Origin of the sequence: Caballeronia calidae (assembly GCF_900044055.2) — a bacterium.
In the GTDB taxonomy this organism is placed as follows: domain Bacteria; phylum Pseudomonadota; class Gammaproteobacteria; order Burkholderiales; family Burkholderiaceae; genus Caballeronia; species Caballeronia calidae.
In genome coordinates, this window is the sequence record NZ_FCOX02000041.1 from 1 (window position 1) to 57,671 (window position 57,671).

A 57,671-nucleotide genomic window follows, 5' to 3' on the forward strand; every position below is an offset into this window, starting at 1 on the left:
TCTTCAACATCAACCACTCCAGTTTGGATCACACGTTTTACCCCAAATCTGTGTCCAAAAAAACCGGAGGCGCCGCACCGGCAGCGTCGAGCCTACCGTAATGTCGTAGGTTTTGTCTTCGCGCAAGACGATGTCGACAATCCGCGCTCGTGCGCTCATGTTGTTATCAATGGCTAGTCGCGTCACATCTGCCAGTTGGTGCATGACTTCCGTCGGGAACCCTTTGACCGAGCGAAGCCGAATGCGATGCTTGCCAAGCGTGCGCCAATCAGTGTCGAATTCCATGACGTCCTCCTTGTGGTCCAAGTGCGCGGATAGTATGGGCCCCAGAGTTGGTTTTCAAGACCCAAAAATTTGATGGAGTGAGCCCTTGAAATGCCTCACCCAACTCCTATATTTCGCGTTGCACGGCAGTCGCGCACATGCTGCGTGCTTCAACTTAATTTGTCGCGGGCACGAAGGCCTGCTGAAGTGCAGCAGCCCGTCATGCCGCGAGAGGAGAGCGAAAATGAGTGATGCTTTCATTGGACCCGACCTCGTCAGTGAACTGGACCGTCTGCAGCGGCAGATGTCCGGCCTGTTCGGCGGGTTTCCCACAAGCCTTCGTTCGACACGAGCCGGGACGTTCCCACAAATTAACATCGGGTCGACTGAGAATACGGTCGAAATCGTTGCTTTCGCACCAGGGCTGGACGTGAGCAAAGTGGACGTGTCCGTCGACAAGGGCCTACTCACGATTGCGGGTGAACGAACGACCGGCCATGCACAACCGCAGGAGGGTGCGCGACAGTATGCCCAGGAGCGCTTCTCTGGGTCCTTCCGGCGGGTTATCGAACTCCCTCAACAAGCCGACCCGGACAACGTCCAGGCAAGGTATATCGACGGATGTCTCCTCATTTCAGTCGGTAAGCGGGAGACGTCCAAGCCACGTTCGATTACTGTTCAATGAGGTGACGTTATGAGCGACAACACACAAATCACCGAACGCGACCAGGGCGGCGTTGCTCGTCGAGACGCCGCGGACGCACGCCGGCGCCAAACATTGACGCCCGCAGTTGACATTGTCGAAGACGGCCACGGGGTCACCCTGTGGGCAGACCTGCCAGGCGTCTCGAGAGACAAGCTTGAAGTGAAGGTTCACGACGGCAGCCTGACCATCGATGCTGAGTCAGTAGTCCCGGTGTCGGCGAACCTGCAGCTTGTCCACACCGAAGTGCGGGCGCCTTATTTCTCTCGCACCTTCACGGTCAGCGAGGACTTTGATACGTCGAAAGTCGAAGCATCGTTAAAGGACGGCGTACTGATGTTGACGATTCCCCGACGCGAAGAAGCGAAGCCGCGACGGATTGAGGTGGCGGCAGGCTAGTTGATAGGCGTGCGGCGGCGAGGCGAGCGCTTTGCCGCCAGCGCCAATCGGAACAACAGTTGTCGGACGGGCGCGCATCCGTTCCTATGGGACAGTAACCTGCTTGAGGAAGTAGGCGGCCTCGCTCCTATCGATTTGCGGAAGTAGAACATGCGGCTTGTCTAGAACAACCGTATCTTCATCCGGTCTCGACATGCATCTCTGCAGATGGCGAAGACGATTGAGGTGCATGGTCTCGGTGTTTTGACATCGCTGGGACAACAATTTTGAGAAATGCGCGCGAACTCAGCTCGCGCTTGCCGCTATTTAACCCGTGCTGACAGAGGTGCAATCACGGCTTGCAGCATTTGAACCTCCTCGATACGTACCTCGAGCCGTGGGGATTTTTGGCGGCTGAAGCAACGGTTGTTTCACCTGTCCGTCCTCGTCGAGTCACGGAATCAGCCGAAAATCAGACAGGGGCCGAGACCCCTGCGAGAGTGCTGTCGATAGTCATAAGTGTGCGGTGGACGGCATTCGCGCGTGACGACCGCCTTCCATAATCATGCTTTCATGAGCAGGCCGCCAATGGGGAGCGCGATGGTGACCGACCGAGGGAACTGGACGCAACGTCGAGTCCAAGTCATGGAGCGGGTACTCATTGTCGACGACTACCGGGGGGCAGCCGTCGCCACCGCTGAATGTCTATCTTTAGAGGGGCTTCGAACAAGAGTGGCGGGAGGTTGCGCCGAAGCCCTTGAAATCATTCGGTACTGGTCGCCGGACGTGGTGTTGCTTGACCTGATGATGCCGCAGCGAGACGGCTTCGCGACTGCGCGTGCCATCCGCGCAAATCCTAATTCGACTACGACGTTCATTTGCGCGTACACATCGAAAGACGGTGAGTTCGTCGCGCGAAGCCGCGAAGGGGTGTTCTTCGACGGATATTTCAGAAAGGGCGCGTCGCCCGACCGCCTTCTATCATTCCTGCGCTGTTTATGCGTATCTCATGAACTTCAATGAGTGACAGTCGCCCATGGCGACCCAGCATGCAGTCGCTTCCTCTAGTGTCCACCCCTCCTTCCCTTGACTACGCCCAGGAGCCGGCTGGAAGGTAGATGGCGCGCCCTACGAGCGTTGGGCGCTGTCACCGGCGACGGTTCGAAGGTCGGCATCAATCGGTAGCTTCAGTGATGCGCATACAGTGGCAAGAAAGGGTCCTTCGAGCGCGGAGAGCCCTGGCTCCACGGTCTGGACGCGCCGACTGTCGCGATGGCCGATGGGCACACCGGAACTTCGGTGCGAGGAGTCGAAAGACTGAGCATCTTTGTAAAGTCGTCGGCCGCGCGAACCCGCGCCGTTAGGTCGAGCAGCCCATTAAGTCCAAGCAGCTTGTCCGTTGTCTTTAGAATCGATGTGTGGTCGTATAGCGAATGGTCGATAGTACCGGCCGGAACGAAGGGAGAAACCACGATAGCGGGGACCCGTACTCCCAGCCTGTCGAACGAGAAGTTATGAGTCTTCAGGCGGGCGTTCTCGGCTGAGCCGGGCGGTACGGCCATGGGAGGTGTCACATGGTCGAAGAAGCCGCGGTTTTCGCCGATTGTTACGGGACTGTCGGTCGACCTGACTGGTTCGTTTCGGTCAGCCCTTCTTTTGGGAGCCGCAATCTGCTTGATTGGGTGCATCAACATGCTTTTCACGGTCAACAAAATTGTAGATGAAGAGGCAATCGAAGACGCATTGAAGAAGCGTGCATTGCGTTGATTTGGCTTTGTGCGCCTGTTCGCAACCGTGCGCGATACCGCCGGGGACAGCGAGAAGCGATGTTACCGAAACTGGAAATGGTAATCCTATGAATAAGCAACAGTGGTACAAGCAGCAGCTTCGCATTTAACAGACCGTCCTGCGTGAAGTGGACTTGGTTGGATACGATAGTGAGAAGGTCGTCGACTATCTGATGTCGGTCGATGCTAACTGTCTGGTAATAAACGCCGGCGGCATCATCGACCTATTTCCCAATCCTCTTGAGTTGAGTAATCCGAGTAGGTTTTTGGGAGGTCAGGATATTCTGCGGGAACTTTGCGACGCTTGTCGGGCGAAAGGGATTCGGGTGATAGCGCGCGTTGACTTTCGCGGGGTGGAGCGGCGCGTCTTCGAGCAAAGGCCAGACGTGTTTTCTGTCGATGCAAATGGGTTCCCGCGGATATCCCGCTACCTCGGCGAACCGCTCCCTGAGACGCTGTACACGCCGTGCTATCTGAGTTGGTACCGGAACGAGCATGCGTTTGAATTCGCCAGACACCTTATTCGTGAATATGGGGTGGATGGGATTTGGGAAAATGCCTCGGTCCATGAGGGAATTTGTTACTGCAAGAGATGCGAGGCGGCTTATAAAAGTGAGGTCGGAGAGGGGCTGCCTCGCGGTGGCGTGTTCGCGGAGGCAGGATATGACGGGTATCGCGCCTGGAAAGCGAGGAAGTTGCAGGAGCATCTGGAGAACTTCCGGAGAGAAATCAAAGCTTTTGGCGACGACAAGGCGTTTTGTGCGGAAATCTTCGGTCTGTTCTATGACCTCTACGATTTCGCGGGCCACGACCTCTATAACATCAAAGAGGCGATGGACTTCCTCGTTACGCCTTTATTTGTCGCTAACGATGAGCCGCTCAGCGCGCCGACCATTCTCACTAAATTCTTGAAAGCATTGGACGCAGACAAGACGCCTGTGGTGCTGTTTGGGCATCTGGGAACGGACAATCAGCTTCGGTACGTATCGAACTCGCCCAGTGAACTGAAGATTTGGATGTGGCAAGCAATCGGTTCAGGCGCATCGCTCTGGGATGTCATCTTCAACGGGCAACATGCCGCTGCGACCTACGACCGGCGCAATGAGGCCCTCGTCGCCGAGGTCTTCCGAACGATGAAAAAGTTCGAGCACCAGCTTCACAATCGGCGTCCGGTCGCGCCTGTTGGCATCTTCTTTTCGCAAAAGACCAACCTGAAGCGCAGAAGGCCGAACCGCGATGAAGACCACTATCTTACGAACATTTTAGGTCTTGACCAGGTTCTTACCGATTCGCACATCCAATACGACTTCGTGTTGGACTTGAACCTTTCTGCTGAAGCCATTCGTGGAAAAGAGTTGCTAATTCTTCCCAATGCAGAGTTCATCTCAGATGCGGAAGCCGACATTATCCGGGAGTTCGTCAGAAATGGCGGAAAAGTGATTGCGACCGGAGCAACGTCACTTGGTGATGAAAGCGGGGCTCGGCGCGAGAATTTCGCACTGAGCGACGTCCTTGGCTGTGACTACGCAGGAACTTCCGTAGACGCGTCCAAGTGGGGATATCAACGAATCAAAGAGTCAGCTCATCGGGTCTTCAGCGGAATGGAGAAGACCGAACTTGCCGCGAACTGGGGACAGTCTGTATTAGTCCGTGAGCGTTCTCACGACGGCAGCAAGGCTCTCGCGACGTTCGTCCCTCCCATCTATCCGCAGCCTCCCGAGAAATCATGGCTAACGTCCATGGATACGCCATATGCGACTATCTTGGAGAACCAATTCGGCAACGGGCGAGCAGTCTATTTCGCCACCGAAATAGATAGAAACATCTGGCATCACGGGCACCTCGACTTCTCGACGCTGCTCGGAAACGCGGTTTCATACATGCTCTCAGACGAGCATGTGCTAGAGACCAATGCCCCGCCGAGCGTGCAGATGACGCTTACCGAGGTGACTGGCGAGGCACCAGGCGGATTTATCCTACACATGGTCAATCTTACGTCTACGCCGCGCAGGCCGGTTGCAAACATCATTCCGGTCCGGGATTTCTCCGTGACGCTGAAGCTTCCGGCTAAGGAGTTTGTTTCTTGCGACGCGCTTATCGGAAATAAGGAAGACGTTAATGTGTCGGCGCACGAGGTCACGTCTGATGGCGACCTTTGCGTGAGGTTGTCGATTGGTCAAATCGATGACGTACTGAGTCTCCACTTAGTAACCCAATAGTATTCAGCCTTCCGCGCAGCTCGGTCATCACCAGAGGAAGACCGGACTGCCGCGGTGCAAGCGGAACGTCACGAGCATTTCACTCCATACACATGGACCGGCTCATATGCCGTTAGGTATCCGAAAAATATACGGCAACATTGAGGAGATAAGCCATGAAGAAGTCAACGAAGCTTAAGATGCTTAGTGTAAGCGTTGGAGCACTGTCAATCGGGTCCGTCCAGGCGCAAAGCAGCGTCACCCTCTACGGCGCACTAGACGCCGGCTTTACCTACACATCGAATGTGAAAGGCTCGTCACTGTTTGCATTGACAAGCAGCAACGAGGCGGGGAGTCGGTGGGGCCTCACCGGGACCGAGGACTTAGGTGGGGACCTCAAAGCCATCTTCACGATGGAGGGGGGATTCAGTACGACCACCGGGGCAGTCGGGACTAATGGAACGCTATTCGGGAGGCAAGCGTTCGTGGGTCTATCCAGCAATCAATACGGTACCGCGACGCTTGGTCGTCAGTACGGCGCGTCCTACACAGCAATTACGCAGATACTCGCCTTGCCAGCAGGGGGAACCTGGGCGGCCGCTGGTGGTGGGTATGGCACGCACGCTTCTGACGCCGATAACCTGAATAGCGCGAACCGTATCAATAACGCAATCAAATACCGAAGCCCCAATTGGGGTGGAGTGACCGTCGTTGGTCTTTACAGCTTTGGGGGAAAGGCCGGTGATTTCACTCAGAATAGTATTTATGACGTTGGCGTGGCCTACGATAACGGGACGTTCAGATTTGGAGCAGGGTACTTTTTTGCGAAGAATCCGAATTTCTCGTTCTGGGGTGATAAGGCTAATGACAGTCCCAGCGGGAACAACATGCCGAACGTGATTATCTCCGGCTATGCATCGGCAGGCTCGGAGCAAATCATTGCGGCAGGCGCGGGGTACACGCTTGGCAGCGCCATCTTTGGAGTTATCTACAGTAACGTACGCTTCAATAACCTAGGGTCCATCGCCGGCGTAACCACTGGTTCCGCGGCGGGCTATCGCGGTTCTGCAACGCTCAATACGGGAGAGGTCAACGTGAAGTACCAGTTAACTCCCGCGCTTCTTCTTGGCCTCGCCTACAGCTACACAAAGGACAGCGGTGCTGGTGAATCGGGTGGGGCTACCTATCAGTCAGTGGACGCAGGGGCGCTCTATTCCTTGTCGAAAACAACGTCGCTTTACGCGATGGGTGTTTATCAGCGGGCAAGCGGTACGAACTCGCTTGGACAGAAGGCGGTTGGAGCCATATTTGGTAGCGCCGGCCCGTCGTCAAACAATCACCAACTGCTTCTGACTACCGGCCTGCTACACAAGTTTTGAAGGGCTGCAACTTGAAGTGTGATGCGGATGCGTGCTCGACTACGGTCTGAGCACGTTCAGGCAGGGACAGTGCCGACGTCACTGCGCCTTGTTGAACCGCGTGGCTCCCTATAGTATCCGACCCGCGTTCGCAAATAAACGTGCCCGGTCGGACGTTGTAGCAAGGAAGACAGAGATTTGACTTCCGCCACAGTGGAGGGAGTGCGGAGCACGGTACGCTCTTCAATCGGAAATGTTTGCGCCTGCTGAGGCGAAGACTTCTGCTAAAGAACCGCGCGTCAATCGCGGACCACGGAACATACGGTGCGGCGGACCCGCCTTGAAAAAGCAGTGTTCCAGGTAAAAAAGAGCGTCTCGCGGGAGGAGTATCGCGGGACGCTCAAAGCGCTCGCGCGCCACCTGAGTCCTACCAACTAATAGCACGTTCTAGAATTAGCTACGCCATCTCTGAAAGCTGTCAGCTCTCCGCGTCGGGCTGTTTCGATGGGTCCGCTTGAACGAACGCATCCAATTCCATTGCATTGCCGGCAATCCGCGTGATTGTGGGATATCGCTCAAGTGATATCTGGAACCGGCGAGCATTCCAGACTTGTGGGACGAGGCAGATATCCGCAATCGTAGGCGAGTCGCCATACACGAATAGGCCAACACGCCGGTCTGCTTCAAGCTTTTTTTCCAGTGACGTAATCCCAATGTCAATCCAATGGCGGTACCACGCGGTCTTTTGGTCGTCCGTGATACCGATAGTCTGGCTCAGGTACTGCAAGACTCGAAGATTGTTGATTGGATGCACATCACATGCCAATTGAAAAGCGACTGAGCGGACATATGCCCGGTCTATCGCTTCGGAAGGCAGAAGCGCAGGAGACGGATGCAGTTCTTCGAGGTATTCGAGAATGGCTAGCGACTGGGTTAGCGTGTGCGCGCCATCCTCCAGCGTCGGAACAAGCCCCTCCGGATTGACGTCCCGGTACACCTCAGAGTGCTGTTGACCTCCTCCGCGGAGGAGGTGCACGGCGGCGTACTCGTATGGTAGACCCTTCAGGGCGAGTGCAATGCGGACCCGGTACGATGCCGAGCTTCGAAAGTAGCTGTAAAGCTTCACTGGTCGTCCTCCGACGAACCGAGCTCGAGCGCGGGCGTTATGACACCGGCGCACGGACCGAATCCGACCTTGTAGCCATCGCCTTGACACCATCCCCGCAAAACGATTTCGTCACCATCCTCGAGGAAGCTTCTGACCTCGCCATTCGCGAACTTGATAGGTGACTGTCCGTTCCACGTCAATTCGAGCAGACTACCGAACGTGCCGGTGCCGTCACCGTCGGAATTGGTTGGTCCGCTGATAGTGCCAGAGCCCATCAGGTCTCCGACCCGTACATCGCAGCCCGAGGACGTGTGATGAGCGAGTTGCTGAGCCATCGACCAATACATGTACTTGAAGTTCGTCCGGGCGATGGTCTTGCCTGAGGGCGCGAAACGAGGTCGCAGTTCGACTTCGAGTTCAAGGTCGACGCCACCGTTTTGTGCGCCTCGCAGATACGCCAAGGGACGCGGGTCCTGACAAGGTTGTTCGACCCTGAAAGGCGTGAGCGCGTCCATGGTCACGACCCACGGAGAAATCGTCGTCGCGAAGCCCTTCGAGTTAAACGGACCAAGAGGTTGATATTCCCATTGCTGAATATCCCGAGCGCTCCAGTCGTTTAGCAGCACCATGCCGAAAATGTGCGAATCCCCGGCCGCAGCGGCCACAGGTGTACCGAGTTTGCTGCCTACACCGACGAAAAACCCTGTCTCTAGCTCGATGTCAAGCCTTCGCGACGGCCCGTACGTAGGACGGTCGGACTCGGGCGTCTTCCGTTGCCCATTCGGTCGTCGGACCGGCGTTCCACTCACGACGACCGAGGACGCACGCCCGTTGTAACCAATCGGAATCTCGAGCCAGTTGGGCATGAGAGCGTTCTTCGGGTCACGGAACATCGAGCCAACGTTTGTGGCATGTTCGCGCGACGAATAAAAGTCCGTATACCCAGGGATGTCGAAAGGCAAATGCATAGTTGCCTCCGACTGGCGCACGAGAGCGCGTTCCCGAAGCTGGGCGTCATCGCGCAGTTGTGCATTGTCGGAGGACAGGAGCGCGGAAAGCTGAAGGCGAAGACTAGACCAGACCGACTGCCCGAGCGAAACGAAATCGTTGAGCCTTCCTTGTCGGAAGACGCTCCTCGGATTCCCGTCCTCGTCCACCAACGAATAGGGCACGGTGATGAGTCGAGCGCGCTCGAGCGCGGCGAGGTCGAGAATCCAGTCGCCGATAGCGACTCCGACTCGCGCCGATGCGGTCGAGTCGCTGAAAACGCCGAACGGAAGGTTCTGAATGGGAAAATCACTTCCTTCGACGTTTGCCGACTGTACCCAACTTCTCAGGGACGGGCGATTTGTTTGCGCCAGAATGTCGGCGTGGCTTATAGAAGAGCTCATGACTGGCTTCCGGGATTGAAATTGTTCGTCAACCCCTGCCAGCATTCGAAGTATTCGTTCTGCAACTGGGACGTTTCAAGGGCGAACTGGGTCGGCTTAATCAGCGTGCGGGTCTCAAACATGAATGCCATGGTCGAATCGACTTTGACTGGCTTCGACGTGTCGGACGTGGAGGCCTTGTCGAAAGTGCCGGCGTCGGGCCCATGGCCAGACATGCAGTTATGCAAGCTCGCCCCGCCGGGAAGGAATCCTTCCGCTTTTGCGTCGTACTCGCCGTGAATCAGCCCCATGAATTCGCTTGCAACATTGCGATGAAACCACGGCGGGCGGAAAGTATCCTCGCCCGCAAGCCAGCGCGGCGGGAAGATGACGAAGTCGATGGTGTCCACGCCCGGAGTGTCGCTCGGGGATTGCAAGACGAGGAAGATGGACGGGTCCGGGTGGTCGAAGCTGATGGACCCAATCGTGTTGAAACGACGGAGGTCGTACTTATAAGGCGCGAAATTCCCGTGCCAGGCGACAACGTCGAGCGGCGAATGGCCAATATCTGAGCGCCACAGGTTGCCGTTCATCTTGGCCACCAACTCGAATTTCCCTTCGCGAACTTCGTACGCCGCGAGCGGTGTGAGAAAGTCACGGGGATTCGCGAGCCCGTTTGACCCAATGGGGCCAAGGTCGGGAAGCTGGAGAAGGGCGCCGAAGTTCTCGCAGACGTATCCGCGTGCTTCGCCGTCGGGCAATTCGACGCGGAACCTCGTACCGCGCGGAATTACCGCAATCTCCTGCGGCTCGATGTCAAGCAATCCGAGTTCCGTGGCAATGCTAAGGCGACCGGCTTGAGGAACAATCAGCAACTCCCCATCTGCACTATAGAAGAAGCGGTTCACCATCGGCTGGTTAGCCGCGTACAGATGAATGGCACACCCGCTCATAGATTCGGCCGAACCGTTGCCCGCCATCGTGACGAGCCCGTCGACGAAGTCCGTCGGCTGCGTAGGAATCGGCAGCGGGTCCCAGCGCAGTTGATTCGGCGGAGTCGGAGGAACCTTCGAGAAGTCGCCTACAAGCCTGCTGTTCTCTAGCAGCGTGAACGGCTTATGGACAGCGGCGGGGCGCACGCGGTACAGCCAAGAGCGTCGATTGTGGGAACGCGGTGCCGTAAATGCGGTGCCAGACAATTGCTCGGCGTAAAGGCCATAAGGTGCGCGCTGGGGGGAGTTGCGTCCAACGGGGAGCGCGCCAGGGATGGCCTCGGTCGCAAATTCGCTTGCGAATCCAGATTGGTAGCCTGCTGGGTGGGCGGAGTGCGCTGAATCCGATGGTGCTCGCTTTAGTTGAGCGTTGCGCGAAGCGGTTGCCGACTGAATCGGCTCGAATTGTGATGCTTCTTGAGTCGGCTGGTCCACATGGGGCTCCGAAGAATTTCGCTGGCCGTGGCGCCGGTCGCCCGACGCGACCAGCGAAGCAGAGGGATTTAGCCCTCCAACGTTTCCCACATCTCTTTATCGCGCTGTGCCGTCCAGATGCGCGGGTCCGGGTACTGCGTGGCTTCGTCGTGTGCACGCGTCACGTCAAACGGCATGCAATGGTCGAAGATGACCCAATCGCCGAATTTCGGTTTGAGCTCCGCGTAAGTGTCTTTGTAGATTGCGTTCAGGTCTTTGCCCTCGCTCGCACCGGCCTTGACCTTGCCGTAGAGCTCGCTGACGAACGCGCGGGTGCCCGCCAGGCCGTCGGCCACTTCCTGCGGCGTCTTGAGCGCGGCGCCACGTCCCGGCACGAGTTTTTCAGGCTTCAGTGCGGCAATCGCATCCAACGTTGCGGGCCAGTCCTGGAAGTACGCATCGCCGGCGTAGGGCGTCGCACCATATTCAACGAGGTCACCGGAAAGCAGCGTCTTCTCTTGCGGAAGCCACACGACGGTATCGCCCTTCGTGTGACCCCGACCGAGTTGCAGAATCTGGACCTCGAGCTTGCCCATCCAGAGGGTCATTTTCTTCTGGAAGGTGAGTGTGGGCCACGTCAAGCCCGGAACCGACTCTACTGCATTGAAGAGGCGCGGGAAGCGTTCAATCTCGCTCTTCATGTCCTGTTCGCCGCGTTCGACAATCAGGTCGTAGGTATCCTGGCTGGCGATGATTTGCTCAGCGTTGTAGGCGGACGCGCCGAGCACGCGAACCGCGTGATAGTGCGTCAGCAACACGTATTTGATGGGCTTATCGGTCACCTCACGAATGCGGCGTATCACGTCTTGGGCCATCACTGGGGTTGCTTGTGTGTCGGCCACGAGCACCGCATCGTCGCCGATGATGATGCCCGTATTGGGGTCTCCCTCGGCAGTGTAAGCATAAGCATGCTCAGAAAGCTGCTCGAACGTAACTTTCTTCTCCTCTACATCCGCGTGCGAAGCGAATTTCTTCTCTGACATGGTCCAGCCTCAATTTGGAAAGTTGATGGGGAATCTGCGCGTGCCTAGAGTCCGCTGCAGCCGTTGGTTGAATTATACATAGACGAACATAGTCGTATATAGACAATTTCCCCAATGCTTCGCATACATCGCACGAACGCTATAACGACCTTGCGGTCGAGGTCTAAGAAATTATACCTATGCAATTAAAATTGCAAACAGCAAAAAACAGCGTACCATTCTCCTGTGCGGCGTCACGGGGGCGCCAAGTCATGGTTGAAGACTGACGCGTCCTGTCGATGCGTCTTCTTGGGAGAGAGGCAATGCCTGTGGAAAAGGATTACGAGTGCGACGTGCTGGTCATCGGGTCGGGCGCGTCGGGGATGTCGGCAGCGGTGACGGCTGCCTCGAAGGGACTGAAGGTGCTTGTTGTAGAGAAGGAGCCGAAATTTGGAGGCTCGACCGCGCGGTCCGGCGGTTGGCTTTGGATTCCGAACACCTACCTGGCGACTCAGCAGGGCATCTACGAGCCGGAGGGAAGCGCAAAGACCTACCTTGCTCACGAAGCAGGCGACAGTTTCGATGCGGAGCGCGTGGACGCTTTCCTGAAACACGGCCCAGAGGCGGTCGAGCACTTCACCACGAAAACAGCCGTTCGTTTCGACATGCCGCTGGTTTTCCCGGACTACCACGCCGAAGCCCCCGGCGGGCGGCAGGGCGGTCGCTCAATGGTCACGCGACCATTCGACGGACGCGAACTTGGGGAACACATCAAGGACTTGGCTCCAGCCCTGCCTGAATTGACGGTGTTCGGGATGATGCTAGGCTCGGGAAAGGAAATCGTGCATTTCATGCGCGTCACGAAATCACTTAAGTCGGCGTGGTATGTCACGAAACGACTCTCGAAGCATTTCCTGGACGTCATGAAGCATGGCCGAGGCATGACGCTGACCAACGGCAACGCGTTGTCCGGTCGCCTTGCGAAGTCGTTGTTCGACCTCAATGTCCCGCTCTGGCTCAACACCAAGGCGAGCTCGCTGACATTCGAACGCGGCAGAGTTACGGGAGCGATTCTCAGTCGAGAAGGCAGGCCCGTGCATGTGATTGCGAGGCGAGCGGTCGTGTTGGCATCTGGCGGTTTTCCGTACGACATCGAGCGACGCAAGCAGATGTTCGCGCACGCGCCCACTGGCCAGGAGCATTTCTCGCCGTCTCCGACCGGCAACACTGGGGACGGATTGCGGCTCGCTGAATCAGTTGGAGGCGAGGTCAGCACGACGCTTCCCAATGCCGCCGCGTGGGTACCGGTGTCGTTGCTCAAACGCAAAGACGGGACGACCGGCATCATGCCGCACTTCATCGACCGGGCAAAACCCGGCGTGATTGCGGTGCTCAAGAATGGCCGGCGCTTTACAAACGAAGGCAATTCGTATCACGATTTCGTGCAAGCCTTGGTGGCCGCTACGGAGCCGGGAGCAGAGATTTCGGCGCACCTCATCTGTGACCACAAGACCTTGCGCACATATGGCTTGGGCAGCGCAGCACCGTTCCCAATGCCTATCGGGCGCTATCTGCGCACGGGTTATCTTGTTCGAGCTAGGTCAATCGATGAATTGGCAAGAAGCATTGGCGTAGATGTCGATGGCCTGCGTCGGACTGTCGATGGTTTCAACGACGAGGCTAGACTCGGCCGTGACCCACAGTTCGGAAAGGGAAGCCTCGCATACAACCGCTATCAAGGTGACGCACTCCATGGTCCGAATCCATGTGTCGCTCCGATTGAGCGCGGCCCGTTCTATGCACTGAAGGTGCGTATCGGCGACATTGGCACGTTCGCGGGCCTGAAAACGGACGCCAGTTGCCGCGTGCTCTCGAAGGACGCAGCGCCGATTGCTGGCCTTTACGCGGTCGGCAACGACGCGTGCAGCATTATGGGCGGCAACTACCCGGGGGCGGGCATCACGCTGGGACCGGCGCTTACGTTCGGCTACATCGCCGGAACAGCGATTGCCGACAGTAGCGCTGGCGAATTCCCCGGAGCGGGTTCTTCGCCGGTGGGAACGCTGGCGTTCCAGCGCTAGAATCAGACCTCGCTGCCTTGCGTCGCCGAATAGCCGAGTCTGTAAGACAAATCGGAAGCGGTTTGACGCAAGGTCAGTGCGAGTTCGCCATCCCACCGCGTATCGAACGTCCCGGCCGGACCGACAAGCGTGATTGCAAGAGCAATAGTCCCATTGAACATGAAGACGGGGGCCGCAATCGCGTTCACACCGGGCAGCGGATGACCCGACGTTCGCGTCATCCCTTCTTCGCGAATCTTCTCGTACTGACGGAAGAGCTCCTGTTTGTCTGCACTTTTAAGGTTGAGGGCGCCGCTCAGCCGAATCCCCTCGTCTTCCAATGCCTTGTGAACCAGCGGCTCCGGCATGTAAGCGCCAAAGAGTCGGCCCGTCGCTGTATTGACGAGTGACATAATGGTTCCAACTCGCAGGGTAAGATGGAGCGGATACGAGGGGTCTTCCTGCCGAACCACCACCGGTCCGTTTGGTCCCCAAGTAGTGAGGAACACGCTCTGACCCGTCTTTGAAGCAAGCGCCAAGACGTCCTGCTCCGCTTCTCTGAGGGGATTTAGACGTTGCAGTCCGTAGAGGCCAAGTCGCAGAGCGAGGGCGCCGGGCGCGTAGTCGCCCGACGGCTCTACCCGGTGCACCAGTTGGAGCTTGATAAGACTCACGAGGTAGGGAAACAGCTTGGCGGGGGGCATGCCCGTAACCTGCGCAATCTCTTTGAGCGCCATCGGCGAATCCGAGTGAGTCAGCGCAAGCAGAATTTCGCTGCCGACTTCGACAGACTGGATTCCTCGTTGGGCCTTTTCGGTGCTATCGGTGTCCATGCGTGTTCTTCCAGCAGTTTGCCGCTCAGAAAAGGCTTCCTCGTCGTGTTCGAGGAGCCGGTAAAATCCCCATACTACCCATAAAGCTCGTGCAGCAGAGGATTGCATGGTAACGAAGCAGCGTACAAAAGAAAATCCGGAAAGTCACGATTCAAGTGTCCGGAAGGAGCAACGCGGCATCCAGAGTATGGAAGTTGGCGGTCGCTTCCTTCAGTATCTTGCAGACGCAGGTGAGCCCGTCACGCTTGCAGAGCTCAGTGCGCGCAGCGGCATCCCAACTAACCAGGTCTTCACGTATATGGTCAGCCTTCTGCGGACCGGTCTTGTGAAGAGGGACCCTGTTACGTCACGCTTCGAACCTGGACCACTCTCCTTGCGCATGGGATTGCACGCACTGCGGATGGTCCCGGCCGTTCGCAATGCCATGCAGCCATCCATCGACCTTGCGACCAAAGTGGAGCAGAGCGTGCTTCTCGCTGCTTGGGGCGACCGGGGACCTACCGTCTTGCAAAGCATCGAGCCAGCCGCGTCGTTGCATGCAGGTATCCACGTCGGCACCGTGATGTCCCTTGCGCATTCGACTACAGGCCGAGTATTCGCGGCTTTCAAAGAGGCACCGCAGCTCGACCAGCTTGTGAAGAACGATATCGGAGCTCAGACTCCTGAGGGCGAACTTCTGAGCGGTACGCAGTTCGAGAACATCCTTGCCGACATCCGAAAGCGAGGTCTCGCTCGCGGCGAGGGGATGCCGATTCCCGGAATCAACAGCATTAGCGCGCCGGTATTTGATGGCAGCGGAGAGATTGTTCTCGTTCTGACGCTGTTCGGCGTTGCAGGGACATTCGACGTCGCTTGGAAGGGCACGCTGGCAACGAGCCTCCTGCAGACGACGAGGCTGCTGACAGAACAGAACGCCAGTTCCAACCCTGCCATTAGTTAGCGCGTTACGGGTCGCTGACTTTTCATCGCACGCCTCCTCCTTGCTCCTTTGAGCACGCTTTTTTCGCATCTCCTGTCCCGTCGCGGTGGCGCTTAACGCGCCTCCGGTGAGCAATTGCCCACTTACCGCCGCGTCAGTGTTATCCCTCATCAGCTCCCGACGTTTCTCTCAACGAAAACTCACCGGCCGCCCGAAGCGGCTTGAAGCATGGGCCTCGACCGTCCAAGGCCCGTGGTTCCCGACGCAGTTCGCTTTCAGGCTGGCGTAAAGAAGCAAACGAATTTGGCGCACCAAGTCGTGAACGTGCTCCGCTGTCCTCCTATAGTCGGCGCAGAGATGTTGATTCGATGCTGGCTCAAAGGACCAGATTCAAAAAGGAGGAGACGATGAAGACGCTTTTTGCATGTTCCGCAGGTGCACTTGTTGGCGTTGTTGTCGCAGCGACGACGTCTGTATCGATGGCAGCTGAGTCGATTTCAGTCCAGAAACAGGCCGACATTACGACGATGTGCGGCAGTAAGCCGATGGTCGTTGGTTTGTCAGATGGCTACGGTGGCAACACGTGGCGGAAGACAGCAATCGCTGAGTTGAAGGATGAGGTCGGTCGCTGCAAGAACCTCAAGCGCTTCATTTATATGAATGCGAACGGGGACCAGCAGAAGGCGAACTCCGACATTAACAGCATGGTCGCACAGGGCGTTAATGTGCTCATTGTCTATCCTGACTTCGGCGCAGCCCAGATTCCAGCAATGCGCGCTGCCACTCGCGCAGGCGTTACCGTCATCCCATACATGGCAGAGCTGCCCGGTGTCCCAGGGAAGGACTACGCGGCGAACGTCAGCGTGGACCTGCTGCGGGTGGGCGGCGCGTGGGCTGATTGGTTTGGCCAAAACCTGAAAAAGGGCAACGTCGTCTTCCTTGGCGGAATCCCCGGCGCCCCGGCCTCGCAGACATTCCTCGAGGGTTTCAAAACGCACCTGTCAAAGTACCCGGAACTGAAGCTGGTGCAGAACGATTTCGTGGTGACGAACTGGAACCCAATCGATGCTCCCAAAGCTGTTGAAGGCGTGATTGCGAAGTACCAGAAAATTGATGGACTCGCTGCCGACTACGGTGTCACTGCGCTTGCCGCTGTCAAAACCTTCCAGCACGCGAACTTGCCGATTCCTGCCATCGCAACGGGTTCCAGCAATAATGAACTGAGCTGTAAGTACGCGTCGATGAAGGAAGCCGGCAAGCCGTTCCCGTACTATTCGCTCGATGGTATGACGACGGTCATTCGATTCGCTGCCCGCCGCGGAGTTGCCACTTACCAAGGAACGACGGATAGCGAGCCCCTCAAGGTCTTCCCTTACACGTACGCAGACAGCGGTGCGGGTATTGCGCCCAAGTGCGACTCTGGCGCTCCGCCCGATGCGGATTTTTCCTCAAGTCTCACCGCCGACAAGCTTAAGGCAGTCTTTACGCAGTAGCGAAAGTCAAATAGACGTTTTCGTTTGCCATAAATAATTACGTAGCAGTACATATTTGTAGATTTTGAAAGGAGAAAACCGTGACTCATGAACTCAGTTTGGAAGAGCGCGTCAAGCGCATGGAAGACGTCGAAGCAATCAAGCAGTTAAAGGCGACATATGCACGCCACCTTGACGATGGCTACAACCCAGAGGGTATTGCTTCTCTGTTCACCGAAGATGGCCTTTGGCTAATCAAAGGCGTTGGTGGCGAAGCGAAAGGAAGAGCGGGCATCAAGCACCATTGCCGGAATCTCAAGGAGGGCATCGCCTGGGGGCAGCACAACATCTCGTCACCGCTAGTCACGCTTAGTGCCGACGGAAAGCGCGCTGACGCGACTTTCTATCTTGTCTGCCTGCTGACAATGGCCTCTTCGCCACAAAAGCCGGAGCAGGAAGCGTTCGTTCTAGCGGGTAAATACAGCGACAAGCTGGTGAAGGTAGGCGAGCAGTGGCTCTTTGAAGAAATTACCGGAACCATCGACCAGTCGTCGCCGTGGACTGAAGGCTGGGTAAAGGCGCCGTTTGTGAAGGAATCGTGGTAAGCGGTCTTCCGAATCAGAGTTGAGCGAGCAGTGCCGTGGGACGAAGTCCTATTCCTCGGCACTGCATCACGCACTACGAGTTCTCGAAATTACGAAGTGAGGTATCGATGAGTAAATTGCTCGAAAGCTACGATATGAATGGAACGCAACTGGCGAACCGCGTTCTCATGGCACCGATGACAAGGTCTCGAGCACGCGACACTGTGCCGGATGCCAGCACCGCACTCTATTATCGCCAACGTGCTGGTGCGGGCCTGATAGTGACTGAAGGCTCCCAGATTTCGGTGGAAGGGACGGGCTACCTCTTCACCCCGGGGATTCATACGCCGGAGCAAATCAAGGGATGGCAGGCTGTGACCAAGGGTGTGCATGAGGAGGGCGGGAAGATTTTTATTCAAATCTGGCACGTCGGCCGAATCTCGCACGTCAGCTTGCAGAAGGATGGAGCTGTTCCGATTTCCTCGGTCGCAGTCCCCGCCAAGGGCTACAGCTGTTACGGATATGATGAACAGGGGCAGCCGGGACCCGTGCCTGTGAGCACGCCTCGGGCGATGACGAAGGAGGACATTGAGCGCGTTACCTCCGACTTCGTCACGGCGGCGAAAAATTCGATGGAAGCCGGGTTTGACGGAATCGAAATTCATGCGGCCAATGGGTACCTCTTCGAACAGTTCATCAGTGCAAGTTGCAACACCCGTACCGATGAATATGGCGGTAGCACTATGAATCGCTTGCGCTTCGTCCTTGACGCGGTGGACGCGATGTCTAAGGCTATCGGGAGCTGTCGGGTCGGCATAAGGTTGGCGCCATACGGTCGACTTCACGGCATGCACAGCTTTGACGATGAGGAGAATACGTGGCTCCTCTTGGCCGAAAAGCTCAGCGAGAGAAACCTTGCGTATGTCCATCTCAGCGACCAAGAGTCGCTGTGCAACATTGACCCAACTGTGGCGGCGATTCCAAAAGATTTTGTCAGGAAGTTCCGCAACGCTTACCAGGGTACGTTGGTAGTTGCGGGTTCGCTGACTCAAGAGACCGCCGAAGAGCTTGTGAAATCCGGAGTCGCCGACTTGGCTGGGTTCGGACGCCCGTTCATTTCGAACCCGGACCTTGTCGAGCGTTTCAGGAACAACTGGCCGCTGACACCGTTTGACCACGCCACCTTCTACGGCGGGGGAGACGAGGGCTATATCGACTACTCCGGCTACGAGCAAACTGCGGAAAGGGCGCTTCAAGAGAATTGAATCAAGATAGTCGTCGGAGTGAAGTCGGATGACGAACTCATCCGACTTTTTTTTCTTCCCTGCGCTGCAGCGTAATCATCTCGTCCGGCCAACTTGGCCGGCAAAGGTACGTGATTCTTTGTACGCGGCCAGTCTAGGTTCGTGCGAACCTGGCGGACTGCTTCATTACCAGGGCTGAAAAGGCGAGTGCGAGCACGAAAAGGCCGCAGCCAGACGTTAGGAAGACTGGTCGAGCTGAGAACCTGTCGATAAACCATGAAGCGCCGAGCACACCAAGCGACTGGCCAAAGAAGAGGCAACAGGAAAAGAGCGACACGGCGGTCCCTCGTGCGGAAGGGGCCATCTGCGTGGCGTGGGTTTGAAGGGTGTTATGCAAGGCGTAGAACCCAAAGCCCGCTAGAGCACAAGCCGGTAAAGCAATCTGCCACGAGTCGAGAAAAGCGAGCGCACCATAGGAGAGAGCGAGGCAAGCGCCTCCGACCCTTGCTAGCGCGCTTTCTCCGAGCCGTTGAACCAGGAAACGCGCCCATCTGCTATAGACAAGCCCGCCAACGCCATAGAGCGCAACAATTCCGCCGGCCTCCGCCATTGGGGTGTTAAACGCGGAGTGTAGAAAGCTCGGGATAAACGAAAGCGCACTGAAGGCAAGTGCTCCCTCAAAGAACGTGACGAGAAGTACCGTACGTGCCCACGGAATCAACAGCACCTCCGCCGCCCGACGACCGAAGCCTTTGTTGGTGCCAGCCTTCGATATGGACCTAGTGCTCCGGTCGACCATCACCAAGCTGCCTGCGACGAGAGAGATTGATGCCAGGAGCGCGAAGGAGACTCGCCAACTGAACGTCTGGGCCAGCAACGCGCCAAGCCATTGACCAGCAATCATGCCGAAGACTGTCGCTCCCAGCAGCTTTGCGAGAACCTCTTGTCGTCGGTCATATGGCACGGTATCGCCAATCCACGCCATCGTCAGCGGCACAATTCCCGCTGCGGCTGCGCCAGAGACTACGCGGGCGGCGACGAGCTGGTGTATCCCAGGAGCGAGGGCGGCTCCCACGTTTCCCAGCGTGCAGGCGAGAGTCGCAAGTGATACGACGAGAACTTTGCCGAAACGGTCCCCTAGCGGCCCGAAGAACAGCTGCATCAGGCCGTAAGCCAGGGCAAACGAAGAGATTGTCTGCGCCGCGCTGCTGATGCTCACCCCAAACTGCGCCTGCAGCGAAGGGAGCAGCGAATCGCACACTCTCATCGTAGCCATGCTGGTGAAACAGCATGTGCCGAGAAGCCAGAGCATCTTTCTTGACAGCCGGTCGTCCATCCGTGCACCTCTCTCGCCCATTTCGAGCTCAATCATCAGGCGAAACGCAGGACAGCCGCCGTGTTCGACCGAAGCGAGCCACCAACAGCGTTATTGTACATTGGCGTATGCATTCGCGTATGTGAAATATAAATTAGGGTGAACCCTCGCTTACCTTAGGCGGTGACGTGGTGTTCTCCGCGCCCGGGCGGGCGCGAATACGCATATTTCTTGGCGCGCAGAGACCATCGAATATGTCGTGCTGAGTCGCGAAGCTCAGCGTCTCCTTTCATATATTGATTGCAAGTCTGATGAAGACGCTTCAATCAGCGACCTGTGACCAAATAAGAGATGAGGAGACGATGAAAAATCTCTGTCTGTATTCCACGCGACTGCTTGCGCTCAGCTTTATTACTGCAGCGGCTTCGATGCCGGCCATGTCTGCCGAATCGGCTTTGGTGACAAACCAGGGCGATATCAGTTCGATGTGCGGCACGAAGCCGATGGTGGTTGGACTGTCGGACGGCTTCGGCGGCGTCACCTGGCGAAAGACAGCCGCAGCAGAATTGAAGGACGAGGTGAGCCGGTGCAAGAACTTCAAGAAGTTCATGTACACGAACGCGAACGGCGACCAGCAAAAAGCGAATTCCGACATCAACAGCATGGTTGCGCAAGGCGTGAACGTGTTGGTTGTCTTCCCTGACTTCGGCGCCGCACAGATTCCCGCAATGCGCGCCGCAACCAAGGCCGGTGTGACCGTCGTTCCTTACCTTGCCAAGATTTCCGGCAATGCAGGTAAGGACTATGCGGCTAACGTCACAGAGGACGTGTACCGAATGGGTCAGGTCTGGGCTGACTGGTACGGCGCGAATCTGAAGAAGGGCAACGTAGTGTTTCTCGGCGGTGCGCCGGGCGCCATGTCATCGCAAATCTTCCTGGATGGCTTCAAAACCCAGTTGGCGAAGTATCCGGACCTGAAGCTGCTCGACAACAATTTCATCGTCACGAACTGGAATCCGGTCGACGCGCAGAAAGCGGTGTCAGGCTTGATTGCAAAGTATCCGAAGATTGACGGCGTCGCGACCGACTACGGCGTGACGGCACTCGCTACCGTGAAGGCGTTCGAACAGGCACACCTGCCGGTCCCTGCGATTGCGACCAACGCGAGCAACAACGAGTTGAACTGCAAGTTCCTCGACATGAAAAAGGCCGGCAAGCCTTTCCCTTATTTCTCGCTCGATGGAACGACCTCGGTTATCCGATTTGCGGGTCGTCGCGGCGTTGCCGACTATCAAGGAACGAAGAATAACGAGCCTCTCGCCGCTTTCCCGGTTCCTTATGCGGATAGCGTGAAGAGCATGGACCCGAAGTGCGACCCGTCAGCACCTCCGGATGCCGACTTCTCGTCGGCGCTCCCCGCCGAAAAGCTCAAAGCCGTCTTTCAGCAGTAGTCCCATTCTAGCAAGGGCGGTGCCGAGACGGCTCTTAAGCCGTGCTTCACCGCCTTCGCTACCTGTCAGTTCGGTTCGGCAACGTTCCGAATGTATGAAACATTGCGAGGTTTCGACCGTTCCAAACGGCGCTCGCGATATGAAAAATTGGAGGCAAGCATGACTGACTACATCATCATCGGCGCGGGCTCTGCCGGCGCTGTTTTGGCACATCGACTGAGCGCCGACTCCAGCGTCAACGTCACCCTGCTCGAAGCGGGCGGCTGGGACAAGAGCCCGTTCATCCACATGCCGGCGGGTTACTTCCGGTTGATGCAGACCGGCCAGCTGGACTGGGGCTATCACACGGTTGCCCAAAAGCACATGAACAACCGCAAGATGTTCATTCCACGTGCTCGCAGCATCGGTGGTTGTACGACCGTCAACGGCATGATTTACACACGCGGCGACCACACCGACTACGACCATTGGCGTGACCTCGGTAACGAGGGCTGGGGCTACGACGATATCCTCCCGTACTTCAAGAAATCGGAAACTTGGTCTGGCGGAGAAACGGAAGTCCACGGCGGAAGTGGTCCTCTGAAAACCAGCCGATTTGGAATTCATAACCCGATTGCGCTCGCCTTCATTGAAGCAGGTAAGCAGGCTGGCTACAAGTACAACGACGATTTGAATGGCGGCAGCCAAGAGGGGTTCGGTCCCTGCGACAGCACGCTCGCCGATGGCGTTCGCTCGAGCGTAGGTCGTTGTTACATCGCACCGATTCGCGACCGCAAGAACCTCACGGTCATCACCGATGCTATTGCCTCTCGAATTCTCTTCGATGGCGACCGCGCCGTAGGTGTGGAGTACCTAGCTGGGAAGAAGTCGAAGAAGGTCTATGCGTCGCAGGAGGTCATCCTCTGCGGTGGCGCTTTCAATTCGCCGCACTTGCTGCAAATTTCCGGGGTTGGCGACCCGGAGCACCTTCAATCGATTGGGGTGCAAGCGGTTCATAAGCTTCCGGGCGTCGGAAAGAACCTCCAGGACCATGTGGGGTGCGGCCTGAAGCAACGAATCACTCAGCCGCTCTCCCTGCTCAAGCACCTCAACATTCTGAACTCAGCATCGGCGGTCGCGAAATACATGGCCACCAAGACGGGCCCGGCTTCATACCATGGCGTGGAAGCTCTGGCTTTCGTGAAAACAAACCCAGATGTTGTCGCGCCGGACATCCAGTTCCATCTGAACATGGTGATGTATGAAGACCATGGCCGGAAGATTTTCCACGAGGAGGGCGTGATGCCTTACTTCAACATCTCTCGTCCGCAGAGTCGCGGAACCGTTTTGGCCCGGTCTGCGGACCCGACCGCGCTGCCGGAAATCGACCCGAACTTCTTTGCCGTGCCCGACGATATTCGGGTAATGCGAGACGGTTTGCGAATCGCGCGTGAATTGATGGCGCAGAAGGCCTTCGACCCGTACCGCGGCGAAGAGTTTGGCCCAGGCAAGGAAGTCACGTCGGATGCGGCGTTGGACGAATACTTGAAGAACAAGAGCGAGAGCGTCTACCACCCGGTGGGCACCTGCAAGATGGGCTCCGATGACGAGGCCGTGGTCGATGCGCGCTTGCGGGTACGTGGTCTCCGTGGTTTGCGTGTTGTCGACGCGTCGATTATGCCGACGCTCACGAGCGGCAACACCAATGCTCCAACCATCATGATTGCGGAGAAAGCCGCGGACATGATTCTTTTCGATGCGACTGCCGGCAGCGCCGCGCGCCGGGCCGACCATCAGGTCGAGCAACTCGGAATCTAAGCAGCGTCAAAGCGGCGTCGGCGGATTGTCGAACGCCGCGATATGTCGCATTGGTCTTAACCAACGTTACAGGGAAGGGTAATGACTTCTTCAATTGCTGTTTTCGATACTGCGTCGAGTCTGTCGGAAGACACGAAGCGGTTCCTAGGAAAGAAACATCGGCTCTTCATCGGCGGCGAATGGGTCAATGCCTCGTCCGGCGCAACGCGTGAGGTCTTCGACCCTGCCACCGGAAGTCCGATTTCCACGATGGCCAATGGAGACGCGAAAGACGTTGACCTTGCCGTGACGGCAGCTCGCGAGGCATTCGAGAGCGGGCCGTGGCGGTCGATGTCGACCAGCGAGCGGGCCAAAATCATCTGGAACATTGGCGCCCTCATCGACGAACATGCTGAAGAACTCGCACAACTGGAAGTGCTCGACGAGGGCTCGCCCTACAACGTCGTTAAGAATTTCTACGTCCGACTTGGCGCGGAGCACTTCCGGTACTACTCGGGGTGGGCGACGAAAATTACGGGCACCACCGTCCCGGTCAACATGCCCGGAGAGTGGCATGCATACACCGTCCGAGAGCCAATTGGTGTCGTGGGCCAAATCATTCCCTGGAATGTCCCATTGCTCATGGCCGCGTGGAAATTGGCTCCGGCGCTTGCGGCAGGTTGCACAATCGTCCTCAAGCCGGCTGAAGACACACCGCTGACGGCCCTGCGCATTGCTGAGTTGTGTCAAAAAGCGGGCGTGCCGCCGGGCGTCCTCAACGTCGTGACTGGTGATGGCATCGCGGGCGCCGCCCTCGTCGAGCATCCGGACGTCGACAAGGTCGCCTTCACCGGAAGCACTGATACCGGCAAGGCGATTGTTCGCGCGTCTGCGGGGAATCTGAAGCGGGTGACGCTCGAACTGGGTGGTAAGAGCCCGGTCTTTGTGTTCCCGGACGCAGACCTCACGCGAGCCATCCCGGGCGTCGCGGAAGCTGTTCTCTTGAACACTGGGCAAGCTTGTACGGCCGGTTCGCGTCTCTACATCCACGAGGATATCTACGACAAGGTCGTCGCCGGCGTGTCTGAGTATGCGGAGGCACTCAAGCTTGGTCACGGCCTGGACCCGCAGACGAACCTCGGACCGCTCATCTCGGACCGTCAGCTCGCGCGGGTCTCCAAGCTGCTTCAGGCAGGTATCGACGAGGGCGCGAAAGTGTATTCCGGCGGTGGCAAACCGGAGGGCGGCGGCTTCTTCATCCGTCCGACCGTTTTGACGGGCGTGAAACCCGGAATGACCGTGTACGAGCAAGAAATCTTCGGGCCTGTGATTTCCGCGATGAAGATGGACGGCGACAACCTGGATGCGCTTGTCCGCGAAGCCAATAACACAACGTATGGTCTCGCGGCCAGTGTTTGGACGCAGGACGTCAGCCTGGCCCACAAGCTGGCATCGCGCATCCGCGCTGGTGTGGTTTGGGTCAACAACCATAATCAAACGGATGCAGCCCTCCCTTTCGGCGGTTTCAAGCAGTCGGGCTGGGGACGAGAGATGGGCCTGAATGGCATCGAGGCTTATACCGAGTTGAAGTCGGTCGGCGTATACCTCGGCTGATTGTCGTTGCTCTGACCTCCCTGATGCACGGCGTAATGGTTGTGAACTCCGTGGCATCAGGGAAGGCCTCCGTTTGATGTGCCCAATCATAAAGGAGACAAAAGCGTGGAAGGCTTGCAGAACAAGACGATTGTTATCACCGGCGGCGCTGGAGGCATCGGACTTGCCACGGTGCGATGCTTGGCAGACTCGGGCAGCCGAGTAGTGATGACTGACCTGGTCTCGAGCGACGGTGAGCGGTTGGCGGCAGAGGTCGATGCCGGCCGTGACCTGGTCCACTTCATGCCTATCGACGTCACCAGTGCCGACTCGTTGACGCGTACGGCAGACGAGGTGGTTCGCCGCTTTGGCGGAGTGGACGGCGTCGTCGCCAACGCTGGTATTGCTGTGATGTCAGATGCCTTTGCCTACACGGAAGCATCATGGCGTCAGACCATGTCCATCAATCTCGACGGCTGCTTCTTCACGGCGCAATCGTTCGCGCGTCACATGCGCGAACGCGGGGGAAGCATCGTTCTAATTTCGTCAATCGCCGCTCGCACAGTTGTTCGGCCCGAGAAGTGCGCGGCCTACAGCGCAACGAAAGCGGCGGTTGAACATCTTGCTGCTTTGCTGGGCGTCGAGTGGGCAAGCGACGGAATCAGGGTGAACGCCGTGGGGCCGGGGCGAACCGAAACCCCGATGATTGAGCGTATTGCGAAGGAGGCGCCGGAAATGGTCGCAACCTGGATGGACCAGGTACCGATTGGGCGCTTGATTCGACCCGAGGAAGTGGCAAACGCAGTAGCGTTTTTCCTCTCGGATTTGTCCAGTGGCTGTAACGGCACGACGCTGATGGTCGACGGCGGCTACGACAAGACGTGACATGCCCTCTAGCTTGTTGGGTGCCGTGCTCCTGCGGCACTTTAAGGCATCCATAGCCGCGTGGATGCCTTTTTTTAGTTTTAGGCGCCAACGGCCCGACGACAACCGCCGCCGTCGAGCGCGAGCGTCACGCGGCTCTTCGCTTCACGAGGGTGTTGGGAGCTATTCCATAAGTCTTCTTGAAAGCTCGGCTGAAGTGCGAAAAATCGCTGAACCCGCATGCCATGGCTACATCCGCGATGTGTTGAGCACGCCCCTCGGTAAGGGAAGCATGGCTAGTTTCCAATCGCTTCTGCCAAAGCCACCGAGCGGCAGTCGTTCCGTGCGCAGCGAAGATTCTATTGAGAGTGCGCCGGGAGACGCCTATGGCGTTCGACACCTTCTCGACATCGAGCTCCGAGTCACCGAGATTTGCCTCGATATAGTTCTTGGCTTTCTGCAAGACGTCGCCGTGCCGCTCGAGCGCCCCCTTTGCACCATTGAATTCGGTTTCGACAGAGGCAGCGAAAATGTCGATGACTGAGGCGGCGAGTTTGGAAGCAGCACATGGCTGCAACTCGGCGTCAATGTCGGCGGCACCGCGGATAACCGCGCCCGCCAGCGCTCCCATGGTCGATTGCCCGTTCAGCGCAATGGCAGTCAGCCTTTCTGCATCGGATAACCGGCAGAGCAGCTGTTTGCGCGGAATCTTCAGCAGAATGATGCGATATTCGGACGAGAAGCTGTATTTGAACGCGCGAGCCGTGTCGTAGAGGACGATGTCCCCGACGTTCTGTACTGTGTGGCGGCCGCTTTGCTCAAGCGAAGCTTGGCCCTCGACCAGCAGGCTAGCTAGGAACTCATCGCTCGGAGTGCGACTCAGGTCGCTGGACGTCCGTACGTACTGCAAGCCCGGCGCCGCGATATCGCCGACGCCGAGATTTCCCAGTGGCTTCTGGGTGACGCGCGCCCGGAACACGTCCTGAGCGTCTTCGTAAGAAGGCAGGTCGACGTGGCAATACAGGCGGCAAATGACGTCGTGATAGTAGGCCAGCCTTTCGCGGGCCATCACAGCTGATGTATCGAACTGTTCAATCATAACGTGGCATGTAATAGAGGTCTGTCGCGCGAGCGCGCCGAACGATGCAACTTGTACATATGCAAAGTAAATTGAAATGATTGAATTTGGTATGCGAGCAAACCCGCACTAATACATTTGTGAAACAGATACTTAACGTCGGCGAACCAGGCGAGCCGAGGCTCCGCGCACGAAACCCACCTTACCTTTCAGACGTCTGACTTGCCTGCGCGCGCCTAGGCAACGACCAGTCTACCTACGTGGCGCGTTTGGTCCAGTGAATCTGTCGTGCTGAGTCGCGAAGAACTGGACCGGCTCTCATATATTCGTCGAAAAGAGAGACGGGAAGCCGCCGGTACATCCCGCCTCCTAAAACAAGGAGACGTTTCATGCGACTGCTCTTTTGCTGTCTTGGGTAGCTAAGGCAGTCAGGGCGGGCCTATCGGAAGTGAAGCTCTCCAGTCGATTCAACAGTCTCGTCAGCTCGTTACACGAGAATCAATCGGGTGCCGTTCAGATTCGGTGAACAAGACACGATTCAAGGAAAAGTTCCGTGAGCGGCGGAAAGGTCTGAAAGATTTGGTTTCCTAAATACATAAGCGTAGATAAGTTCGTTGCTAAACATTCTCAACAGGGAGACGGACATGGAAGGTTCACGGTTCACTCAGGAGCAGCGCCTTAGTCGCCTCGAGGACATCGAGGCTATCAAGTATCTGAAGGCTCAATACGCGGAACATCTTGATAACGGATATGACCCTGAGGGCGTAGCTTCGCTCTTCGTGGACGACGGTCTTTGGCTCATCAAAGGTGTTGGTGGTGAGGCGAAAGGAAAGGAGGCAATCAAGCAGCACTGCCGCAATTTGTCCGCGAACATCACCTGGGCTCTGCATAACATCGTGTCGCCGGCGGTTGACGTTGACCCCGACGGTATTCATGCGACTGCGAGCTTTTACCTGGTCTGTTTCGTATCGATGGCGGCAAGCGAGCTGTCCCCGCAGGGCGAGGCGGTGTTCATTGCAGGGAAGTACAAAGACAAGCTCGTCAAAGTTGACGGTAAGTGGTACTTCGAGGAAATCACGGGCGTCGTTCAGCAGTCTTCACCGTGGACCGACGGCTGGGTCAAGAACCCCTTTGTCAAAGAGAGCTGGTGACTGGCAGAGGCCGTCGAGGCTTACGCCATCTGACGCATGGTCTTCGGCGCCAACCGGCGCCGAAGCCATGCCGACCCGCATACGAAGGGTCGACATTTTCGACAGACGCAATAGAGGAAGAGTATGAGCCCACTACTTGAAAGCTACACGATGGGTGATATTGAACTGGCAAACCGGGTTGTTATGGCGCCGATGACGCGATGCCGGGCGAAGACAACAAACCCTGATGCGCAGACCGAGCTCTATTACCGGCAGCGGGCCGGTGCCGGACTGATTATCAGCGAAGGAACCCAAATTTCGGCAGAGGGTACTGGCTACCTCTATACGCCTGGCATCTACACGCCTGAGCAGATACGGGGCTGGACACAGGTGACCAGTGCTGTTCACGAGGAGGGCGGGAAGATGTTCGCCCAGCTCTGGCATGTTGGCCGAATGTCGCACACCAGCCTGCACCAGGGGCAGCCCCCTGTGTCATCGGTAGCGGTCGCAGCAAAAGACAGCAACTGCTATGCGTACGGTGAGAACGGGGAGCCTGGTCCCGTTCCGGCGAGCCAACCCCGTGCTCTCGCCACCGAAGAGGTCGCCCGGATTACGGCCAACTTCGTGACAGCCGGCGTGCAAGCAATTGCGGCGGGATTCGATGGAGTAGAGATTCACGGCGCGAACGGATACATCTTTGACCAATTCGCCAACGGCGCGCTGAATACGCGAACCGACCAATATGGCGGAAGCACGATGAATCGGTTGCGGTTCACGTTGGAGACGGTGGACGCCCTCGCTTCGAAGATTGGCAGTACCCGGGTAGGCATCCGTCTGTCGCCATTTGGAAGGCTTTACGACATGCAGCCGTTCGATGACGAGGAAAACACCTGGTTGACCCTCGCGCGAGAGCTGAGCGCCCGGAACCTCGCATACGTGCATCTCAGCGACCAGACCGCGTTCACAAGTCTAGGAATCAGCCGTGAGTTTCTCGGCAGCTTCCGAGATGCATACAACGGCACGCTCATCCTGACTGGTGCCCTCGACCAAGATACAGGCGAAGAGCTGATTGAGCTTGGGCTGACGGACCTCGCGGGATACGGACGTCCATTCGTATCGAATCCTGACCTCGTCGAGCGCTTCCGCAACGGATGGCCGCTGAGCCCCATCGATATGACGACTCTCTATACCGGTGGCGAGAAGGGTTACGCAGATTACCCGTCCTACGCGGAGCAAGTTGAATCTACGCCCGTCGAGTCAGATTGACGGCGCAAAACATAACGACCTTCCGCGGCAGATTTCGAGAAAGACTGGAAGCCAGGCGAGTCATCGCAGTGGTCCCTCCAGTCAATCTAGGAAGGGCAGGAGACAATTATGGAACGAAAGATTGCGTTGCAGGTGGACCACGTAACGAAGGTCTTCCCTGGTGTGAAGGCGCTCGACGACGTCACCTTTGAGGTCGCCGTCGGCGAGGTGCACGGTCTAGTTGGTGAGAACGGTGCTGGAAAGTCGACCCTCATGGCGGTCGCGTCCGGGGCGCTCGTCCCGGAGGAGGGGCGCGTCATCATCAATGGCACGGAAACGGTGGGCGACACGGAAAAGGCGCGCGCCCTTGGTTTGGCAATTGTGCGTCAAGAACCAGCACTCATGCCCGACCTGACTGTGGCGGAGAATCTCTATCTTGGGGTTTCCGAGGCTGAGCGTCCCTCTTTGATGCGTGCGACGTCATGGGCGCAACGGCTGCTTGAACAGTGGAGCGATGATGTCGCCATCGACGCCTCCGAGCGGGTCGTTAGTCTCAATCCCGAGCAGCGATTCATCGTGGAAATCGTCAAAGCTCTGGCGACCAAGCCAAAGGTCCTCGTGTTGGACGAGCCGACCGAGCACTTGTTGGCCGAGGATGTCGAGCGTCTGTTCCAGCGCATTCGGAGCGTAACGTCTGGCGGATGCGCGGTCGTGTACATCTCGCACCGGATTCGAGAGGTGCAGCAAATCGCGGACAGACTGACAGTTCTTCGCGATGGACAAGGCCAAGGCACCTACGACGCTTCAAATCTTTCTGAGCAACAGATTGTTGAACTCATCGTTGGCGGTGCGCTCGACCGCGAATTCCCGCCAAAGGCGGCTGCGGGACGAACCGACATCGTGCTTGATGTCGCGGAGCTGAGAGGTCACGGATTCTCCGATGTGTCTCTCAAAGTGAGAAAAGGGGAGATTGTCGGGCTTGCAGGAATTGACGGTAATGGTCAGCGCGAATTCATGCGGGCTCTTGCCGGACTCAACCGTTGCCGTGGCGGTGTCGCCGTAAATGGCAAAAGCGCCTCTTTGCGCCAGTCGCAGGCCGCAACGCAAAGTGACATTCGCTACCTTCCCGGAGACCGCCATCGCGAAGGTATATTCGGTGACCTTTCAGTACGCGAAAATTTCTCCGTTCGTAGCTTGTCCTTCGACACGATGCGCGGTCTCATTCGCCCAAAGAGCGAGAGGCAACGCGCTCAAGAGGCTGTCACGAGCTTCGCTGTCAAGACTCCGACAATTGAAACGCCAATCCGCTCGCTCTCGGGCGGAAATCAGCAAAAATTGGTTCTCGCGAGCGTCCTGGCCAGTAAGCCCAAGGTGCTCCTGGTTGATGAGCCTACGCAAGGCGTCGACATTGGCGCGCGTATGGAAATCTATAAGGTGCTTCGGCAAGCCGCAACTGCCGGAACCGCTGTCATCGTCGTATCGTCGGACGCACAGGAAGTTGCAGGACTGTGTGACCGCGTGTTGATATTCTCGCGCGGCCACATTGTGAAGGAATTGCGTGCCGACGAAGTGAGCGAGAACAACATCACTTCTGAGGTGCTGACGGCAACGACGGAGCGCGAGCGCGGTTCGGCAAGCATCTCGCCGTTCTGGAAATGGGCAGCCGGCGACTGGGCACCTCTGGTCATGCTCGCACTTGTTATCTGCGCGCTGGGCCTTTATGCGGCGCAGGTCAACGAGAGCTATCTTTCCACTCGCAACCTCAGCGGGATGCTTGCGTTGGTGGCCACGCTCGCCATCGTGTCATACGGGCAGCAAGCCCTGATGCTCGTCGGTGGCATCGACCTGTCTGTCGGGCCGCTAATGGGCTTAATGGTCGTTATCCAGTCATTTTTCCTCAATGACGGGGCATCGCTTAGTCATCAGTTTGCAGGGTGGGTAATTGTTTTCGCCGTTGCAGTAGCGGTTGGGGTTCTTAATTGGCTGCTTGTAGACCCGTTCCGCCTGCATCCGATGGTGGCAACACTCGCAACCTACATGGCACTGCAAGCGGTATCGCTGCTGCTTCGCCCCATTCCCGGCGGCCTCATCTCGGATTCGGTGGTCGACGGCATTGGACTTCAACTCGGTTTCGTTCCGATTATCGCAATCGTCGCCGCCATCGTCGCTGTGGCCTTGGAATTTGGCCTCTTCAAAACGAAGTTGGGTCTGGCCTTCCGAGGAGTCGGTTCGAGGGCAGAGGCAGCTCGCATGGCCGGAGTTCGACCGCACTTGACTTTGCTCAGCGCGTATGTCGGCTGCTCGCTGCTTGCTGGTGTCGCCGCGGTGCCAATGATGGCACAAGTTGGCTCTGGCGACCCCAGCGCGGGAATCAACTACACCCTCGCAAGCGTCGCAGCCGTCGTGATTGGTGGTGCAAGCCTCTTTGGCGGTCGAGGTTCCTTCGTGGGGGCTCTCCTTGGCGCGCTGCTCATTACTCAGGTGAACGTTGTCACCTCGTTCCTCGACCTCGGCGATTCCTGGCAGTCGTATCTGCTGGGCGGGATGATTCTCGCGTCAGTGGCCCTTTATTCCAAGAGCAGAGAAATGGCGGTGGCGAAATGAGACATGTACCGACTCGAAACCAAGCGGAAGCAGTTCAGCGTCTCCCTCACCCGGCGGGCGCACTACCCAGTCCAAGGAAACTGCCGGCAATAGGAGAGTTCTCCTGGATTTGGATTGGTCTGGTTCTGTTGTTCGTGATTAGTGCGCTGGTGGCGCCTGGCACCATGACAAGAGGTTCAATCCTCGCGATGCTTCCGTTCGCGGGCATTCTGGCGATTGTTGCTACCGGACAGACGCTGGTCATCCAGCAGCGTGGCCTCGACATGTCGGCGGTAGGGATGGTCTCCCTGGCAGGGGTCCTGATGGCAAGGACCGGCTTCGGATTCGATTCAATCGTGCTCGCCGCGGTCTTCACGGTCGCAGTGGGTGCACTCGTCGGCATGATTAACGGGGCCCTCGTGTCGCGAGTAGCAATCACTCCGCTCGTCGCCACTCTCGCGGTAAACGCTTTGCTGATTGGTGTCGTGCGTTCGTTGACGGGGAACGTGCCTGTCAACGTACCTCCAATCATGCAGACCATATCGCACGCCCAGTACCTTGGTCTTCCAGCGAACGTCCTGTTTGCGGTTGTTTTCGTTGTTGCGGCGTGGATTATCACCCGCAAAACTTCGATTGGCAGGCGCTTTGTCGCGGTTGGAGTGAACCCTCGTGCGGCTGAAGCCGCAGGGGTGCGAGTACTCAAGTATCAGATTGGGGCGTATGTAGCGTCGGCGGTGTGCTTCTCGGCTGCTGGGATGTTGCTCGCAGGGTTCATTGGAAGCGCGTCTGCGTCTTCAGGCAATGACTACCTCATGCCTGCAATCGCGGCCGTCGTTGTCGGAGGAACTCCTTTCACGGGAGGGAAAGGGAGCGTTATCGCCAGCGCCGTCGCAGCGTTGTTCATGGCCCAACTGGGACAGATGGTGCTCGCTCTCGGTGCTGGAACCTCCGTCCAGCTACTCGTCCAGGCATGCGCCATTCTTCTCGCCACAACCGTTCGCTATCTGCCGTCCGCCGTCAAGACGCTGCGTAGCATGAAGCGCTAAAAAGCGTTGACATCGAAATGCCCCACATCCGTTCAACGCGGATGTGGGGCGCTGCAGTAACTCGTTGGTGTATTCCAAACAGGTTGCACCGACCCGGGAAGAGGGCGGGATGCAACATCGGAGACTTTTTTCAAAAACGGTAAGGAAAACGAAATGATTAAGAGAATCATGCTGGCGACCGCTCTTTTTGGGGCAGCCTGTGGCGCAAACGCTCAAAGCACCGTCACCCTGTACGGTCGTATCGCATCGGGTCTCGACTTCGTGACGAACGTTGCAACGCCAGATGGTCAATCAAAAAACAACTACCGTTTTGGCAGCAATCAATACGGTATCAGTTGGTGGGGTCTCAAGGGCGACGAGGACTTGGGCGGTGGATACCATGCGGTCTTCAATCTGGAAAGCATGTTCACGGCAGGGACTGGCACGCTGCCCGACTCCAGCACCTTGTTCAATCGATATGCTTATGTCGGGGTTGCTAATGAAAAGTACGGCTCTTTGTGGGCTGGCCGTGTGATGAGTCTCACCGACGAAACGGGATACTATTTGGACCCGTTCGGGGAGCAGGTGACCGGTATCGCGAACTTTGCAAAGGGCCGCGCATGGGGCTCGCGTGCGAACACCCTCACTTATAACTCGCCGAAGCTCGCTGGTTTCTCGTTCCGGCTACAGAATGGATTCGGCAATGAGGCGGGAAATTTCCGTGGCAACCGTCAGTTCAGCGTCAGTGCAAATTACTCGCTAGGTGGCTTCAACGGCTACGGCGTCTATGAAGAGGTTCGGGACGCGAACGGCAAGTTCTCCAGCCTCTACAACGCGTCGCGAGAATACATGATTGGCGCTACGTATCAGCTGAGCGCACTGAAGTTCTACACGGGCTATCAGCAGCTTGTGTCGTCCGGACAGGACACCATAACTGACGCGACGAATCCGTTCGGCGCAACCCGTAATCAGCAGGAATGGTTGGGCGCGACATACCAAGTCAATCCGGCGCTTGCTTTTCAAGCTGCATGGTTCCACGGGAACGTCAACCACGGCGGCGGCGGAGGTAACTTGGGCGTGATTGGAACGACCTACAACCTCTCCAAGCGGACCTTCTTGTACGCGACATTCGGTGCGATGTTCAACGGCGGCAACGCCAATTTCCCAGTCGAGACCGCCGACTCGTTGCCGTTGCCTGGTCATCATCAGCAGGGCGGCTACTTCGGGATGATGCACTACTTCTAAGGTCCTACGGCGCGGGAGGGTTAACCCTTATATGCGCATGTCCTAAAAGACTCCGCGGCGGCGCACCCGCCGCGGAGTAGTAAAAACCCTCATTATATATATGAGAATGTACGCGCTAATATGTAATTCAAGAAGCGCGGACTTGCCGAAGAGCGGTTTGCCTTCCAAGCATCGACGGAGGCCGGGAACAACTGGCAACGCTCTTTTATGAAGGCGCTCCGTTTGAAAAACACTGGACTGGAGCTCCTGATGACCACCCCGACCTCTGCTCGCACGGTTTCTTCGTCGACAAGTCCCACCGCACTAGACTCAGCGGATGACCGTCTTTTCCGAAAGGTGACGCTGCGCATCATTCCGTTCCTGTTCATCTGTTATGTCGTCGCCATTCTCGACCGGAACAATATCGGCTTTGCGCAGCTGCAGATGAAGCACGACCTGTCGTTGACGGATGCGATGTACAGTCTGGGCGCGGTGTTTTTCTTTTGCGGGTATGTGCTGTTCGAGGTGCCGAGCAACATGCTTTTGCATCGGTTTGGAGCTAGGAAGACCTTTTCGCGAATCATGCTTCTGTGGGGTGGTGCATCGGTGCTGATGGTTTGTGTCTCGACCACGACGCAGTTCTATATCCTGCGCTTCCTCTTGGGCGTGTTCGAGGCCGGCTTTTTTCCCGGCATTGTCTTCTATCTCACCTTTTGGTACCCGGCACGTCGTCGCTCAGGTGCACTTTCGGTGTTCTACGCTGGGGTCGCCGTAGCCGGAGTACTGGGTGGCCTTGTTTCCGGATGGATTATGCGGGGAATGGACGGCGCACTCGGTGTGCACGGCTGGCAATGGATGCTTGCGATTGAAGGCGCTCCGGCCGTTATCCTCGGCGTCGTCGCGTTCTTTTATCTGAAGGACAACCCCTCTGTCGCTTCTTGGCTCTCGGCCGGTGAGAAACGCCGCCTGCAGGACGCGCTCGCCGCGGACAGCAAGCCGTCCGGGCACAGTCACTCGCTTTTGGCGGCTCTGGGCAACCCGTACGTGTACGTCTTCGCCTTCGTGTACTTCTGCCTGACGTCCGCCATCTTGCTTCTGCTGTTCTGGATGCCCACGATGATTAAGGACTTCGGGGTCCAGGACATCGTTCAAATCAGTCTCTACTCGGCTATCCCGAATGCAATCGGTGCAGTGGGTGTTATCGTCATCGCACGGAGTTCGGACCGCCGAAATGAGCGGAAGTGGCATTTCGTTTTGTGTGGTATCGGGGCTGCTATCTCGCTGACGCTCCTTACCACTCACAATTTGAGCTTTAGTGCCGCGATGGGCCTTTTGACGGCTGCCGCTGTTCTGGTGTACGCGGCACATCCCATCTTCTGGTCGGTACCAGCGACGTTCTTCAGAGGCCCCAACGCGGCAGCTAGTATCGCTCTGGTCAGTAGCATCGGCGTGTCGAGCGGAACGATAACGCCATATCTCATCGGGTTGATTAAGACCTACACCGGAACCATGAGCAACGCCTTCTACTTCATCGCTGTTTTGTTGGTTTTCGCGTGTGTAGCGATGGCGCTTGCGTTGCGGTCGGAGGGTAAGTCGCGGGCCGCCACCCAATAATCTCAAGCGGTTTGAAGCACAACGGGCGCCCGCTGCATGGGTGCCCGTTCTTATTTTGCACAGGTCGAGTTAGGCTAAATCAGCGTTGCTGGGTGCGCGGCTCACTCGGGTTCTGCTGCGACTTGATTTTTCGCTCCGCAGCTTGAATGTTGTCGGGATAGTGCACCCAGTCTTGCGGCGAATAGCCGACGCTATGGAGTGCTTCCAGCTCCGCCTTTACTTGGTTACGCGTGAGAGGTGCGGCGGGTTCGGCGGCAAAAGCGGTAATTGTGACCACCGACGCCGCAGCGACTGCGGCGAGTTTAAGCACTTTCATCGAGACTCCTTGAACAAGTGCGAAGACTATAGAAGTTCTTGTCGTCCGTATAAACCCTTAGAAGACGAAATCACTGTTTGCCGGGTTCGAATAATCCGGGCGGCGCACCGGTCACCGGCGCGCCTTCCGGAGTCCGGCATTACTTGATGACGAGTGAATTGATGAGATAGGCTGCGGCTCGAGTTGCTGCCTGTGAGAGCGCCCGCGCGAGGGGGCTCGTCGCCTCAAAAGCCGCATGCGCTTGAGCGACGTCATCAAACCAAAACGAGATAAGTACGTCGGGAGAGACCGGTTCCGACCATAGCCGTTCGCGTTTGGCCGTGCGAACGGTCCAGTTGAAGGAACGGCCGGTAGACGGCGCATTCGTGCGATTCGCCGTCGCAATAGCATCCACAAAATCGGCCCGAGCGAGTTGGTTGTCCAAGGCGGCGATTACGATGACCTTGACGCCGGGACGTTCCTGTTCCAAGTCGTGTTCAACGACGCATAGACTCCATCCGCGCAGGAAGTTCGGCTCGTCCTCTGGTATATAGCGACTGCCTACAGCCGACGCTTGAGCAACACTCATCACATCATCGCTTTCAAAGCAGAGCTCGACCACCCCGTCGACGTTGAAACAGCCGTTGACATCGGACTTCGACCAAAGGGTCTTGTCGACCCTGTTTTGCGTGTAGCTCGTGATTCCGTCCATGCAGAGGGCCAATTGAGCATGGCAACCAGACCAATATGCCCTGAAGTCACTCGTCGACGTTCCCTCTTTGCGTGATAGCAAAGTCATTCGTTTAATCACCGCTCCTCCTGAGAAGTGGATTTGGATTCCCCGCGGAGCGATGACGCCAAGCGCAGTTTCGAAGCAACCGGTTCCGTTAAGCGCCCGCCGCAAGGCACCTTACGGTGCAACTTCGACGCATGGCTCATCGATTTAGGGGATTGTACTTACGCAACTCAAAGCGCGTATGTTTAATTGTAGCGTATGATTCCGTCATGGCCCAACGGGTTTGGGATGACTTCGACGAGGCGCAATCGAGAGCGCCGCGGATTTGGGAGACGGGTGATGAAGCAGGAAACCGAATACAGCTGTGACGTGCTCGTGGTGGGCTCCGGATGCTCCGGAATGTCTGCCGCGATTACCGCCGCCTCGAGCGGTCTGAAGGTGCTTGTTATTGAGAAAGAGCCCAAGTTTGGCGGCTCGACTGCCCGTTCTGGCGGCTGGTTGTGGATTCCGAACACCGCACTCGCAAAGGTGCAAGGTATTTACGAACCCACGGATGCAGCGCGTACCTACCTGCAGCACGAAGCCGGAAACAGCTTCGATGGCCCGCGTGTCGATGCATTCATCAAGAGCGGTCCAGAAGCGGTCGATTTCTTCACCTCAAAAACGGCCGTTCGATTCGACATGCCGCTGGTGTTTCCCGACTATCACGCGGAGGCACCTGGAGGAACGCAAGGAGGGCGCTCGATGGTTACGCGTCCGTTCGACGGTCGCGAACTCGGACCGGCAATCAAAGATTTGGCACCTGCGCTGCCTGAACTGACCGTGTTCGGAATGATGCTGGGCTCGGGCAAGGAAATCGTTCACTTCATGCGAGTGACGAAATCCATCAAATCGGCGTGGTATGTCACAAAGCGACTGTCGCGCCATTTTGCGGACGTCGTGAAACACGGTCGGGGGATGACGTTGACCAACGGCAACGCACTTGCCGGTCGACTCGCGAAGTCGCTTATGGATTTGAACGTCCCGCTGTGGCTGAACACGAAAGCACTCAGTCTCATCAACGAGAACGGCCGGGTGACCGGAGCAGTACTCGACCGCGAAGGGGCGAAGGTACGGGTCGTCGCACGGCGTGCAGTGGTCCTCGCTAGTGGCGGTTTTCCTTATGACATTGAGCGTCGGAAGCAGCTTTTCCCGCATGCGCCGACCGGTAACGAACACTTCTCGCCGTCGCCGACCGGCAACACCGGCGATGGCCTTCGGATGGCTGAATCCGTCGGCGGACAAGTATCAGATACGCTGCCGAACGCCGCGGCTTGGGTGCCGGTTTCAACCTTGACGCGCAAAGACGGTTCGACGGGCATCATGCCGCACTTCATCGACCGTGCGAAACCGGGCGTGATTTCCGTGCTCCGAGATGGCCGCCGGTTCACGAACGAGGGCAACTCGTATCACGATTTTGTGCAGGCATTAGTCAAGGCAACGCCGAAAGGCGAGGAGATTTCGGCACATCTCATCTGTGACCATAAGACGCTGAGAACCTACGGTTTGGGAAGCGCCGCACCCTTTCCGATGCCGATTGGCCGCTACCTCAAAACCGGCTATCTGATTCGCGCTTCATCGGTCGAGGAGCTCGCCGAGAAAATTGGAGTCAACGCGCTCAATCTGCGAGAAACCGTTCGCAGCTTCAATTCTGAAGCTCGGCTCGGCCGCGACCCCGTCTTCGGAAAAGGCAGCAAGGCTTACAACCGCTATCAGGGTGACGCTCTTCATTCGCCGAACCCTTGCGTCGCGCCTATCGAGCGGGGCCCGTTCTACGCTCTGAAAATCCGTATCGGCGATATTGGCACCTTTGCTGGTCTCAAAACGGATGAGTCGTGCCATGTGCTCGATGGGAAAGGCGCACCGATTCAGGGTTTGTATGCAGTCGGCAACGATGCTTGCAGCATCATGGGCGGCAACTACCCTGGCGCCGGCATCACGTTGGGACCGGCGCTGACCTTCGGGTACATCGCCGGAAAGGCCATTGCCGCCGCCGGACAACAAAGCGAAGATGAACTCATCGCCCCTTCACCCGCAAAATTCGCAGTCGTTTCACAATAGGTAACAGACATTATCTCTCCAGCAGTGGGTATTGCCGCGGTCGCCTTAGCACGCCACCGCGGCTTTTTTTTAAGAAAACGCGAGGGTGGCGTGACATGGTGAAGGCGCAGCGCGGAATCCACGCCATGGAAGTCGGTGGGGAGCTTCTCAAGCATTTGGCCGATGCGGGTCAGCCGCTCTCGATGGCGGCGCTGAGCGCGGCTTCGGACCTGCCGCTGAATCAGGTTTTTACGTACTTGGTTAGTCTGGTACGAACCGGTCTGGCGAGGCGGGACCCTATGACTCATCGTTACGAGCCCGGCCCACTCGCCATGAAGCTCGGCCTACACGCGCTCGCTCAACTCTCGCCGCTGCGCGAGACCTTCCGACGCGCAAATGAACTGGCCAAGGCGGCAGACCACGGTGCATTCATTGCTATCTGGACGGACCAGGGGCCGACAGTAATTCGCTATCAGTGTCCCGACTCTTACATGCATACGGGCTTGCACGTTGGCGCGGTGATGTCCGTGGCGCATAGTAGTACCGGACGTCTCTTCGCGGCACTGCTTCCTCGACACGAGGTGCAAGCTTTGTGGGACCGCGACGTTGCAAAACGCGACGGAGAATCGAACTCGGGAGGGGATGAACTCCTTGATTATCTCCTGAGGGACGTGCGCGAGAGGCGCCTGGCACGAACAATGGGTTTGCCGATTCCGGGCATAGACAGCATTAGCGCGCCGATATTCGGGCAAGAGGGAGAAGTCATGTTGGCGGTAACGGTTTTCGGGCCGACCAACACAATCGACATCGCATGGGACGGCGAAACTGCAGGCAGCTTGTTGGCGCTAACTGAAGAGTTGTCAGAAGCGGACTTACCGGTCTCCGCCTACACCGCTTAACCATACTTCTATTTCCTCCTCCGGAGCCCTTGAGGAGTGAGCGCTCTCGCTCGTACGTTGTGTACCGATGGCCGTCCCAAACAACGCAATCTGGCGCACAGAGGCCAGCAAGGGCCTTGTCGAACCTCTACATTCTCCCTTGCTGGCAACTGACAGTGATGACAGATTCATCAGCTATGTGGTTGCGTCAGTGAAGCTCCTGCTCGGACCTTTGCCGGCGCGGTTGCTCTTGGCCGCTGAAAGTAAGAAGTTACCTTACAAATATCTGAGGATGGAGGTCGGAGTGAGAACGAAAAGGACGGTTGTCGTATTGATTGTTTCGCTGCTTACCGTGGCATCGGTGGGCGCATACGCGCAGGGCGGCTCAGACTCTGCCTCGACTGTGTCGGGCAAGACCGCGACGAACAAGGCGGCCGACCGAGCTTTGCAGAAGCGAGTCCGAGCTGCTCTTGCGAAAGACAAGAACGTCACTGTCTCCAACATCACTGTGAGAGCACGTGGCGGCGATGTCACGCTACAAGGAAGCGTTCCTACCCAAGCGGAGGTGGACCACGCAGCAGAAGTCGCGAAGGGCGTATCGGGTGTGAATTCGTTGAAGAATGCGCTGACCATACGGACACCCGGCCAGTAACCCGGTGACGAACGCCTAGGTCGCGTCATACTGATGGGGCCCCCGCACGGGGCCCCCACTGGATGGCGGGTTAAATCGCCAAAAAGCCGCCGTCAACGGCTAGGGTAACGCCGGTCACGTACTGTGACATGTTAGAAGCGAGGAACACTGTCGGACCGACCAAATCGTCGGTCTGTCCGACACGCCCCATCGGGATGCGCGACATGAATGCCTCGAGTCGCTTGGGGTCTTCGCGAGTAGCGGCGGTCATAGGAGTTTCGATGACGCCAGGCGCGAGGGCATTGACGCGTACACCGAACGGCGCCAGCTCGGCCGCAAGCGACTGAGTGAACATCTTAATAGCGCCTTTCGACGGCGAGTAACCCAGGCTGCCGCCTTGTCCCGCGTACGCAGCAATCGACGCTACGTTGATGATGACACCCTTGCTTGCCTTAATTGCAGGCAATAGCGCGTGCGTCACGTTGAACGTGCCTTGCACATTCACGTCCATCACCTTCTTCCAATTCTTGGCCGCGTTCGGACTTGTGGAATTCTCGCGAATGATGATTCCAGCATTGTTCACGAGCAAAGTCACGTCGCCGATTTCCCGCTGAACACGCGCAGCAAGGGCGGAGGACGCCTCTGCGTCTGTGACGTCAAGCTCATAAGCCCACGCCTTCCGACCCTCTTCACGAATCAGTGCAGCTGTTTCCTCGACGTGTGCCAGATTGATGTCGCTGACGACTACGTCTGCGCCTGCTTGTGCAAGGCCCACTGCGAGCGCACGCCCGTTCCCTTGGCCGGCGCCGGTAACGAACGCCAGTTGGCCTTCAAGAAGCCGCGGGACGATTGAGCGGGTGGACGACATACCTTTCTCCTTAGACGTTTGAGCGCGATGCGGGCATCCCCGCGATGAGTGTTTGTGCAGTATTACACATCAACATATGAAATCGCATAGGTGTAATTACGCGGGTCGACATTATGAGACGCGTACGGTCGTCGCTTGGGCTTTCCTACCGGCGCATTGCTGTTTCGCTGCCTCAGTGGCAACACCGCCAGCGTGTCTCTACGGCCCAGCTCGAACGCGGCGCTAGGGATTTGCACCTATGCAAAAGAAGTAGCAAATATCTAATTTTGTGGCGTAGTATTCGCTCAACGAACCGCGAGCGCATCGAGCGCGAAGCTGCCTCGAAACAGAGATTTCCGTCGCTCAATTGCGTATTCGAGTAGCGACGGCTCGAGCTCGCGACAATCAGAGACGAAATTCGACCGGTATGCACTCCTTGATGACCGTCAGTGCGGAAAAGACGGTTGGCGCCCCGGGGGCGAATCGGTTCGAACTTGAGTCCACGCCAACAAAAAGCAGCAATCAGATTTATCTCAGGAGACTTTGATGTTGACGAAGGGAGTATCGAAACACGCACTGGCTGCGGCGGCGGCAATGGTGGCGGCGCCCACGTTCGCCCAATCCAGTGTCACGTTGTACGGGATAGTCGACACGTCGATTACCTACCAGAACAGTCAGACCACCCTCGGGTCAACGACGCCGGGGAAGTCGAACATTCGCATGCAGTCCGGTGTGTGGAATGGCTCTCGTTGGGGACTGCGTGGTACAGAAGACCTTGGCGGCGGGACACAGGTGCTCTTCGTTCTTGAGTCCGGCTTCAACTTGGCCACGGGCGGACAGCAATTCACCAACGCCATGTTTGGTCGGCAGTCGCGTATCGAGGTGTCCAATAAGGCGTACGGTGCGCTCTCACTGGGCCGGCAATACAGTGCCTACTACACGATGCTCGCTCCTTGGGTTCCGGCTCTCTACCAAACCGGGTACGGTTCACACCCGGGCGATTTGGACGGCTTGGACACGTACTATCGCGCCAACAACGCGATTGTGTACACGACACCGACCTTCTATGGTTTTACGGCGAGCGGTGAATTCGCACCGGCAGGCGTGCCGGGAAGTCTGAACCAAGGCTCCACGTGGAGCGCAGGCCTCCAATATAAAGGCGGCTCTTTCGGTCTCGCAGCGGCCTTTTGGCGTATCAATAACTCGACGCCCGGCGGCGGTCCTTACGGAGCTGAGTCCTCGGTGAATTCCGCAGGACAGCAGGGTGTGTCTGCTATCACGAACGGCTACAACCAAGCTCAGGGCCAGCAGCGATTCGCGGTCGACGGTGGGTACTACTTCAATGAAGCCTGGGACATCTCGTTCGCGTACTCGAACGTTCAGTACATCCCCGGCATCAACTCGAAGTTCACAGACACGGCCGTTTGGAACACTGCAGGAAGCGTCCTCCACTATATGCCTTCCCCTGCGCTCGACCTTGCTGTGGGCTACAGCTATACATGGGCCTCGAAGGCGAACAACATCTCCGACGCGGCGAAGTACCATCAAGTCGTCCTGTCCCAGTATTACGCTCTATCGAAGCGCACGGGTTTCTACGCGCTTGAGGGATATCAGCATGCCTCCGGTAAGACGCTGGGCAACCCAGGGACCGGCACCATCATCAATGCCACGCCTGCAATTGGCGACAGCTTCCAAACAACGCCGGGTGCGAGCTCGTCGATGGTTGCGGTGAGCCTAGGCATCGTAAGCAAGTTCTAAATTTGCGAGCCGAAGGGGACGAGCGTCCCCTTGTGGTTCAGGGTAAAGGGCTGGAGACATCATGAGAGCAATTCGTATCATTGCTGCGGCACTCGCTTTCTGTGGCCTCAGCGCGGCGGCTTCTTCCGTTCTCGCGCAGGACATCAAGATTGGCTTCAACGGCGACCTGTCGGCCTCGCCGTCGGCGCAGAGCGGTCAAGCGGCAGTGCTGGGTATGCAAGCAGCGGTTGATGACATCAATGCGAGCGGAGGGTTGCTGGGAAAGAAATTGTCCCTCGTGCTACGAGACGACTTGTCCCAGCCGCCGAAGTCCATCCAGAACATGTCTGACCTCATCGACAATGAAGGGGTCGTCGCGGTGTTCGGCCCGACGAACTCGGGCAATGCAATGGCCTGGAAGCACATTGTCAACCAAAAGAAAATTCCGGTGCTGGATAACGTGTCATCAGGCACTGACATCACGGCGCCGATGAGCCCGGGCGCGGATAACTACATGTTTCGTGTCTCGATGGTTGACCGCGAGCAAATCGCCGCCCTGATGGCTTACGTGAAAAAGAGTGCGGGCGCTACCTCAAAGGTCGGCTTCATGGCTGAGACGACCGGATACGGGCAGGGCGGCCTGCGCGACATGAAGGCCATAGCAGAAATGCAAGGCGTGAAGCCCGTGGGCATTGAGCAGTTCGGGGTTGGCGACACTGATATGACCTCGCAGCTCAATAAGCTGAAAGCTGCTGGCGTCGATACCGTGCTTATCTGGGCTCAAGGCACGCCCATCGCCCAGGTGATGCGGAGCATGGAGAAAATCAACTACTACCCTCGAACGCTCAGTTCGTGGGCCGCTGACAACATTACGTTTTATGACGCCGCAGGAAAGACCTTGGCCGAAAAGCCTATCTTTCTCCGCACAGTCAGCGAGAATCGCACACCTGCCCAAGACAAGTTGTTTGCTCGCATCGGTTCACAGCTCAAAGCGCCCAGTTCCTTCTCTTTTGCGCTGCACGGTTACGACTCGGTGATGGTTCTCGCGCAAGCAATCAAGCAGGCGAACAGCACGGACGGCTCGGCCATCCGGATTGCACTGGAGAGCCTCAACGCACCGGTTCATGGATTGCTTAAGACCTACATCAGGCCCTTCAGCAAGCTGAACCACGAAGCACTCGTCGCGAAAGACCTCGTCTGGGTGCAATGGAAGGACGGCAAGCTCGTGCCTTACTCTGATGCAGTGGTGGCGTCACTCACGGCCGCCGACTTCCGGAACCAGAAACCGACCGAGTCCACCTCGGTAACGTTGACACCCGCACCCGCACCCGTAGCAGCAAGCGGCAACGCAACCGCAGCGTTCCTTCAAGCACTTATCAGCGGGCTCGCCATTGGCGGTGCATATGCGCTCGTAGCGCTGGGCTTCAGCATCACGTTCACTACAACCAAGACGCTGAACTTTTCGCACGGCGAGTTCGTGTCGTCCGGCGCATTCATCGGTATGAGTGCGATGCTGCTTCTCTTGGGCAAGCCTATAACGGCCACTAGCTTTGGAGGTGTTGTGCCGGGGGTGACCGCCCAACTGCTGGCGTTGGTTGCTGCTCTTGTCGTGATGGGCGCTCTCGGGTGGCTTCTCTACGTCATTGGCGTGCGGCCTTTCGCAAGGAAGCCGGGCATGGCGTGGGTCATGAGTACTCTCGGCTTTGGTGTCGTGCTCGACAGTATCGGGCTTGCTATCTGGGGTCCGAAGCCCGTCGTCGTTCCGTCACCACTGGGCGATTCCGTCGTTCAAATCTTTGGAGTTGGCGTACGACCGCAGGAGCTCTTGCTTCTCGCTGTGGCCGTGGTTGTGATGTTTGTGTTCGACGTGGTCATGCGCAAGACGATGGTCGGCAAGATGATGCGGGCTGTCGCCGCGAATGGAAACGTGGCCAGCTTGATGGGCATCAACACGAACGCGGTGATGATTGGAGCCTTTGTTGTCAGCTCCGCTTTGGCCGGTCTCTCCGGGTTCCTGATTGCGCCAATTGCGCAAGCCTCTTTGTTCATGGGCCTCACCATCGGGCTGAAGGGCTTCTCGGGCGCAATGATTGGCGGGTTGAACAACCCTCGTGGCTGTGTGATTGGGGGCTTTGTCCTGGGCGTGCTCGAGTCCATGGTCAATCTTTGGCAGGCGCAATGGCGCGAGATTGCCGTCTTCGCCGTCGTCATCCTGGTCTTGGCGTTCCGTCCGACCGGTCTCTTTGGAAGCAAGCTGGTGGAGAAGGTATGAAACAGCTCTCTCACGTCATTTCAGTTTGCGCTATCGCGGCGATTCTCATCGGCGGGGCGCTTGCGGTCGGGAACGACTACTATCTGCACATCGCCTTCATGATGTGTGTGTACTACCTTTGCGGCGCCGGCATGAACGTTCTCGTTGGGTTTGCCGGCCAGAAGTCTCTGGGACAAGCGGGGTTGTTCGGCGCAGGCGCTTACGCCGTCGCACTCCTTACATCCCAGACGGCTATAAATCCTTGGCTCGCAATGGCGGCCGCGACAGTCATTGCGGGCGTCTTTGGTGTGCTCATCGCATTGCCGTCGCTTCGAGTGAAGGGTCCCTATCTGGCGATGGTCACTTTGGCGTTCGGGATTGTGGTCGAGCGTTTGGTGAGTGACTGGAACGAAGTTTTCGGCGGGGCTCAAGGCATCTACGGCATCCGGAGCCCTCAGTGGAACGGCCAACCGTTGACGCTCGCGCACTGGGTTTGCGTCGGCGTAGTGTTTTGCGCGGTGACCCACCTCTTGCTGCGCAATCTTCTCAGCGGGAGATTTGGCCGCGCTTTCCTGTCGCTTCAGGCTGACGAGATTGCTTCTTCATCGGTGGGAGTCCGGGTGTATCGAGCGAAAGTCATCGCGTTCGTTATTGCTGCAGTCACGTGTGGACTGGCCGGTGCGATGGTCGCGCAGCAAAATCAGTACATCAATTCCGACTTCGTATCGTTTCAGCTCTCAATCTTCATCCTCCTGCTTGTGCTTTTCGGCGGAGCCGGTACGAAGCTCGGCCCGGTCGTCGGCGCTGTGATTCTCACCTTGCTGGATGCGTTACTTGCTCGTTGGCCTTCTGTTCAGCATGTCCTGTATGGTTTGCTTTTGTTGTTTGCGTTGTACGCGATGCCCAACGGGGTGGTGGGAACCATCTATGGGACGCTGTTCCGTCGCAAAGCAAGTGGTAGCACCCTGCGGGGCGCACGAGCGAGTGGGCACGTAACGCCGTTCATGCGCAGTGGACGTTCAGGAACAGATGACCTCCTCACGGTCGCGAAGGTCTCCAAATCGTACGGTGGAGTGAAACCCGCTCAGGATGTCTCTTTCTCGCTGAAGCGCGGCCATATTCACGCTCTCATCGGTCCCAATGGGGCAGGTAAGAGCACCATGATTAACATGGTCACGGGCATCGTTAAGCCAGATGCCGGGTCCATCAAGTTCAACGGGAAGGAAATTGCACATAGCCCTGTCCACGCAATCTGCTGGTTGGGCATGGGTCGTACCTTCCAGAACCTGAGGCTTTTCGCCGACCTCTCGGTTCTCGACAACGTGATGCTGGGGCGCCATAGCCGAATGAAGAATGGCATCTTTGCGTCCCTTGCTTCTTTGCCCACAGCGCGACGGGAGGAAGAGATTACTCGGCAACGCGCTCTGGAGTTGCTGGAGCTTGTCGAACTCGGCGACCTGGCAAGTCGTCCAGCAGGAAGTCTCTCATACGGTCTGCAGCGCCGTGTCGAACTTGCCCGAGCACTCGCAACCGACCCTCAGCTACTTTTGCTCGATGAACCAGCTGCCGGATTGAATCCGCAGGAGACAGCAGAACTCGGTCAGTTGCTACTACGCATTGGAAAGTACGGCGTCACGATTCTGATGGTGGAGCATCACATGGACTTGGTGATGTCGGTCTCGGACCACGTCATTGTTCTTGACTACGGTGTGAAGATTGCCGAAGGAAAACCTGCCGAAGTGCAGGCAAATCCGCGCGTCGTCGAGGCGTATCTCGGCGTCGACGAAGTTGCTGCAGCCTGAGGGAGTTGACATGCTGAAACTAGATTCCGTGAAAGTATCCTACGGCGCCATCCACGCGGTCAAAGGCGTCAGCCTCGAAGTCCGTGAGGGCGAGGTTGTGACCATCATCGGCGCCAACGGCGCAGGAAAGAGCAGCTTACTCAAGAGCATCGCGGGATTGCAGGCAGTGTCGGCGGGTCGTGTCACTGTCGGCGGACGCGACTGCACGCAGCTTCCGCCCCATATGAGGGTTGGACTGGGCATCGCGCTGTCTCCCGAAGGCCGGGGGGTCTTTCCAGACCAAACGGTTCGCGAGAACCTTCTTCTCGGCGCATATTCGCGCAAACAGTCGAAGGCGGAAACCGAAGCGGCAATGGAGCGGGAGTTCGAGCGCTTCCCTCGGTTGCGCGAGCGACAAGACCAGCTTTCGGGCACGCTCTCCGGAGGCGAGCAGCAAATGCTTGCAATCTCACGGGCATTGATGAGCAAGCCGCGACTGCTGCTTCTCGACGAGCCTTCGCTCGGTCTGGCGCCGCTCGTGATACGGGACATCTTCGATGCAATTCGGAGCCTTCGCGACGAGGGGCTGACGATTTTGCTTGTCGAACAGATGGCAAAGCAGGCCCTGGGCGTTGCCGACCGCGCGTACGTTCTCGAGGTCGGAAACATCACCCTCGAAGGCTCGGGGCGTGAACTGCTGAACGACCCGAAGGTTAAAGCAGCTTACTTGGGTACGCACTGAAATCGTCGCGGTGCGCAGAGAGCAATTTAGCAATCAAGGGAGAGGTGGATGAGCAAGGTAAGAATGGGGCTGATTTATAAGAAGCCGGAATGGTCCACGGAAGATTTTAAGGCGCACTGGCTCAATCATCACGGCTCGCTGGTTAAGCGCGCCCCAGGGCTCAGCCAGTATTGGCAGAACCATGTTACCGACCGGGTCCAGCGTGGCATCGAGTTCGCGCGAGGTCCGTGGGAGTTTGATGGCTTCTCTCAACTGTGGGTTGCCGACCCTGAGGCTCCTTTTGGTCGCGACGAGTTGCCCGCGCAAATCTTGGCAGACGAAAGCTACTTCATGGGTGGCTTGAACATCGTCTCCGTGCAACAGACCACCGTCGTTGAGGTGCCAAACGATGACGTGCGCCGCCGACTGATGAAGCGGATGTCGATAATTCGGCGGCGCCCGGAAATGTCGGAGCAGGATTTCCTTAGAGAATGGAAGGTTCACGCAGACTATGTGAGAACGATGCCGGGTGTACTGGGCTATCGGCAAAACGCAATTGTCGAGCGCGAAGTGACGAAAGGCAGCGCGAGCACTTACGAGGAGCTGCCTATCGACGGCATCGTCGAGTTCTGGTTTGAGAGCACTGACTCCTTGCAGAACGCCTTTGGGTCCGAGGCTGGACTAAAAACAATGGCGCACGCGAAGACGTTCCTATCGGAAATCACGGCCTTCCTCGTTGACGAGCACAGGATTGTCTGAACGCCTGCATTTATGGCGAAGGAAAGGGCCCAAGCGGTCTTGGGCCTCCTGCTGATTGGCTTTGCGAGCCTTACCCAGCCGACGAGGACGTTTCGAGACGTGGGTAATCCGTGTAGCCCCGCGAATCGCCGCCATACATGGTCGAACGGTCGACAGGCGAAAGAGGAGCGTTATCGCGCAGTCGTTCTACCAGGTCGGGATTTGAGATGTACGGACGCCCAAACCCGATAAGGTCAACAATTCCAGACTCCAGTGCTTGCTCGGCCTCTGCCTTTTGGAAGCCACCGGCGAGAATCAGCGTCCCCGTGTATGCAGCGCGGAACCTCTTCAAGAATTCGCGGTCGATTGCGGTTTGACCGAGCGTCAACTGGTCGCTGAGGTGAACGTATGCCAGACTCCGGGCCGAGAGTTGCTCCGCGACTGTGAGCCACGTGTCATCTTCGTCGGCGTACGGCTTCATGTCATGCAATCTTCCGAACGGGGAGATTCGGATGGCGGTCTTGCTGGCGCCGATTGCCTCACTGACCGCGTCGACAGTTTCAAGGAGAAACCTCATTCGATTCTCGAGGGTACCGCCGTACGCGTCATTGCGGCTATTGAGACCATCGTTTAGAAACTGCTCGAATATGTATCCGTTCGCCCCATGCAGCTCCACACCGTCGAAGCCAGCCGCCATAGCGTTTTGCGCTGCTTGCACGAAGTCGCGGATAACTCTTCGAATCTCATCCGTTGCGAGTGCACGGGGAGGACTGACCGGCACCTTATTCGGGTTCCCCGCCGAGTCATATGCAAAGGCTGTGGCGGCCGCCGCGGGAAGGTTGACTGAGGAAACGGGGCTGTCGCCGCTTCGCTGTAACGTCACGTGGGAAATCCGGCCAACGTGCCAAATTTGAATGAAGATGCGCCCGCCTTGCTGGTGGACAGCGTCGGTGACTCGCTTCCATCCCGCTACCTGTTCGGGCGTGTGGATTCCAGGAGTGAAAAGATAACCGCGTCCTTCGACAGAAATCTGTGACCCCTCGGTAATGATGAGTCCAGCGCTTGCGCGCTGTCGATAGTAGAGAGCCGTCTGCTCGTCCGCAACGGTGTCTAGTGCGCGTGACCTTGTCATAGGCGCCATCACGACACGGTTGGGCAGCGGCAGGCCGGCTAAATCGTAACCGTCGAAAAGTTTGCTCATCGTTTTATGGCTAGTCAAAGTTGGTGAAATCTGGTGCTGCATCGAAGCATTGGTTTTCTGAGAATTGCCGTCTTTCTGCGAACGTGACGGAAATGAGTGATACGTCAGTGGGAGGGAAAGTGAGGAAGAACTTCAGAAGCCAGTTCGTCCATGAGTTCGGCATACGGTCGCCGACTAATCTTTGGATTGAGCGCAATGTGGTTGACACCCGCTTCCTGTGCCTCTTGAAGGAAGTGTGCGAGGGCCGCACTTCCAGAGCGAAAGCCGCCCCGTGTCCGAATGAGTGGCTCGTTCCGGTTTTCGACCAAATCGAGAAAGCCGCCGACGCCGAGTGGTTTGAACTGCCCAGAGCCGCAAGATTCGCTTACCTGGACATGCCATTGATTCGCGTACGCCGGCAATTGCTCCGGTGCCGGCGAGGAACCGATGAAGCCGTCCATGTGCTTTGCAAGCCAAGCGAGGCTCTGTTGAGCACGACCGACGGCGATAGCAGGTGTGCTGCCAAAAGGGGGCTTGGGAACCAAATCGTGGGCTCCCCACGAACTTCCGAACCGAGACGAATCGAACCGGGGAAAGCTCTCTTCGAGAACGCTCTTGTACACAGTGAATGCATCGCGGAAGCGCTCGCCTCGGGTTTCGAAGTCAATGCCGAAGAGTGGATATTCAGCCGGTCGGTCGCCAGAGGACAGCCCAAGGACAACACGGCCCCCTGACAATTGGTCAAGAGACGCTACTTGCTTTGCCAATATCAGGGGCTCGCGCATCGGCAGAACAATTCCTGCCGTCCCTAATGCAATCCTGCTTGTGAAGGCTGCCAGGTATCCGATGTATGGCACAGGGTCGAAGACCTGGCCCACATCGCCGTACTGTGGGTCGTAGAAAGGGACGTCGCGCATCCAGAGCGCCGCGAATCCTAGGTCGTCTGCCTTTTGCGCCATTGAGATATGGTCGCGCATGGTCGGAGCAGGGCTGTTCGGATGTGTTTCAAGCGGCAGAATAAGGCCGACTGTGAGCTTCTTCGGTGAAAAGAGACGCGCGAAGCCGGGCTGTTCGGCCAGTGTGGCGTCGCTGATGAGTAGTTCTGCATGGGCGTGCATTACGGATTCTCCTTGGATGGTTCATCTTAATTTCGAACCTGGAATCCATAAACCACCTATAATTCCAATTACTTCATCCTGTCATTCCAAAATCATGTTGAAGGATAGGTTCTACGGCTTCAACGAATTCGTCCTCTCCGCGCAGGATGGAAGCTTCACGGCGGCGGCCGCTCGACTAGGACTGACGAGCAGCGCCGTCGGGAAGGCAGTCACCCGACTCGAGGAACGCCTTGGAACGAAGCTGGTTCACCGAACCACCCGTCGTCTAACGCTGACGAACGAGGGAGAGGCCTATCTTGCCAGTTGCCTTCGAGTGCTTGGCGAACTGGACGAGACAGAAAGCTTGCTGACGACTGGTCATCAAGAACCGGTAGGAAGAGTACGTATCGAGTTGCCAGCGACATTTGGCCGACGCCACGTGCTTCCATCGCTTCTACAACTGTCGCAAAAGCATCCTCGCCTAGACCTCTCTGTTAACTTCAGCGAGCGTTTGGCGGACCTTGTTGCCGAAGGCGTTGACATTGCAGTGCGAATCGGCCGACTGAAGGACGACGCCGACATTGCTGCTCGAAGACTCGGGGAACAGCGACTTGTCCTTTGTGCGGCTCCAAAGTATCTCGACCGGAAGGGAACACCGAAGAATAGAGACCAACTCGCGACGCACGACTGCATCGTTGGGCTGCAGCGAGGGCAGCGAGCAAGCTGGTTGGTGAAGAATGCTGCAGGGAACTTTGAACCGATGCAGGTAGCGGCCCGATACGAGCTAGCCGACGGCGAGGCGATGCTCAACGCTGCGTTGGCCGGTTCCGGCGTTGTTCAACTGCCAACATGGTTGGTAGCAGAGCACTTGCGTCGTGGGGAACTGATTGACATTCTGAACGAATGGGCCGGGGGAGAAATGCCTATCCACGCTATCTGGCCGCGCACGAAGTACGTGCAACCTCGTGTTCGAGTTGTTATCGACGAGCTTGTTCGGCTCGCCCACGAGCAGGGTTCGGGTTTCAAGCCTTGATGCCGCGAAGGCTACGCAAACTCCCGTTCCAAATGACGACAAATGTCAATCCGGCGAGTGCGCAGATGCGGGCTTTCATGACTGGGACTCGGCGTTGTCTGACGTCGACGTTGCTTGAGCGAGCCGCCTTGCTTTCGAAAGGCCCGCTGGCCTCACAACGCCGACGATACTTCGTAGCTCCGAGCTCGGTTCAGGCCTACCCGTGAGGAACCTTGATAGCTCGCACCGGATGTAACGTCAGTCTCACACCGATGCGATGTTCGCTGCTTCCGGCGCCGGCGCTGCCGCCGTAGTGTTCCTCGTAACCTTGCTCGAAGTCGTTTTGCGAGCAGAAGTCTTTCTTGCCCCGACGGTTGCCTTTGTTGGCCCCTTCGTAGCGGCCCTCTTGACGCCCGCAGACTTCTTAGATGTTACCGCCGTCTTGGCGCCAACCTTCTTGGTCGCAGCTCGGACCTTCGGTCCAGCGTTCGACGTGGTCGCCTTGAGAGTCGCCGATGCGTCAGATGTGGCGGCAGGGGCCTGCTCAATCAGAAACTTGCTTCGGTCCTTCGCCGAGGCGAGCCACTTGGGAGCAGGGCCGCGGCCGCTCCAACTTGCTCCTGATTTCGGGTCTCTGTATTTTGCAGGCAGCGCACCCTTTGATTGCACTTTGCCAGCGAGAGTCTTTCCGCTGGACGCTCCGACCGTCTTCGCTGAAGACGCGCTGGTAGTGCCATCGATGAGAAACTTCGTGCGGTCTTTCACGTCTTTAATCCAAGCCGGCGGTCGGGCATGTCCGCTCCACGTCTCGCCGGTCTTCGGATTTTGATACTTTGCCGGCAGTTTCCCTGTGCTGGTGATAGATGCCTTGACTCCTCGACTGACGGCAGTGCGAAGGCTTGCCTTTGCGGCTCTCTTCGCTTTCGCCCTGGCTTCAATGTCTGCAGTGGTAAGCCCGTGCTTGAGCATCAATTCGCGTATTTGGTCCACTGCCGCTTGCGCTTGCTTAGCAAGGATGGTCTCGGCTTGCGCTTGTAGCTTCTTCATCCGAGCCTGAATGTTCTCGAGGGTGCTCATGGTCGCCTCCTTGGGGGTAACTTGGCGAACTATGACATAACCTTCATCAGAATAGTGCGAGAAGAGGCTTTTCCGAAACGAAAACTCAATGAGGTTATTCCCGAATTCGCGCGGGAGGATGTCTGCCAGAGGTGAACGGTCAAGAAAGCGACGACGATGGGGGGTAACAAAACTCGGCCAACGTGAATCGCAAAGCGGTGGAGAAGGCGGACCCGAACCAGCACGCACCCAACGGCCATCGGACCCGCCTTCTTCGGCTCAAGATTTATTTGCCGGCATCAGCTTCGCACTTTTTCATGAACGACGTTTTGGCAGCACCGACGAGCGGCTTACCATCTTTGCCCACGGCTTTGCTCGCACATGCGGCTGTGACATTGCTCTTATTGCCAGCTTCACACTTCTTGATGAAAGAGGTCTTGGCCGCTCCAGACAGCGGTTTGCCATTCTTATCGATTGCTTGGGCGTCACAGCCCGAAGTTGCTGCCGTAGTCGGCGCGGGTTTGGCGGCGGACGTCGCAGCTGGGGCAGACGTTTGGGCGCACGCGATTCCGACCGAGAAGAATGTTGCTACAGCGACTGCGATAATCTTGTTCATATCTATTCTCCGGGAGAGATAAGGCCGAGCGCCTTGCCTCATTAACGTTCGGGAAGGTGCGGCGTTGACGCTAGCCGACGGGAATCGTTGATGCAGTGCCGTATCGACCGCGCGGTCGATGCTCCACTCGCAATCTCGGTGCGGCACCAGCGTGAGAAGCTGGTCGGGGAAAACCAACCCAAGAAGTGGAGCGGAGCGCCAAGAGGTAGGGTGTTTCCCTAGCATCGTCGAGCGGTCTCTAACAACCGCATCGAAAACCCAGGGATAGAATCGTTCAGTGTCCACTGTCTTCCAACGCGTGCTCGCGCGTCGAGCAGACGAATGCGAATTCCCCTCTCAGATGTCCCGGCATCTGGGAAACGCAAGCGGGACTCGCACGACGTGCCGTGACCTAGAAGGAGAAAATCATGGTTATGACTCTGGCGAATCGCGCGCTTGTTTCGATTTGTTTGGGTGCCTTCTTATCTGCATGTAGCGTCGCGCCTGCCGTTGGGACAAAACAGCCACCCGAGGGAAGCGCGAAAGTTCGTGCAGCGATAGAGAGCGCAGTCGCGTCATCAGACACAGAGTTGACGCGTGAGAGCCCGACGTCAAACGGTGGTCGGCGGGCAACCGTGCAATGCGACACCGTTGGCAGCATGTTCGTCTGCACGGAAGGTGAGGCAATCTGTTGGTGGAATCGGCGTACCGGCTACGGCTGCAACTGACAACGTCCTGCTCTCACGAGGGATTTCTTGGCTCTATCGAAGGAAACACACAACGCCTGCGAACTAAGCTTTGAGACGACCACCTAGCCATCCGCGTCGCAAGGAGGTATTGCGCTCAGAGCCCGTAAGGCGGCCAACACAAAGCGTGGGCCGTTACGGGCATCATCTACTTGGAAAGGCCGCACATAACCTTGCCGTCTGCCGTGAGGCGAGGTGTGACGCCGTCGCGTACCCGGATGTACTGGCAGCCAGTCTCCACGTCTCTGTAGATGTGTACCCAGTCGTCGTTCTTGACCTTCAGCTCTTCGAAGACCTTCGGGCCTTTTCGCGGTGAGTCGAACACCCCCGCGACGTAGAGCATAGAGAACATGAGTGCGATGCTTGCGAGCATCATTGCAAGTGAACCCTTCAGCATCAGGAGCCTCTCCAGTGTTGTTATGCGGGTTGCTGCGGATGAGCGAATTCCAGTCGGGGCTAAGCGCTTGGGCAAGGGTTCTGCCACACGCGGTGTCGGCCCACGCATGCGCTTTGCTCAATACTTTCTCATAGGCGCGCGCATCGAACCAGCAGGTGCGGGTCTCTATCGCGGGTCCCAAGAGCTCAGCGGGCGAGAAATATTCCGTTTCACAACTCACAAATGCGGCGTCAACAAGTTGGCCAAGGGGAACGTTGAGGCAATGAACGGCACGAAGCCGACTCATCGACTTGACGGGAGTAACCATGAACGCGTTCACTCAGAAGCTCACAGCAATCGCCGCGCTGTCGATTGCCTTCATAGGGACCGCATCAGCTGCAACCAACTGGGATGCATCGCATCCGCGGCGCGCCGAGGTCAATCATCGGCTGTCCAATCAGGACCGCCGAATCCATCAGGAAGTCCGGGAAGGGGAACTGTCCCACAACGAGGCGATGCGGTTGCATCGCGACGACCATCAAGTGCGTCGTGAGGAGCGTCTGATGGCAAGCCAGAACGGCGGACATATCACCCGACAGGAAGACCGAGCGCTCAACCAGCAGGAGAACCGGACAAGCAGGCAAATCGGGCAGTGAAGTCCGCACTACCTCACAACGAGAATGAGTGAAGCAATGAAAAGGATAATTCTGGTTCTGTTGGGCAGCGCCTTCCTTGCATCCGCGGGCGCTGCGAGCGCCGAAGGTTGCTTGAAAGGCGCAGTAGTCGGTGGCGTCGCTGGTCACTACGCTGGGCATCACGCTGTAGTTGGCGCCGTCGGAGGCTGCGTCGTCGGTCGACATCTCGCCAACGAGAAGCGAAAGCAGTCCGCCGCTCAAGCGCAATTACAGGAGCACGCGCAGATGCAGCAGGCGGCCGCGCGCTGAGCGACTGCGCCGCCTCCCTTCAAATTGCCAGTAGCAATGACATCGTCCGGAGCGTTGAGCACCGGACGATGCGTCGGCGCAAACTCATGCATGCAAGGTCGCCGAGGTTTCTTGTCGTTCGGAACTTCCTTCCGGTCTCTGCCAGGAGCCGTGAGGAATCGCGCGGCAGTCTTACGCCGATGCGACGCTCGCCGCTCCAGGCGTCGGCATTGTCGCCGCCGTCGTGGCCGTGGCCCTGCGTGAAGTTGTCTTGCGAGCAGAAGTCTTTCTTGCACCGACGGTTGCCTTTGCCAAACCCTTCGTAGCGGCCTTCTTGACGCGACGTCGCGCTACGAGCCCGATACCATGCGGTTCCAGAGGGCAAATTGACATACCACGGAGAAGGGGAATTTCGATTCGCACTCACGCGGCGCGTAATGTCTCTTTAAACCGAACGTACTCCTGCCCCCGACCGTGATTGCGATACAGTTCGCCGACGGTTCCGAATGCAAAGGCCGGTTTGAGTTCAGCTCCGGGAAGCGCTTCTTGAACCCAGTCGTATGCGTTCATTGCGCGCTTCTCGGCGCGAATGGCTTCGCTCAAGGCTTCTAGTGCCTGGGCCGGCGAGTGGTTCGCCAGCGTAATGAAATAACGTGCGAAAGGATGCTGCTTCAACTCTGTTAGTCGTAGGGCGGACGTCTTGTTGCTCACATTCTCTCCGTCGCGAGTTGACCTAGACGTTATAGCGCAGCGATGTGACATTTCCGTGCTGAATCGGCACGCCCCGTCGATAGTGAATTGATTGATATTCTCTATGAACGTCAGTCCCCGTCTCAAAAGAGGCAGGAGTTCATCGACATTCTCGTGCAAATACGGGCCTACGCTCCCGCGCGATGCTCCGTGCAGGCGATTGGACCCTCGGCGCCAGCTTGTGCGGTCTCGTCTGGATGCTGGGAGTAGTAAGCGTTGAACAGCGACGAGCACAGTTTTGCGAGTGCCGCGAGATTTACCGCCTGGTCCGCGTGTTCGACTTCTCCTGCGTTGAGTATGTCGTCGAGGACCGGAGCGAGCCGGCGCAGTCGCCGGAATGTCTCCGCATCAAGTTCCATTTCTACTTCCTGTGTTCAAGCAAAAGAAGGCATGTGGTCGATGCTCGCGAAGGCTGAGCCTTTGCTGCGACTCAGACACTGCTCAACTGTAGGCTCGGAGAGGCTGCCGCGCCTTGAGGTCTTTACGCCGATGCCTCCGTGCAGGAACATCATCGGGGTCCTGTAGCAAATCTGACTCGGAAGGCCTTTTCCTCGAAGCGCCCGCATCCTCGATTCATCAGAATCATTACTTTGGACGCAATCTCTGTCATTCCGTTCCTTGAATTTGGTGCGTTGCACAATCGTTCGGAAACAACTCTCCGATTTGTCTGACGGTCCCAAATGTCATAATGCATGGGAGATGTCGATGCGGCCCTATAAATGTAAAGAATAGATTCCCGACGCGAAGCGTAATTCGATTGTGCGACGCAACGAAAAAAGCGCTGTTAAGCTGCCGACAAAGGGATTACCCTTAGAGCGTTCCCCTACGGAGGCTTGTCGTTGTGTCTACTCTTTCGGAGCATGACGGACTCGTTGCGACCTGGCGTCGGATTAACCCGCAGGCGGAGTTTGGCTTGTTGGAATGTTGTGAGTTGAACGGGCGCGGTGAAGCGGTGCCACATCCTCAGCCCTCCGGACGGCGCCAGATTGTCCTGACCGACGTCTATTGCCAAATTGCAGAGCAGCTTGGTCATGTTGCGGCTATGTCGGTTGCTGTCACGACGCCGTCATTTGGCATCCGAGTACCTGACGTTGTCTGGATGCCTCCTGAAAAGTGGGAACGACTTGACCTGGATGCCCCGGTCCCGTTTGTGCCAGACCTGTGTGTCGAGGTGCTCCTCGACCGCACGTTTCCGCAGGGTATCGGCCCAAGAATCAGGGCTTACCTAGAAGGCGGTGCCCGCGAGGTTATCGCAGTCGGCCACCGCGGCAAACTGCAATTCTTCGGACCGCATGGGCCGTTGGAAACTTCAACGTTCGGAATAACGCTCTCACTCGACCGATTCTACTTCGAGGATTTTGCTCCATTGTCCCACTAACGCGCATCGCAAAGCTGTGCTGCCCGTTCGGCCCTCAGATGTAAGCAGGTCAAGTCTCGTGCGGTTGTTTGCATCGATTGCCTCGGCCACGATTCCGGTATTGCGTTCCTATTCACGCACTTCCTGTTGAGCAGGTGAATCAATAGGTTAGGCGAGCTTGACCAAACCGAGTCTGCGGACGCTTCGACGTGGTGTGTTTATTCTGCCTGTAGCCTGCATCCGTGTGGGTGGTGACCTTCGCAGCGTTCTGTTAGGTCGAT

The 57,671-nt window shown here is 57.4% G+C and carries 50 protein-coding genes and 2 pseudogenes; 33 read left to right on the forward strand and 19 right to left on the reverse strand.

Features of this window, described 5'->3' with window-relative positions:
• Positions 1-66: 66 nt before the first annotated feature.
• Positions 67-285: pseudogene (locus AWB78_RS28870) on the reverse strand (hypothetical protein); the annotation flags it as partial.
• 223 nt (positions 286-508) lie between these two features.
• Between AWB78_RS28870 and AWB78_RS28875 the strand changes: the two are divergent.
• The 3 genes from AWB78_RS28875 (at position 509) to AWB78_RS28885 (ending at position 2,368) form a co-directional block, all read left to right on the forward strand.
• On the forward strand, positions 509-949 hold the full coding sequence (locus AWB78_RS28875) for an Hsp20/alpha crystallin family protein (RefSeq protein ID WP_062609720.1): 441 nt from the start codon (positions 509-511) through the stop codon (positions 947-949).
• A 9-nt stretch (positions 950-958) separates the two neighbouring features.
• Positions 959-1,366, forward strand: coding sequence for an Hsp20/alpha crystallin family protein (locus tag AWB78_RS28880; RefSeq protein WP_062609722.1), 408 nt, complete (start codon positions 959-961; stop codon positions 1,364-1,366).
• A gap of 624 nt (positions 1,367-1,990) precedes the next feature.
• On the forward strand, positions 1,991-2,368 hold the full coding sequence (locus tag AWB78_RS28885; protein ID WP_157697652.1) for a response regulator: 378 nt from the start codon (positions 1,991-1,993) through the stop codon (positions 2,366-2,368).
• Between the two features lie 164 nt (positions 2,369-2,532).
• Here AWB78_RS28885 and AWB78_RS28890 read toward each other — a convergent pair whose 3' ends face one another.
• On the reverse strand, positions 2,533-3,039 hold the full coding sequence (locus tag AWB78_RS28890) for an alkaline phosphatase family protein (RefSeq protein WP_157697653.1): 507 nt from the start codon (positions 3,037-3,039) through the stop codon (positions 2,533-2,535).
• A gap of 227 nt (positions 3,040-3,266) precedes the next feature.
• Between AWB78_RS28890 and AWB78_RS28895 the strand changes: the two genes are divergently transcribed.
• On the forward strand, positions 3,267-5,351 hold the full coding sequence (locus AWB78_RS28895; RefSeq protein ID WP_157697654.1) for an alpha-amylase family protein: 2,085 nt from the start codon (positions 3,267-3,269) through the stop codon (positions 5,349-5,351).
• A gap of 155 nt (positions 5,352-5,506) precedes the next feature.
• Positions 5,507-6,709 (forward strand): porin, encoded by a 1,203-nt coding sequence (locus tag AWB78_RS28900; protein WP_063959037.1) that lies wholly within the window; start codon positions 5,507-5,509, stop codon positions 6,707-6,709.
• Positions 6,710-7,166: 457 nt separating this feature from the next.
• Here AWB78_RS28900 and maiA read toward each other — a convergent pair whose 3' ends face one another.
• The 4 genes from maiA to AWB78_RS28920 all read right to left on the reverse strand — a co-directional run bounded on the left by maiA (position 7,167) and on the right by AWB78_RS28920 (position 11,615).
• Positions 7,167-7,814, reverse strand: a complete 648-nt coding sequence (maiA, locus tag AWB78_RS28905) for a maleylacetoacetate isomerase (RefSeq protein ID WP_062609730.1) — start codon at positions 7,812-7,814, stop codon at positions 7,167-7,169.
• Complete coding sequence (fahA, locus tag AWB78_RS28910) at positions 7,811-9,187, reverse strand: fumarylacetoacetase (RefSeq protein WP_062609732.1); 1,377 nt, start codon at positions 9,185-9,187, stop codon at positions 7,811-7,813. The genes maiA and fahA overlap by 4 nt, the downstream gene beginning before the upstream one ends.
• Entirely contained in the window at positions 9,184-10,593 is a 1,410-nt protein-coding gene (gene hmgA / locus AWB78_RS28915; RefSeq protein WP_062609734.1) for a homogentisate 1,2-dioxygenase, read from the reverse strand. The genes fahA and hmgA overlap by 4 nt, the downstream gene beginning before the upstream one ends.
• Positions 10,594-10,661: 68 nt before the next feature.
• The gene (locus AWB78_RS28920; protein ID WP_062609735.1) at positions 10,662-11,615 is read right to left on the reverse strand and encodes an MBL fold metallo-hydrolase; all 954 of its coding nucleotides are present in this window, start codon (positions 11,613-11,615) and stop codon (positions 10,662-10,664) included.
• Positions 11,616-11,917: 302 nt separating this feature from the next.
• On the opposite strand from AWB78_RS28920, the gene AWB78_RS28925 reads away from it, so the two are divergent.
• Entirely contained in the window at positions 11,918-13,675 is a 1,758-nt protein-coding gene (locus AWB78_RS28925; RefSeq protein WP_062609737.1) for an FAD-dependent oxidoreductase, read from the forward strand.
• A gap of 2 nt (positions 13,676-13,677) precedes the next feature.
• On the opposite strand, the gene AWB78_RS28930 is transcribed toward AWB78_RS28925, so the two are convergent.
• Positions 13,678-14,487, reverse strand: a complete 810-nt coding sequence (locus tag AWB78_RS28930; RefSeq protein WP_062609740.1) for an IclR family transcriptional regulator — start codon at positions 14,485-14,487, stop codon at positions 13,678-13,680.
• Between the two features lie 106 nt (positions 14,488-14,593).
• Here AWB78_RS28930 and AWB78_RS28935 point away from each other — a divergent pair, with 106 nt between their 5' ends.
• The 4 genes from AWB78_RS28935 (at position 14,594) to AWB78_RS28950 (ending at position 18,727) form a co-directional block, all read left to right on the forward strand.
• Positions 14,594-15,427 carry an IclR family transcriptional regulator gene (locus AWB78_RS28935; protein WP_063959038.1) on the forward strand — a complete coding sequence of 278 codons (834 nt, stop codon included), beginning with the start codon at positions 14,594-14,596 and terminating at the stop codon, positions 15,425-15,427.
• Between the two features lie 386 nt (positions 15,428-15,813).
• Entirely contained in the window at positions 15,814-16,899 is a 1,086-nt protein-coding gene (locus AWB78_RS28940; protein ID WP_062609819.1) for a substrate-binding domain-containing protein, read from the forward strand.
• An 80-nt stretch (positions 16,900-16,979) separates the two neighbouring features.
• Positions 16,980-17,483 (forward strand): nuclear transport factor 2 family protein, encoded by a 504-nt coding sequence (locus AWB78_RS28945; RefSeq protein WP_096031861.1) that lies wholly within the window; start codon positions 16,980-16,982, stop codon positions 17,481-17,483.
• Positions 17,484-17,590: 107 nt separating this feature from the next.
• Positions 17,591-18,727, forward strand: coding sequence for an alkene reductase (locus AWB78_RS28950; RefSeq protein WP_062609744.1), 1,137 nt, complete (start codon positions 17,591-17,593; stop codon positions 18,725-18,727).
• Positions 18,728-18,860: 133 nt separating this feature from the next.
• Here the strand turns inward: AWB78_RS28950 and AWB78_RS28955 are convergent, their stop codons facing one another.
• Positions 18,861-20,042 carry an MFS transporter gene (locus AWB78_RS28955; protein ID WP_062609823.1) on the reverse strand — a complete coding sequence of 394 codons (1,182 nt, stop codon included), beginning with the start codon at positions 20,040-20,042 and terminating at the stop codon, positions 18,861-18,863.
• Between the two features lie 341 nt (positions 20,043-20,383).
• Between AWB78_RS28955 and AWB78_RS28960 the strand changes: the two genes are divergently transcribed.
• From AWB78_RS28960 to AWB78_RS28975, 4 genes are all read left to right on the forward strand, one after another.
• Positions 20,384-21,472 carry a substrate-binding domain-containing protein gene (locus tag AWB78_RS28960; protein ID WP_062609746.1) on the forward strand — a complete coding sequence of 363 codons (1,089 nt, stop codon included), beginning with the start codon at positions 20,384-20,386 and terminating at the stop codon, positions 21,470-21,472.
• A gap of 159 nt (positions 21,473-21,631) precedes the next feature.
• Positions 21,632-23,269: a GMC family oxidoreductase gene (locus tag AWB78_RS28965; RefSeq protein ID WP_062609748.1), complete on the forward strand. Its 1,638-nt coding sequence runs from the start codon at positions 21,632-21,634 to the stop codon at positions 23,267-23,269.
• A gap of 81 nt (positions 23,270-23,350) precedes the next feature.
• Complete coding sequence (locus tag AWB78_RS28970; protein ID WP_062609750.1) at positions 23,351-24,862, forward strand: aldehyde dehydrogenase family protein; 1,512 nt, start codon at positions 23,351-23,353, stop codon at positions 24,860-24,862.
• Between the two features lie 105 nt (positions 24,863-24,967).
• The gene (locus AWB78_RS28975) at positions 24,968-25,726 is read left to right on the forward strand and encodes an SDR family NAD(P)-dependent oxidoreductase (RefSeq protein ID WP_062609752.1); all 759 of its coding nucleotides are present in this window, start codon (positions 24,968-24,970) and stop codon (positions 25,724-25,726) included.
• A 127-nt stretch (positions 25,727-25,853) separates the two neighbouring features.
• Here AWB78_RS28975 and AWB78_RS28980 read toward each other — a convergent pair whose 3' ends face one another.
• Positions 25,854-26,804, reverse strand: a complete 951-nt coding sequence (locus tag AWB78_RS28980; RefSeq protein ID WP_062609754.1) for a helix-turn-helix domain-containing protein — start codon at positions 26,802-26,804, stop codon at positions 25,854-25,856.
• Positions 26,805-27,427: 623 nt separating this feature from the next.
• Here AWB78_RS28980 and AWB78_RS28985 point away from each other — a divergent pair.
• The 6 genes from AWB78_RS28985 (at position 27,428) to AWB78_RS29010 (ending at position 35,604) form a co-directional block, all read left to right on the forward strand.
• Positions 27,428-27,934: a nuclear transport factor 2 family protein gene (locus AWB78_RS28985; protein WP_062609756.1), complete on the forward strand. Its 507-nt coding sequence runs from the start codon at positions 27,428-27,430 to the stop codon at positions 27,932-27,934.
• Positions 27,935-28,057: 123 nt separating this feature from the next.
• Positions 28,058-29,179, forward strand: coding sequence for an alkene reductase (locus AWB78_RS28990; RefSeq protein WP_062609758.1), 1,122 nt, complete (start codon positions 28,058-28,060; stop codon positions 29,177-29,179).
• 108 nt (positions 29,180-29,287) lie between these two features.
• Positions 29,288-31,762 (forward strand): ATP-binding cassette domain-containing protein, encoded by a 2,475-nt coding sequence (locus tag AWB78_RS28995; protein WP_198399372.1) that lies wholly within the window; start codon positions 29,288-29,290, stop codon positions 31,760-31,762.
• A 164-nt stretch (positions 31,763-31,926) separates the two neighbouring features.
• A complete protein-coding gene (locus AWB78_RS29000; RefSeq protein ID WP_232477926.1) occupies positions 31,927-32,787 on the forward strand; it encodes an ABC transporter permease in 861 nt (286 codons plus the stop codon).
• A gap of 153 nt (positions 32,788-32,940) precedes the next feature.
• Complete coding sequence (locus tag AWB78_RS29005; RefSeq protein ID WP_062609764.1) at positions 32,941-34,011, forward strand: porin; 1,071 nt, start codon at positions 32,941-32,943, stop codon at positions 34,009-34,011.
• Between the two features lie 249 nt (positions 34,012-34,260).
• Positions 34,261-35,604, forward strand: coding sequence for an MFS transporter (locus tag AWB78_RS29010; protein WP_062609825.1), 1,344 nt, complete (start codon positions 34,261-34,263; stop codon positions 35,602-35,604).
• Positions 35,605-35,683: 79 nt separating this feature from the next.
• On the opposite strand, the gene AWB78_RS29015 is transcribed toward AWB78_RS29010, so the two are convergent.
• Positions 35,684-35,920 (reverse strand): DUF4148 domain-containing protein, encoded by a 237-nt coding sequence (locus tag AWB78_RS29015; protein ID WP_062609766.1) that lies wholly within the window; start codon positions 35,918-35,920, stop codon positions 35,684-35,686.
• Between the two features lie 139 nt (positions 35,921-36,059).
• Positions 36,060-36,698, reverse strand: coding sequence for an EthD domain-containing protein (locus AWB78_RS29020; protein ID WP_074173560.1), 639 nt, complete (start codon positions 36,696-36,698; stop codon positions 36,060-36,062).
• 276 nt (positions 36,699-36,974) lie between these two features.
• Between AWB78_RS29020 and AWB78_RS29025 the strand changes: the two genes are divergently transcribed.
• From AWB78_RS29025 to AWB78_RS29035, 3 genes are all read left to right on the forward strand, one after another.
• Positions 36,975-38,735, forward strand: a complete 1,761-nt coding sequence (locus AWB78_RS29025) for an FAD-dependent oxidoreductase (RefSeq protein ID WP_062609770.1) — start codon at positions 36,975-36,977, stop codon at positions 38,733-38,735.
• Between the two features lie 125 nt (positions 38,736-38,860).
• Positions 38,861-39,613, forward strand: a complete 753-nt coding sequence (locus AWB78_RS29030; RefSeq protein WP_198399373.1) for an IclR family transcriptional regulator — start codon at positions 38,861-38,863, stop codon at positions 39,611-39,613.
• A 271-nt stretch (positions 39,614-39,884) separates the two neighbouring features.
• Positions 39,885-40,244, forward strand: coding sequence for a BON domain-containing protein (locus tag AWB78_RS29035; protein WP_063959041.1), 360 nt, complete (start codon positions 39,885-39,887; stop codon positions 40,242-40,244).
• Between the two features lie 70 nt (positions 40,245-40,314).
• On the opposite strand, the gene AWB78_RS29040 is transcribed toward AWB78_RS29035, so the two are convergent.
• Entirely contained in the window at positions 40,315-41,091 is a 777-nt protein-coding gene (locus AWB78_RS29040) for an SDR family NAD(P)-dependent oxidoreductase (protein ID WP_062609774.1), read from the reverse strand.
• Between the two features lie 525 nt (positions 41,092-41,616).
• Here AWB78_RS29040 and AWB78_RS29045 point away from each other — a divergent pair.
• The 6 genes and pseudogenes from AWB78_RS29045 (at position 41,617) to AWB78_RS29070 (ending at position 48,319) form a co-directional block, all read left to right on the forward strand.
• Positions 41,617-42,828, forward strand: a complete 1,212-nt coding sequence (locus AWB78_RS29045) for a porin (RefSeq protein WP_062609776.1) — start codon at positions 41,617-41,619, stop codon at positions 42,826-42,828.
• A gap of 61 nt (positions 42,829-42,889) precedes the next feature.
• Positions 42,890-43,942 (forward strand): annotated as a pseudogene (locus AWB78_RS29050) (ABC transporter substrate-binding protein); the annotation flags it as partial.
• A gap of 240 nt (positions 43,943-44,182) precedes the next feature.
• A complete protein-coding gene (locus tag AWB78_RS29055) occupies positions 44,183-45,079 on the forward strand; it encodes a branched-chain amino acid ABC transporter permease (protein WP_269768956.1) in 897 nt (298 codons plus the stop codon).
• Entirely contained in the window at positions 45,076-46,860 is a 1,785-nt protein-coding gene (locus tag AWB78_RS29060; RefSeq protein WP_062609778.1) for a branched-chain amino acid ABC transporter ATP-binding protein/permease, read from the forward strand. Before AWB78_RS29055 ends, AWB78_RS29060 begins: the two co-directional genes overlap by 4 nt.
• A 10-nt stretch (positions 46,861-46,870) precedes the next feature.
• The gene (locus tag AWB78_RS29065) at positions 46,871-47,581 is read left to right on the forward strand and encodes an ABC transporter ATP-binding protein (protein WP_062609779.1); all 711 of its coding nucleotides are present in this window, start codon (positions 46,871-46,873) and stop codon (positions 47,579-47,581) included.
• Positions 47,582-47,629: 48 nt separating this feature from the next.
• Positions 47,630-48,319 carry an EthD domain-containing protein gene (locus AWB78_RS29070; protein ID WP_062609781.1) on the forward strand — a complete coding sequence of 230 codons (690 nt, stop codon included), beginning with the start codon at positions 47,630-47,632 and terminating at the stop codon, positions 48,317-48,319.
• A gap of 70 nt (positions 48,320-48,389) precedes the next feature.
• Here the strand turns inward: AWB78_RS29070 and AWB78_RS29075 are convergent, their stop codons facing one another.
• Together AWB78_RS29075 and AWB78_RS29080 are read right to left on the reverse strand one after the other, a co-directional pair.
• Positions 48,390-49,499 carry an alkene reductase gene (locus tag AWB78_RS29075; protein ID WP_062609830.1) on the reverse strand — a complete coding sequence of 370 codons (1,110 nt, stop codon included), beginning with the start codon at positions 49,497-49,499 and terminating at the stop codon, positions 48,390-48,392.
• Positions 49,500-49,603: 104 nt separating this feature from the next.
• Positions 49,604-50,596 carry an LLM class oxidoreductase gene (locus tag AWB78_RS29080; RefSeq protein ID WP_062609784.1) on the reverse strand — a complete coding sequence of 331 codons (993 nt, stop codon included), beginning with the start codon at positions 50,594-50,596 and terminating at the stop codon, positions 49,604-49,606.
• 16 nt (positions 50,597-50,612) lie between these two features.
• Here AWB78_RS29080 and AWB78_RS29085 point away from each other — a divergent pair, with 16 nt between their 5' ends.
• The gene (locus AWB78_RS29085; protein ID WP_232477927.1) at positions 50,613-51,608 is read left to right on the forward strand and encodes a LysR family transcriptional regulator; all 996 of its coding nucleotides are present in this window, start codon (positions 50,613-50,615) and stop codon (positions 51,606-51,608) included.
• 243 nt (positions 51,609-51,851) lie between these two features.
• On the opposite strand, the gene AWB78_RS29090 is transcribed toward AWB78_RS29085, so the two are convergent.
• From AWB78_RS29090 to AWB78_RS29100, 3 genes are all read right to left on the reverse strand, one after another.
• Positions 51,852-52,664 carry an H-NS histone family protein gene (locus AWB78_RS29090; protein WP_062609786.1) on the reverse strand — a complete coding sequence of 271 codons (813 nt, stop codon included), beginning with the start codon at positions 52,662-52,664 and terminating at the stop codon, positions 51,852-51,854.
• A 265-nt stretch (positions 52,665-52,929) separates the two neighbouring features.
• Positions 52,930-53,259: a hypothetical protein gene (locus tag AWB78_RS43940; RefSeq protein WP_074173561.1), complete on the reverse strand. Its 330-nt coding sequence runs from the start codon at positions 53,257-53,259 to the stop codon at positions 52,930-52,932.
• 873 nt (positions 53,260-54,132) lie between these two features.
• Positions 54,133-54,381 carry a DUF6440 family protein gene (locus AWB78_RS29100; protein ID WP_062609791.1) on the reverse strand — a complete coding sequence of 83 codons (249 nt, stop codon included), beginning with the start codon at positions 54,379-54,381 and terminating at the stop codon, positions 54,133-54,135.
• A gap of 305 nt (positions 54,382-54,686) precedes the next feature.
• Between AWB78_RS29100 and AWB78_RS29105 the strand changes: the two genes are divergently transcribed.
• Both AWB78_RS29105 and AWB78_RS48555 read left to right on the forward strand, forming a co-directional pair.
• Positions 54,687-55,016, forward strand: coding sequence for a hypothetical protein (locus AWB78_RS29105; protein ID WP_062609794.1), 330 nt, complete (start codon positions 54,687-54,689; stop codon positions 55,014-55,016).
• A gap of 36 nt (positions 55,017-55,052) precedes the next feature.
• Positions 55,053-55,304, forward strand: coding sequence for a hypothetical protein (locus AWB78_RS48555; RefSeq protein ID WP_096031862.1), 252 nt, complete (start codon positions 55,053-55,055; stop codon positions 55,302-55,304).
• A 402-nt stretch (positions 55,305-55,706) separates the two neighbouring features.
• Here AWB78_RS48555 and AWB78_RS29115 read toward each other — a convergent pair whose 3' ends face one another.
• On the reverse strand, positions 55,707-55,994 hold the full coding sequence (locus tag AWB78_RS29115) for a hypothetical protein (protein ID WP_062609835.1): 288 nt from the start codon (positions 55,992-55,994) through the stop codon (positions 55,707-55,709).
• A 167-nt stretch (positions 55,995-56,161) separates the two neighbouring features.
• Positions 56,162-56,392 (reverse strand): hypothetical protein, encoded by a 231-nt coding sequence (locus tag AWB78_RS29120; protein WP_062609797.1) that lies wholly within the window; start codon positions 56,390-56,392, stop codon positions 56,162-56,164.
• Between the two features lie 482 nt (positions 56,393-56,874).
• Here AWB78_RS29120 and AWB78_RS29125 point away from each other — a divergent pair, with 482 nt between their 5' ends.
• Entirely contained in the window at positions 56,875-57,411 is a 537-nt protein-coding gene (locus tag AWB78_RS29125; RefSeq protein WP_062609800.1) for a Uma2 family endonuclease, read from the forward strand.
• The last annotated feature ends 260 nt before the right edge of the window (positions 57,412-57,671 follow it).

Excerpts from the sequence above, each read along its gene's own strand:
- AWB78_RS29040 (WP_062609774.1), bottom strand. The coding sequence starts at position 41,091 with ATGTCGTCCACCCGCTCAATCGTCCCGCGGCTTCTTGAAGGCCAACTG.
- AWB78_RS29080 (WP_062609784.1), bottom strand. The coding sequence starts at position 50,596 with ATGCACGCCCATGCAGAACTACTCATCAGCGACGCCACACTGGCCGAA.
- AWB78_RS28940 (WP_062609819.1), top strand. The coding sequence starts at position 15,814 with ATGAAGACGCTTTTTGCATGTTCCGCAGGTGCACTTGTTGGCGTTGTT.
- AWB78_RS28985 (WP_062609756.1), top strand. The coding sequence starts at position 27,428 with ATGGAAGGTTCACGGTTCACTCAGGAGCAGCGCCTTAGTCGCCTCGAG.
- AWB78_RS29070 (WP_062609781.1), top strand. The coding sequence starts at position 47,630 with ATGAGCAAGGTAAGAATGGGGCTGATTTATAAGAAGCCGGAATGGTCC.
- AWB78_RS28880 (WP_062609722.1), top strand. The coding sequence starts at position 959 with ATGAGCGACAACACACAAATCACCGAACGCGACCAGGGCGGCGTTGCT.
- AWB78_RS29020 (WP_074173560.1), bottom strand. The coding sequence starts at position 36,698 with ATGACTTTGCTATCACGCAAAGAGGGAACGTCGACGAGTGACTTCAGG.
- AWB78_RS28970 (WP_062609750.1), top strand. The coding sequence starts at position 23,351 with ATGACTTCTTCAATTGCTGTTTTCGATACTGCGTCGAGTCTGTCGGAA.
- AWB78_RS28875 (WP_062609720.1), top strand. The coding sequence starts at position 509 with ATGAGTGATGCTTTCATTGGACCCGACCTCGTCAGTGAACTGGACCGT.
- AWB78_RS48555 (WP_096031862.1), top strand. The coding sequence starts at position 55,053 with ATGAAAAGGATAATTCTGGTTCTGTTGGGCAGCGCCTTCCTTGCATCC.
- fahA (WP_062609732.1), bottom strand. The coding sequence starts at position 9,187 with ATGAGCTCTTCTATAAGCCACGCCGACATTCTGGCGCAAACAAATCGC.
- AWB78_RS28885 (WP_157697652.1), top strand. The coding sequence starts at position 1,991 with ATGGAGCGGGTACTCATTGTCGACGACTACCGGGGGGCAGCCGTCGCC.
- AWB78_RS29025 (WP_062609770.1), top strand. The coding sequence starts at position 36,975 with ATGAAGCAGGAAACCGAATACAGCTGTGACGTGCTCGTGGTGGGCTCC.
- AWB78_RS28990 (WP_062609758.1), top strand. The coding sequence starts at position 28,058 with ATGAGCCCACTACTTGAAAGCTACACGATGGGTGATATTGAACTGGCA.
- AWB78_RS29060 (WP_062609778.1), top strand. The coding sequence starts at position 45,076 with ATGAAACAGCTCTCTCACGTCATTTCAGTTTGCGCTATCGCGGCGATT.
- AWB78_RS29005 (WP_062609764.1), top strand. The coding sequence starts at position 32,941 with ATGATTAAGAGAATCATGCTGGCGACCGCTCTTTTTGGGGCAGCCTGT.
- AWB78_RS43940 (WP_074173561.1), bottom strand. The coding sequence starts at position 53,259 with ATGAACAAGATTATCGCAGTCGCTGTAGCAACATTCTTCTCGGTCGGA.
- AWB78_RS28995 (WP_198399372.1), top strand. The coding sequence starts at position 29,288 with ATGGAACGAAAGATTGCGTTGCAGGTGGACCACGTAACGAAGGTCTTC.
- AWB78_RS28955 (WP_062609823.1), bottom strand. The coding sequence starts at position 20,042 with ATGGACGACCGGCTGTCAAGAAAGATGCTCTGGCTTCTCGGCACATGC.
- AWB78_RS29120 (WP_062609797.1), bottom strand. The coding sequence starts at position 56,392 with ATGGAACTTGATGCGGAGACATTCCGGCGACTGCGCCGGCTCGCTCCG.
- AWB78_RS28890 (WP_157697653.1), bottom strand. The coding sequence starts at position 3,039 with ATGTTGATGCACCCAATCAAGCAGATTGCGGCTCCCAAAAGAAGGGCT.
- AWB78_RS29105 (WP_062609794.1), top strand. The coding sequence starts at position 54,687 with ATGAACGCGTTCACTCAGAAGCTCACAGCAATCGCCGCGCTGTCGATT.
- AWB78_RS28960 (WP_062609746.1), top strand. The coding sequence starts at position 20,384 with ATGAAAAATCTCTGTCTGTATTCCACGCGACTGCTTGCGCTCAGCTTT.
- AWB78_RS29035 (WP_063959041.1), top strand. The coding sequence starts at position 39,885 with ATGGAGGTCGGAGTGAGAACGAAAAGGACGGTTGTCGTATTGATTGTT.
- AWB78_RS28930 (WP_062609740.1), bottom strand. The coding sequence starts at position 14,487 with ATGGACACCGATAGCACCGAAAAGGCCCAACGAGGAATCCAGTCTGTC.
- AWB78_RS29085 (WP_232477927.1), top strand. The coding sequence starts at position 50,613 with ATGGTTCATCTTAATTTCGAACCTGGAATCCATAAACCACCTATAATT.
- AWB78_RS29075 (WP_062609830.1), bottom strand. The coding sequence starts at position 49,499 with ATGAGCAAACTTTTCGACGGTTACGATTTAGCCGGCCTGCCGCTGCCC.
- AWB78_RS29045 (WP_062609776.1), top strand. The coding sequence starts at position 41,617 with ATGTTGACGAAGGGAGTATCGAAACACGCACTGGCTGCGGCGGCGGCA.
- AWB78_RS28935 (WP_063959038.1), top strand. The coding sequence starts at position 14,594 with ATGGTAACGAAGCAGCGTACAAAAGAAAATCCGGAAAGTCACGATTCA.
- AWB78_RS29010 (WP_062609825.1), top strand. The coding sequence starts at position 34,261 with ATGACCACCCCGACCTCTGCTCGCACGGTTTCTTCGTCGACAAGTCCC.
- AWB78_RS29030 (WP_198399373.1), top strand. The coding sequence starts at position 38,861 with ATGGAAGTCGGTGGGGAGCTTCTCAAGCATTTGGCCGATGCGGGTCAG.
- AWB78_RS28950 (WP_062609744.1), top strand. The coding sequence starts at position 17,591 with ATGAGTAAATTGCTCGAAAGCTACGATATGAATGGAACGCAACTGGCG.
- AWB78_RS29100 (WP_062609791.1), bottom strand. The coding sequence starts at position 54,381 with ATGCTGAAGGGTTCACTTGCAATGATGCTCGCAAGCATCGCACTCATG.
- AWB78_RS28980 (WP_062609754.1), bottom strand. The coding sequence starts at position 26,804 with ATGATTGAACAGTTCGATACATCAGCTGTGATGGCCCGCGAAAGGCTG.
- AWB78_RS28900 (WP_063959037.1), top strand. The coding sequence starts at position 5,507 with ATGAAGAAGTCAACGAAGCTTAAGATGCTTAGTGTAAGCGTTGGAGCA.
- AWB78_RS29090 (WP_062609786.1), bottom strand. The coding sequence starts at position 52,664 with ATGAGCACCCTCGAGAACATTCAGGCTCGGATGAAGAAGCTACAAGCG.
- AWB78_RS28965 (WP_062609748.1), top strand. The coding sequence starts at position 21,632 with ATGACTGACTACATCATCATCGGCGCGGGCTCTGCCGGCGCTGTTTTG.
- AWB78_RS28920 (WP_062609735.1), bottom strand. The coding sequence starts at position 11,615 with ATGTCAGAGAAGAAATTCGCTTCGCACGCGGATGTAGAGGAGAAGAAA.
- AWB78_RS29000 (WP_232477926.1), top strand. The coding sequence starts at position 31,927 with ATGACAAGAGGTTCAATCCTCGCGATGCTTCCGTTCGCGGGCATTCTG.
- AWB78_RS29065 (WP_062609779.1), top strand. The coding sequence starts at position 46,871 with ATGCTGAAACTAGATTCCGTGAAAGTATCCTACGGCGCCATCCACGCG.
- AWB78_RS29015 (WP_062609766.1), bottom strand. The coding sequence starts at position 35,920 with ATGAAAGTGCTTAAACTCGCCGCAGTCGCTGCGGCGTCGGTGGTCACA.
- AWB78_RS28925 (WP_062609737.1), top strand. The coding sequence starts at position 11,918 with ATGCCTGTGGAAAAGGATTACGAGTGCGACGTGCTGGTCATCGGGTCG.